43 protein-coding genes, 3 tRNA genes and 1 pseudogene are annotated in these 55,709 nt (G+C 65.7%); 25 read left to right on the top strand and 22 right to left on the bottom strand.

Annotated features, from left to right (window positions below):
• The 3 genes and pseudogenes from BST14_RS29505 to BST14_RS12975 all read left to right on the top strand — a co-directional run.
• Positions 1–153 (top strand): annotated as a pseudogene (locus tag BST14_RS29505) (thioredoxin-disulfide reductase); the annotation flags it as partial.
• Positions 150–503, top strand: coding sequence for a thioredoxin (trxA, locus tag BST14_RS12980; RefSeq protein WP_066861867.1), 354 nt, complete (start codon positions 150–152; stop codon positions 501–503). The pseudogene BST14_RS29505 and the gene trxA, both read left to right, overlap by 4 nt.
• Before the next feature lie 131 nt (positions 504–634).
• On the top strand, positions 635–1,855 hold the full coding sequence (locus BST14_RS12975) for an N-acetylmuramoyl-L-alanine amidase (RefSeq protein WP_083064852.1): 1,221 nt from the start codon (positions 635–637) through the stop codon (positions 1,853–1,855).
• On the opposite strand, the gene BST14_RS12970 is transcribed toward BST14_RS12975, so the two are convergent.
• The 9 genes from BST14_RS12970 to rpmH all read right to left on the bottom strand — a co-directional run bounded on the left by BST14_RS12970 (position 1,852) and on the right by rpmH (position 8,267).
• Positions 1,852–2,628 (bottom strand): acetyltransferase, encoded by a 777-nt coding sequence (locus BST14_RS12970; protein WP_083064851.1) that lies wholly within the window; start codon positions 2,626–2,628, stop codon positions 1,852–1,854. The two genes, BST14_RS12975 and BST14_RS12970, sit on opposite strands and share 4 nt — an antisense overlap.
• Before the next feature lie 264 nt (positions 2,629–2,892).
• Complete coding sequence (locus tag BST14_RS12965; RefSeq protein WP_083064856.1) at positions 2,893–3,879, bottom strand: ParB/RepB/Spo0J family partition protein; 987 nt, start codon at positions 3,877–3,879, stop codon at positions 2,893–2,895.
• Positions 3,880–3,902: 23 nt separating this feature from the next.
• On the bottom strand, positions 3,903–4,925 hold the full coding sequence (locus BST14_RS12960; RefSeq protein WP_438502157.1) for a ParA family protein: 1,023 nt from the start codon (positions 4,923–4,925) through the stop codon (positions 3,903–3,905).
• Positions 4,859–5,596, bottom strand: coding sequence for a 16S rRNA (guanine(527)-N(7))-methyltransferase RsmG (gene rsmG / locus BST14_RS12955; protein ID WP_083064855.1), 738 nt, complete (start codon positions 5,594–5,596; stop codon positions 4,859–4,861). The genes BST14_RS12960 and rsmG overlap by 67 nt, the downstream gene beginning before the upstream one ends.
• Positions 5,597–5,670: 74 nt before the next feature.
• Entirely contained in the window at positions 5,671–6,237 is a 567-nt protein-coding gene (locus BST14_RS12950; RefSeq protein WP_083064849.1) for a Jag family protein, read from the bottom strand.
• A gap of 81 nt (positions 6,238–6,318) precedes the next feature.
• A complete protein-coding gene (gene yidC, locus BST14_RS12945; protein WP_083064848.1) occupies positions 6,319–7,413 on the bottom strand; it encodes a membrane protein insertase YidC in 1,095 nt (364 codons plus the stop codon).
• Positions 7,397–7,696, bottom strand: a complete 300-nt coding sequence (gene yidD, locus BST14_RS12940; RefSeq protein WP_245845392.1) for a membrane protein insertion efficiency factor YidD — start codon at positions 7,694–7,696, stop codon at positions 7,397–7,399. Before yidD ends, yidC begins: the two co-directional genes overlap by 17 nt.
• Positions 7,697–7,740: 44 nt before the next feature.
• Positions 7,741–8,100, bottom strand: a complete 360-nt coding sequence (gene rnpA / locus BST14_RS12935) for a ribonuclease P protein component (RefSeq protein WP_083064846.1) — start codon at positions 8,098–8,100, stop codon at positions 7,741–7,743.
• A 23-nt stretch (positions 8,101–8,123) separates the two neighbouring features.
• Positions 8,124–8,267: a 50S ribosomal protein L34 gene (gene rpmH / locus BST14_RS12930; RefSeq protein WP_003874369.1), complete on the bottom strand. Its 144-nt coding sequence runs from the start codon at positions 8,265–8,267 to the stop codon at positions 8,124–8,126.
• Positions 8,268–8,865: 598 nt separating this feature from the next.
• On the opposite strand from rpmH, the gene dnaA reads away from it, so the two are divergent.
• The 13 genes from dnaA to BST14_RS12865 all read left to right on the top strand — a co-directional run bounded on the left by dnaA (position 8,866) and on the right by BST14_RS12865 (position 30,160).
• A complete protein-coding gene (gene dnaA / locus BST14_RS12925) occupies positions 8,866–10,401 on the top strand; it encodes a chromosomal replication initiator protein DnaA (protein WP_083064854.1) in 1,536 nt (511 codons plus the stop codon).
• A gap of 569 nt (positions 10,402–10,970) precedes the next feature.
• On the top strand, positions 10,971–12,170 hold the full coding sequence (gene dnaN, locus BST14_RS12920; RefSeq protein ID WP_083064845.1) for a DNA polymerase III subunit beta: 1,200 nt from the start codon (positions 10,971–10,973) through the stop codon (positions 12,168–12,170).
• On the top strand, positions 12,171–13,328 hold the full coding sequence (gene recF / locus BST14_RS12915; protein ID WP_083064844.1) for a DNA replication/repair protein RecF: 1,158 nt from the start codon (positions 12,171–12,173) through the stop codon (positions 13,326–13,328).
• Positions 13,325–13,882 (top strand): DUF721 family protein, encoded by a 558-nt coding sequence (locus BST14_RS12910; protein WP_083064843.1) that lies wholly within the window; start codon positions 13,325–13,327, stop codon positions 13,880–13,882. Before recF ends, BST14_RS12910 begins: the two co-directional genes overlap by 4 nt.
• Before the next feature lie 257 nt (positions 13,883–14,139).
• Positions 14,140–16,173, top strand: coding sequence for a DNA topoisomerase (ATP-hydrolyzing) subunit B (gene gyrB / locus BST14_RS12905; RefSeq protein WP_083064842.1), 2,034 nt, complete (start codon positions 14,140–14,142; stop codon positions 16,171–16,173).
• A 40-nt stretch (positions 16,174–16,213) separates the two neighbouring features.
• Positions 16,214–18,733 (top strand): DNA gyrase subunit A, encoded by a 2,520-nt coding sequence (gyrA, locus tag BST14_RS12900; RefSeq protein ID WP_083064841.1) that lies wholly within the window; start codon positions 16,214–16,216, stop codon positions 18,731–18,733.
• Between the two features lie 78 nt (positions 18,734–18,811).
• Entirely contained in the window at positions 18,812–19,705 is an 894-nt protein-coding gene (locus BST14_RS12895; protein WP_083064840.1) for a DUF3566 domain-containing protein, read from the top strand.
• A gap of 70 nt (positions 19,706–19,775) precedes the next feature.
• Positions 19,776–19,849 (top strand) — tRNA-Ile (locus BST14_RS12890).
• A 148-nt stretch (positions 19,850–19,997) separates the two neighbouring features.
• Positions 19,998–20,070, top strand: a tRNA-Ala gene (locus BST14_RS12885).
• A 265-nt stretch (positions 20,071–20,335) separates the two neighbouring features.
• Positions 20,336–26,731 carry a sulfolipid-1 biosynthesis phthioceranic/hydroxyphthioceranic acid synthase gene (gene pks2, locus BST14_RS12880; protein ID WP_083064839.1) on the top strand — a complete coding sequence of 2,132 codons (6,396 nt, stop codon included), beginning with the start codon at positions 20,336–20,338 and terminating at the stop codon, positions 26,729–26,731.
• Positions 26,732–26,742: 11 nt separating this feature from the next.
• Positions 26,743–28,185 (top strand): amino acid adenylation domain-containing protein, encoded by a 1,443-nt coding sequence (locus BST14_RS12875; protein WP_083064838.1) that lies wholly within the window; start codon positions 26,743–26,745, stop codon positions 28,183–28,185.
• Positions 28,182–29,438, top strand: a complete 1,257-nt coding sequence (locus BST14_RS12870; RefSeq protein ID WP_083064837.1) for a glycosyltransferase — start codon at positions 28,182–28,184, stop codon at positions 29,436–29,438. Before BST14_RS12875 ends, BST14_RS12870 begins: the two co-directional genes overlap by 4 nt.
• Positions 29,435–30,160, top strand: a complete 726-nt coding sequence (locus BST14_RS12865; RefSeq protein WP_083064836.1) for a GAP family protein — start codon at positions 29,435–29,437, stop codon at positions 30,158–30,160. The genes BST14_RS12870 and BST14_RS12865 overlap by 4 nt, the downstream gene beginning before the upstream one ends.
• 14 nt (positions 30,161–30,174) lie before the next feature.
• Here BST14_RS12865 and BST14_RS12860 read toward each other — a convergent pair whose 3' ends face one another.
• On the bottom strand, positions 30,175–31,179 hold the full coding sequence (locus BST14_RS12860) for a rhamnan synthesis F family protein (RefSeq protein WP_158085869.1): 1,005 nt from the start codon (positions 31,177–31,179) through the stop codon (positions 30,175–30,177).
• 100 nt (positions 31,180–31,279) lie between these two features.
• A complete protein-coding gene (locus BST14_RS12855) occupies positions 31,280–32,998 on the bottom strand; it encodes an AMP-binding protein (RefSeq protein ID WP_083064834.1) in 1,719 nt (572 codons plus the stop codon).
• Between the two features lie 127 nt (positions 32,999–33,125).
• On the opposite strand from BST14_RS12855, the gene BST14_RS12850 reads away from it, so the two are divergent.
• Positions 33,126–33,884 carry a phthiotriol/phenolphthiotriol dimycocerosates methyltransferase gene (locus tag BST14_RS12850; RefSeq protein ID WP_245845390.1) on the top strand — a complete coding sequence of 253 codons (759 nt, stop codon included), beginning with the start codon at positions 33,126–33,128 and terminating at the stop codon, positions 33,882–33,884.
• A 117-nt stretch (positions 33,885–34,001) separates the two neighbouring features.
• On the top strand, positions 34,002–37,175 hold the full coding sequence (locus BST14_RS12845; RefSeq protein ID WP_083064832.1) for an AAA family ATPase: 3,174 nt from the start codon (positions 34,002–34,004) through the stop codon (positions 37,173–37,175).
• A gap of 20 nt (positions 37,176–37,195) precedes the next feature.
• Here BST14_RS12845 and BST14_RS12840 read toward each other — a convergent pair whose 3' ends face one another.
• Complete coding sequence (locus tag BST14_RS12840) at positions 37,196–37,759, bottom strand: TetR/AcrR family transcriptional regulator (protein ID WP_083064831.1); 564 nt, start codon at positions 37,757–37,759, stop codon at positions 37,196–37,198.
• 195 nt (positions 37,760–37,954) lie between these two features.
• On the opposite strand from BST14_RS12840, the gene BST14_RS12835 reads away from it, so the two are divergent.
• Positions 37,955–39,169 carry a cytochrome P450 gene (locus BST14_RS12835; RefSeq protein ID WP_083064830.1) on the top strand — a complete coding sequence of 405 codons (1,215 nt, stop codon included), beginning with the start codon at positions 37,955–37,957 and terminating at the stop codon, positions 39,167–39,169.
• 4 nt (positions 39,170–39,173) lie between these two features.
• Here BST14_RS12835 and cwsA read toward each other — a convergent pair whose 3' ends face one another.
• Entirely contained in the window at positions 39,174–39,608 is a 435-nt protein-coding gene (gene cwsA, locus BST14_RS12830; protein ID WP_083064829.1) for a cell wall synthesis protein CwsA, read from the bottom strand.
• 169 nt (positions 39,609–39,777) lie between these two features.
• On the opposite strand from cwsA, the gene BST14_RS12825 reads away from it, so the two are divergent.
• Positions 39,778–40,326: a peptidylprolyl isomerase gene (locus BST14_RS12825; RefSeq protein WP_083064828.1), complete on the top strand. Its 549-nt coding sequence runs from the start codon at positions 39,778–39,780 to the stop codon at positions 40,324–40,326.
• 25 nt (positions 40,327–40,351) lie between these two features.
• On the opposite strand, the gene BST14_RS12820 is transcribed toward BST14_RS12825, so the two are convergent.
• Together BST14_RS12820 and crgA are read right to left on the bottom strand one after the other, a co-directional pair.
• On the bottom strand, positions 40,352–40,777 hold the full coding sequence (locus tag BST14_RS12820) for a PH domain-containing protein (protein WP_083064853.1): 426 nt from the start codon (positions 40,775–40,777) through the stop codon (positions 40,352–40,354).
• A gap of 155 nt (positions 40,778–40,932) precedes the next feature.
• Positions 40,933–41,214, bottom strand: a complete 282-nt coding sequence (gene crgA, locus BST14_RS12815; RefSeq protein ID WP_083064827.1) for a cell division protein CrgA — start codon at positions 41,212–41,214, stop codon at positions 40,933–40,935.
• A 130-nt stretch (positions 41,215–41,344) separates the two neighbouring features.
• Between crgA and BST14_RS12810 the strand changes: the two genes are divergently transcribed.
• Together BST14_RS12810 and BST14_RS12805 are read left to right on the top strand one after the other, a co-directional pair.
• Entirely contained in the window at positions 41,345–42,088 is a 744-nt protein-coding gene (locus tag BST14_RS12810; protein ID WP_083064826.1) for a DUF881 domain-containing protein, read from the top strand.
• Positions 42,089–42,136: 48 nt separating this feature from the next.
• A complete protein-coding gene (locus BST14_RS12805) occupies positions 42,137–42,823 on the top strand; it encodes an aminodeoxychorismate/anthranilate synthase component II (protein ID WP_083064825.1) in 687 nt (228 codons plus the stop codon).
• Here BST14_RS12805 and pknB read toward each other — a convergent pair.
• From pknB to BST14_RS12770, 7 genes are all read right to left on the bottom strand, one after another.
• Entirely contained in the window at positions 42,801–44,681 is a 1,881-nt protein-coding gene (gene pknB / locus BST14_RS12800) for a Stk1 family PASTA domain-containing Ser/Thr kinase (protein WP_083064824.1), read from the bottom strand. The two genes, BST14_RS12805 and pknB, sit on opposite strands and share 23 nt — an antisense overlap.
• On the bottom strand, positions 44,678–45,961 hold the full coding sequence (locus tag BST14_RS12795; RefSeq protein WP_083064823.1) for a serine/threonine-protein kinase: 1,284 nt from the start codon (positions 45,959–45,961) through the stop codon (positions 44,678–44,680). The genes pknB and BST14_RS12795 overlap by 4 nt, the downstream gene beginning before the upstream one ends.
• Complete coding sequence (gene pbpA, locus BST14_RS12790) at positions 45,958–47,436, bottom strand: D,D-transpeptidase PbpA (protein ID WP_083064822.1); 1,479 nt, start codon at positions 47,434–47,436, stop codon at positions 45,958–45,960. The genes BST14_RS12795 and pbpA overlap by 4 nt, the downstream gene beginning before the upstream one ends.
• A complete protein-coding gene (locus BST14_RS12785) occupies positions 47,433–48,842 on the bottom strand; it encodes an FtsW/RodA/SpoVE family cell cycle protein (protein ID WP_083064821.1) in 1,410 nt (469 codons plus the stop codon). The genes pbpA and BST14_RS12785 overlap by 4 nt, the downstream gene beginning before the upstream one ends.
• Positions 48,839–50,347, bottom strand: a complete 1,509-nt coding sequence (locus BST14_RS12780; protein ID WP_083064820.1) for a PP2C family protein-serine/threonine phosphatase — start codon at positions 50,345–50,347, stop codon at positions 48,839–48,841. The genes BST14_RS12785 and BST14_RS12780 overlap by 4 nt, the downstream gene beginning before the upstream one ends.
• Positions 50,344–50,811 (bottom strand): FHA domain-containing protein FhaB/FipA, encoded by a 468-nt coding sequence (locus BST14_RS12775; RefSeq protein ID WP_067934792.1) that lies wholly within the window; start codon positions 50,809–50,811, stop codon positions 50,344–50,346. The genes BST14_RS12780 and BST14_RS12775 overlap by 4 nt, the downstream gene beginning before the upstream one ends.
• A gap of 124 nt (positions 50,812–50,935) precedes the next feature.
• Positions 50,936–52,558, bottom strand: coding sequence for an FHA domain-containing protein (locus BST14_RS12770; protein ID WP_083064819.1), 1,623 nt, complete (start codon positions 52,556–52,558; stop codon positions 50,936–50,938).
• A gap of 251 nt (positions 52,559–52,809) precedes the next feature.
• On the opposite strand from BST14_RS12770, the gene BST14_RS12765 reads away from it, so the two are divergent.
• From BST14_RS12765 to BST14_RS12755, 3 genes are all read left to right on the top strand, one after another.
• A tRNA-Leu gene (locus tag BST14_RS12765) sits at positions 52,810–52,892 on the top strand.
• Positions 52,893–53,088: 196 nt separating this feature from the next.
• Positions 53,089–54,027 carry an abortive infection family protein gene (locus BST14_RS12760; protein WP_083064818.1) on the top strand — a complete coding sequence of 313 codons (939 nt, stop codon included), beginning with the start codon at positions 53,089–53,091 and terminating at the stop codon, positions 54,025–54,027.
• A gap of 158 nt (positions 54,028–54,185) precedes the next feature.
• On the top strand, positions 54,186–55,010 hold the full coding sequence (locus BST14_RS12755; protein ID WP_245845389.1) for an AAA family ATPase: 825 nt from the start codon (positions 54,186–54,188) through the stop codon (positions 55,008–55,010).
• Positions 55,011–55,709: the final 699 nt, after the last annotated feature.

The raw sequence follows: 55,709 nt of genomic DNA, 5'->3' as shown, positions 1-55,709 counted from the left end.
CGCCAAGCCATCACCGCCGCGGGCAGCGGCTGCTCGGCGGCCATCGACGCCGAACGCTGGCTCGCCGACCACGAAGAGTCCAGCGCCGCCGCACAAGGCGACGCAACCGAATTTCCTGGCAGTACCGACACATTGATTGGAGCACCACAATGACCGACGCCGAAAAAGCCGGGGCCACAATCGAAGTCTCTGACGCGTCATTTTCCACCGACGTCTTGTCCAGCAATAAGCCTGTGCTGGTTGACTTTTGGGCGACGTGGTGTGGCCCCTGCAAGATGGTGGCGCCGGTCCTCGAAGAGATCGCCAGCGAGCGGGGAGAGCAGCTCACCGTCGCCAAGCTCGACGTGGACGCCAACCCCGAAACCGCGCAGAGCTTTCAGGTGGTCTCCATCCCCACCCTGATCCTGTTCAAAGATGGGCAGCCGGTGAAGCGGATCGTCGGCGCCAAGGGCAAGGCGGCATTGCTGCGCGAGCTCTCGGACGCGGTTCCCAACCTAAGCTGATCTTCATTTGATTCATCGCACCACGCCTCGCGCATAGCCTGGGGTTTTCCCGAATTGACGAACCGTCTGCGACAATACGGTTAGCTGTTGCCCATTTTGAGCTCGTCAGTTAGTCCCGGAGGGCCCCCTGTATGTCGAGTCCTCGCCGCGAATACGGCGACGCGCTGCGCTGTGGTGACCGCGGTGCTGCTGTGACCGAGATTCGGGCGACACTGGCCTCGCTGGGCCTGCTCGATGACTCCGACAACGATCTCAACACGGGCCGGCAGGTGGCCCTCGACCTTTTCGACGCCGAACTCGACCAAGCGGTGCGTGCCTTCCAGCAGCATCGGGGCCTGCTCGTCGACGGCATCGTCGGTGAGGCCACCTACCGGGCGCTCAAGGAGGCGTCGTACCGGTTGGGCGCGCGCACGCTGTACCACCAATTCGGTGCGCCGCTGTTCGGCGACGACGTGGCCACGCTGCAGGCCCGGCTCCAAGATCTGGGTTTCTACACCGGCCTGGTCGACGGATACTTCGGGTTGCAGACTCACAACGCATTGATGTCGTATCAGCGCGAGTACGGGCTTTCCGCCGACGGCATCTGTGGCCCGGAAACGTTGCGCTCCTTTCACTTTCTGAGTTCACGGGTCACCGGCGGATCGCCACACGCGCTGCGCGAAGAAGAGCTCGTTCGCTCATCCGGTCCCAAGCTGTCGGGCAAGCGGATCATCATCGATCCGGGCCGCGGCGGAGCGGATCACGGCGCCATCATGCAGGGCCCGTCCGGACCGATCAGCGAAGCAGATGTGTTGTGGGACTTGGGCAGCCGGCTCGAGGGGCGGATGGCCGCGATCGGCATGGAGACCTTCCTGTCGCGACCGGTCAATCGCAGTCCGCTGGATGCCGAACGCGCCGCCACCGCCAACAACGTCGGCGCCGATCTGATGATCAGCCTGCGGTGCGAGAGTCAGATCAGCCCTGCCGCCAACGGGGTGGCGTCGTTTCACTTCGGAAACTCGCACGGTTCGGTCTCCACCATCGGCCGAAATCTCGCCGACTTCATTCAGCGGGAAGTGGTGGCCCGCACCGGTTTACGAGACTGCCGCACGCACGGCCGGACGTGGGATCTGCTGCGCCTGACCCGAATGCCGACGGTGCAGGTCGACGTCGGCTACATCACCAACCCGCGCGATCGCGCGATGCTGGTCTCAACGCAGACCCGTGATGCCATCGCCGAAGGCATCCTGGCCGCGGTCAAGCGGCTGTATCTGTTGGGCAAGAATGACCGGCCCACTGGCACTTTCACGTTCGCCGAGTTACTGGCCCACGAATTGTCGGTGGAACGCACCAGCCAGCTGGGCGGCTCTTAACCACCCGTCGAAAACCACCCGCGGTGGTTTTCAAACGTTTTCAACGCATTTCCCGCCGTAGACCCGGCGCCGACCGGCTGCTCCAGGTGTGCGCTCTCCAGCAGGCGTTCCAGGGCCGCCTCCACTTCGGCCTTCCACCCCAGACCCTTGTCGAGCTCGAGCCGCAGTCGCGGGAAGTACGTATGTGGTGCCACCACAACGAAACCCACGTCTTGCAAGAACTCCGCGTCCATGACGCAATGGTCCACCGAACAATCGCCCACTGCTTCCAACACCGGCCGCACGTCGGGACCGACCAACCGCGGGTCCTGCAGTTCCGACGCCGCCGGGGTGCGGCCGAACGCCTCGAGGGCTCGCACGCCGCGCCGCACCAACTCGTCGATGACCCGCGCGATCAAGCCGTTTGGCAGATCCTCGGCCGCCGGTCCGGGTTCGATGCCCATCGACGTCAACAGCACCGCGTCCGCGGATACCGGACCGGTCGGGAATCGGTGCGCCCGCGGCACCGCCCGCGGCGGGGCATAGAACACGTAGCCCAGGCACGGCGGCTCGGATTGGCTTCGCTCGTCCGGGATCGCGGTCGCGACCTGCCCGCACGAACCCCACTCCAGCATCACCATCGACAGCCACGCTTCTTTTTCGAACTCGGGGTCGGTGAGGTGGTCCTGGTTACCGAGGGTCGCCGGATCGACTTCCCAGAAGACGCACCGGCGTGCGTGCTTGGGAAGCTGCTCGAATGCCTCGAGCCGTAGCGGCGTGATTCGAGCGGACACTAGCCTCCTGGCTCCTGTGCGGTACTGCAGCCATTTGCACCGGCAACCTCTCCAGGATAGGAGAATTGGTCGTAATCGGGCCAGCTATCGGCGGCCCACCGGGGTTGGCGCCCCCGACGGCCCGCATCATGCGGCTTTGCGGCGCCGATCATCGAATCTTGTTATTGCGCATGCTGTTTCGTCGATCCGCAGCGGCGATGATGGGTGGATCTCCCGCAACGGCGGCACCAGTGTCACAGTGACGTAATTACACGGTGTCCTAGCTCATGACCTGGGCGGGGACATGACGTCGATGATCCGCTGTAGATCGTCGACCGAGCCGAACTCGACGACAATCTTGCCCTTGCGTTTGCCGAGGCTGACGGTCACCCGGGTGTCGAAGGCGGTCGAGAGCCGATCGGCAATGTCTTGCAGGCCCGGCATCTGAATAGGCTTGCGTCGCGGCGCCGTCGGTGTGGTCGGACCGCTGCGGTTGGCCAACGTGACCGCCTCCTCGGTGGCGCGCACCGACAGCCCCTCGGCGACAATCCGGGCGGCCAGCTCCTCCTGTGCCTCCGCCCCCGCCTCCAGCGACAGCAAGGCTCGCGCGTGCCCGGCGGACAACACCCCGGCGGCCACGCGGCGCTGCACCGCGATCGGCAGCTTGAGCAACCGGATCATGTTGGTGATCAGTGGCCGCGATCGGCCGATGCGCGCCGCCAGTTCGTCGTGGGTGACCCCGAACTCGTCGAGCAACTGTTGGTAGGCGGCCGCCTCTTCCAGCGGGTTCAGTTGCACCCGGTGAATGTTTTCCAACAGGGCATCGCGCAGCAAATTGTCATCACCGGTCTCGCGCACGATCGCCGGGATGGTCGCCAGCCCGGCCTCTTGAGCCGCCCGCCAGCGCCGCTCCCCCATCACGATCTGGTAACGCGCGCCGGTCGCCGAATCCTTGACCGTCCGCACCACGATCGGCTGCAAGAGCCCGAATTCGCGGATGGAGTGCACCAGCTCCGCCAGCGCTTCCTCGTCGAATACCTGCCGTGGCTGGCGCGGGTTGCGCTCGATGTCGGCCGGTGCGATCTCGCGGTAGACCGCGCCCACCGAAGACGCCTCCTGCGGCGGCGGTCCCCCGATCAAGACGTCGGCGGCGGCGGCGCCCATTCGCGGGCCGAGCGTGGCCGGCCCCGAGTCGCCCTCCGCGGGGCCGGTCGGGATAAGCGAAGCCAGGCCCCGGCCGAGGCCACCCTTCTTGCGTAACGGCTGCGTCATGGTCGTCCCTTCGCGGATGGTGTTCAATCGCGCTCGGCGAGTTCGCGGCTCGCATCGAGATAGCTCATCGCCCCGCGGGAACCGGGGTCGTAATCGATGATGGTCATGCTGTAGCCCGGCGCCTCGGAAACTTTGACGCTCCGCGGAATCACCGTGCGCAGCACCTTGCTGCCGAAGTAGCGGCGTACCTCTTCCGCGACCTGGTCAGCGAGTTTGGTGCGGCCGTCGTACATCGTCAGCACCACGGTGGTCACCTCGAGTCGGGGATTGAGGTGAGCCTTCACCATCTCGATGTTGCGCATCAGCTGCGAGACGCCCTCGAGCGCGTAGTACTCGCACTGGATCGGGATCATGACCTCCGGCGCGGCGACAAGCGCGTTGATGGTCAGCAACCCGAGCGACGGGGGGCAATCGATGAAGACGCAATCGAAGTCGAGGTTGTCCAGATCGGCCAATGCGGTGCGCAACCGATTCTCGCGCGCGACCATGCTGACCAATTCGATTTCGGCGCCCGCCAGATCGATCGTGGCCGGGATGCAGAACAGGCGCTCGTTGTGTGGGCTCCGCCGGAGCGCATCATGCACCGCGACCTCGCCGAGCAACACCTCATAGGACGATGGCGTTCCCGACTGCCGGTCGGTGATGCCGAGCGCCGTGCTCGCGTTGCCCTGCGGGTCGAGGTCGATGACGAGGGTCTTGAGTCCCTGCAGCGCGAGGGCCGCCGCCAGGTTGACCGCCGTGGTCGTCTTGCCGACGCCGCCCTTTTGGTTCGCGACGGTGAAGACGCGGCGATGGGACGGCCGGCGCAGGGGCGGGTAGGCGGTGTGCAGCACCCGCATCGCGCGTTCGGCCGCCGCCCCGATCGGGGTGTCGAATTCGTCCGCTGTTTCACGTGAAACATTGGCCGCCGGCGCCGGCGGCGCCGCCTTGCGAACGTCTTCCGGTGCCTGCCGAGCTACCGGCCGATCTCCTGGAGAAATCATCGGGTTCGGGCCTTCCCGGTCCGTGCCGGCTTGTGGTGGGGCGGCTTTCCGCGGCGCGCTGATACTACGGTTGCGGGGGGACGCAAATAGCTCGCGCCACATGTCACCACCCTGACATCTGCGGCGCCCGATGCTGCCATCACACGCCGGTGCTGTTCAACTTCGTCGGAAGCCCGCTCCCCCTTGATGGCGAGCATCCGGCCGTCGTGCCGTAGCAAGGGCAAGCTCCACTTCGTCAGCTTGTCCAGAGATGCAACCGCTCGCGACACCGCAGCATCCCTCTCCCCAAATCGGTTGCGTACGCCCGGCTCCTCCGCACGGCCACGGACCACCTCGACGGCCAACCCTAGTTCGTGGATGATCGCGTTGAGAAATTCGCTGCGGCGCAGCAGCGGCTCGAGCAGTACGACCTCCAGATCGGGGCGCGCGATCGCCAGCGGGATCCCGGGCAGGCCCGCCCCGCTCCCGATGTCGACGATGCGCTCGCCCGGATCGAGGAGCTCGGCGAGTGCCGCGCTATTGAGGATGTGCCGGTCCCAGACGCGGTCGACCTCCCGCGGTCCGAGCAGCCCTCGCTCGACGCCTGCGGTGGCCAAGGCCGCCGCGTACCCCATGGCGATTCCCAGCCGCTCGCCGAAGACCGCAACAGCCGCCTCTGGCACCGGGTCCTTGCCGGTGCGCTCCCCCGCCGAGCCCGCCGCGTCGGTCGTATCGACATGTTTCACGTGAAACATCCTCTGGTTGGAACGCACACTGTCAGCCTTCGGAGTTCGACGGCGGGAACTACACGGCTGTAACTTGGGGCCGGTCAGTCGTGCAGGACGACCACGCGTCGCGACGGCTCAACGCCCTCGCTCTCGCTGTGCACCCCGGGGACCGCCGCGACGGCGTCGTGCACGATCTTGCGTTCGAACGGCGTCATCGGCGAGAGCTCTTCGCGTTCGCCGGACTCGAGCACCCGGCGCGCGACCTTGTCGCCCAGCGCCGCGAGCTCCTCGCGGCGCCGTCGGCGCCAGCTCGCGATGTCGAGCATCAGCCGGCTTCGGACGCCGGTCTTCTGGTGCACCGCCAGCCGGGTGAGTTCCTGCAGCGCGTCGAGCACCTCGCCGCCGCGGCCCACCAACTTGTTCAGGTCGTCGCTGCCGTCGATGCTCACGACGGCGCGGCTGCCCTCGACGTCCAGGTCGATATCGCCGTCGAAGTCCAACAGGTCCAACAACTCTTCGAGGTAATCGCCGGCTATCTCGCCCTCGGCGACCAAGCGCTCCTCCAGGTCGTCGATCTCCTCCGAGCCCGGCTCGGTGGTGTCCTCGGCGTCCGATTGCGTGTCGAGTTCGGTATCAACGTCGCGCTCGGTGGCCTCGGCGTCTGTCATGTCTTCTCTCCCTCATTCGATGGGCCCCGGCCCACTTCGGGTCGCCCTGTCCCGGCGGCCCCGCTAGTCGTTCCGCCCGTATCAGCGTTTGCGCTTTTTCGGCCGCGCCCCGGGACGAGGCGTGCGGTTGCTCGGGCCGTCGCCAGCGTCGGCCCCCGGCGCGCCGGCCGCATCCGAAGCGCCGTTCGTCGAGCCGGACTTTCCGGGTTCTGCGTCCGCGGTCGACGACCCGTTGCCGCCGGCCGATGCCGCCTTGGGATTGCGCTTCGGCTTCGCGCCCGGCGCCGGGGCGTTCGCCGCCCGGCGTTGGATCGCTTCCTGCTTTTTGGCTTCGTCTTCTTTCTCGATCATCCCGAAGACGTAGTGCTGCTGGCCGAAGGTCCAGATGTTGTTGGCAAACCAGTACAGGATGATCGCCAGCGGCAGGAACGGCCCACCGACGACAACGCCGAGCGGGAACACGTACAGCGCGAGCTTGTTCATCATCGCGGTCTGCGGGTTGGCCGCCGCTTCCGGGCTCTGCCGCGCCACCGAGGCCCGGCTGTTGAAGTAGGTCGCGACCCCGGCCAGGATCATCACCGGCAGCCCCACGGCAATTACGGCCGGCCTGCTGAAGATGGTGAACGCGTCCAGACCGGTGCGCTGGGTCATGAAGGCGCCGATCGGTGCGCCGAACAAGTTCGCGTCCAGGAAGTGTCCGACGTCGGTCGGGGTGAAGACGTAGTTTCCGGTAAGGCGGTTCCCCGCCACCGACAGGTGGGGCTGGCCGAACCCGCCGGTGGTCCGGTTGAACGAGCGCAACACGTGATATAGACCGATGAACACCGGGATCTGCGCCAGCATCGGCAGACAGCCCAGTATGGGGTTGAACCCGTGTTCGCGCTGCAGCTTCTGCATCTCGAGCGCCATGCGTTGGCGATCCTTGCCGTACTTCTTCTGCAGCGCCTTGATCTGGGGCTGCAGCTCCTGCATCTGGCGTGTGGTGCGGATCTGCCGGACGAAGGGCTTGTAGAGCAACGCCCGCAGCGTGAACACCAGGAACATCACCGACAGCGCCCAGGCGAAGAAGTTCGACGGCCCCAGCATGGCGGCGAACAACTTGTACCAGACCCACATGATCCACGACACCGGGTAGTAGACGAAGTCGAGACTGAAGAAATCAAACAAAAGATCCACTCTCCCCTCGCGTCGCTCGGGCAGCCCGGGCGTCGCTGGCCTCTTGGCAATTCACGTGGCATCCCGGTCGGTCCGGGATCGGGTCCCAACCACCTTCATGCCATGGTCCGCACTTGGCGAGTCTGGCCGCAGCCAACCAGCTCCCCCGAATCAAGCCGTACTCATCCAGCGCATCGACCGCATACTGGCTGCAGGTCGGGACGAACCGACACGTCGCCGGACGTAGCGGCGACACCATATGCCGGTACAGCTGGATCAGGAAAATCGCAGCGCTGGCGGTCATTCGTCCGGCGCTGCAAAGCAAGGCGCGCAGCCGCGCCAGGGTCGTCACGGCTTGCTTCCCGCCGTCGACACGCGTCGCAGACACCGGCGCAGTTCCTGCTCGAGTCGGGCCGAGGACGCACTGCGGCTGCTGGGCAGCGCACGTATCACCAACTGATCGGATGGCCCGAGCTGGTCCAGCAGCGTTCGGGCGACGTGCCGCAGCCGGCGGGCGACCCGGTGGCGGTCGACGGCGGATCCGACGGGCTTGCCAACCACCAGTCCGACGCGTGGCGGGCGGGTTTCGTCGCGGTCTTCGCCCCGGTGAAAGTGCACGACGAGATCGGGCTGGGCCATCCGGATCCCGTGCTTCACCGTCGCGTCAAAGTCAATTGACCGCGTCATGCGGTTGCGTGCGGGAAGCACCGCCGAAGGACCTGACGTTGCGATCAGGCAGAGAGCGCGCGGCGACCCTTGCGGCGCCGACCGGATACGATCGCGCGTCCGGCACGAGTGCGCATCCGCAGGCGGAAGCCATGCACGCGGGCTCGGCGCCGGTTATTCGGCTGGAAGGTCCGCTTGCCCTTGGCCACGACGTTCTCCTCAGTTGTGTTGCCGTCCGGCCGCTCAGACGTTTCGCATCGGGCTCGTCTGCGGTGCGACCGGAGGTGGTCTTGGTGCTACTGGCCGGCGCGGTCTCCAGGTGGTTCAGGTCGCAGCCGTATCGCCGACTTTCGGGCGACTGTTTGAGGGTACTGACGAGGCTTCCCCTGGTCAAACCTGGCCTGCCGCAACGAAGCCGCGTCGGCTTGCCGGAAAGATCTCCCGTTTCGGTCACGCTCGCCGGACGTGGCTACCATAACGAGCCCAAGCAAGCCCCACGTACCTTAAATGACCCGATTGGAATGCAGCAGAACGGTTGGCAGTCGAACGGAAAACTGTTAGCTTCTGCGAAGTCGATTTAGACTGCAAGCAGCGTTCGACAACGAAGCGAGGATGGTAGATCGACTAGCTGCCTAGACAACCTTCCGAGGTTCTCTTCCAGCGCGGAGATCGCGAGCTGTCGCCGGTAGGTTGTGGCTCGCCTACGATCATCCTGTCCACACCTGTGTATAACTATGTGGACAGTTGCTTTGTCGCCAAGCGTGTGTGACTCGGGTCGGGACGTTCGAGAACCAGGGAGATGCGTCGTTGACCGATGACCCCGGTTCCAATTTCACGACAGTGTGGAATGCGGTCGTTTCCGAGCTCAACGGGGAGCCTCCTGCGGACGGCATCACGGCCAACCGCACGACCCTGGTCACTCCCCTCACTCCCCAGCAACGGGCCTGGCTGAATCTGGTCCGCCCGCTGACCATCGTCGAGGGATTCGCGCTGCTGTCCGTCCCCAGCAGCTTTGTGCAAAACGAGATCGAACGACATCTGCGGGCGCCCATCACCGATGCGCTGAGCCGCCGGCTTGGGCAGCAGATTCAACTGGGGGTCCGCATCGCTCCCCCGCCCGACGATGTCGAGGACGCGCTGATCCCGGCGGCCGAACCGTTCCCCGGTGCCGAGCCCGCCTCGCCCGCCGACGACGCGGCGGTCGACAACGACGAAGGCTTCCAAAACAGCGAGCCCGTCACCGACAAGCCGTCTGGGTGGCCGAACTACTTCACCGAGCGGCCGCACGCGATCGATCCGGCCGTGGCCGCCGGAACGAGCCTGAACCGCCGCTACACCTTCGACACTTTCGTCATCGGTGCCTCGAACCGATTCGCGCACGCCGCCGCCCTGGCGATCGCCGAAGCGCCGGCCCGGGCCTACAACCCGTTGTTCATCTGGGGCGAGTCCGGGCTCGGCAAGACGCATTTGTTGCACGCCGCCGGCAATTACGCGCAGCGACTGTTCCCGGGCATGCGCGTCAAGTACGTCTCCACCGAGGAATTCACCAACGACTTCATCAACTCGCTGCGCGACGACCGCAAGGTCGCATTCAAGCGCAGCTATCGCGACGTCGACGTGCTGTTGGTCGATGACATTCAGTTTATCGAGGGCAAGGAAGGTATCCAGGAAGAGTTCTTCCACACCTTCAACACTTTGCACAACGCCAACAAGCAGATCGTCATCTCGTCGGACCGCCCACCCAAACAACTGGCCACCTTGGAAGATCGGCTCCGGACACGGTTCGAATGGGGCCTGATCACCGACGTCCAGCCCCCCGAACTGGAAACGCGCATCGCCATCCTGCGCAAGAAAGCACAGATGGAGCGGCTGGCGGTGCCCGACGAGGTCCTCGAGCTGATCGCCGGCAGCATTGAGCGCAACATCCGTGAGCTCGAGGGCGCCCTGATCCGGGTCACGGCATTCGCCTCGCTGAACAAAACGCCGATCGACAAGGCGCTGGCCGAGATTGTGCTTCGCGATCTGATCGCCGACGCCAGCACCATGCAGATCAGCGCGGCCACCATCATGGCGGCCACCGCCGAGTACTTCGACACCACCGTCGAAGAGCTTCGCGGCCCCGGCAAAACCCGGGCGCTGGCCCAATCGCGTCAGATCGCGATGTACCTGTGCCGCGAGCTCACCGATCTGTCACTGCCCAAGATCGGGCAGGCATTCGGCCGCGATCACACCACGGTCATGTACGCACAGCGCAAGATCTTGTCCGAGATGGCCGAGCGGCGCGAGGTTTTTGATCACGTCAAGGAGCTCACCACCCGCATCCGTCAGCGCTCCAAGCGCTGAAATCTGTTCTCTCCCCGGCGCTCCCGGCCCTGGCTGCGGACTTTCGCTACCCGCGCTCGTAATTTTTTGGAAGAAACTTCACACCCGTCTGTCACACCCGCCACAGCGCGGGCTTGTGAGTAGCCTGTGCATAACGCTATTGAACGCCGGTGCAGCAACACGCCTTGGGTGCACACTCGTCGTTCCTCCCCACCCGCCCAACACATCACCCACAGGTGTTCACGTGCCGATGCACAACCCGATCGCGGCGCTAGCTGGGCCGAGAGCCGGCTGTCCCCAGATTGCACAGGCCTTACTACTGATACTGAGGTCTCTTCATCAGTTCTTCTTTGAAATACGGGCTTGGGGACGCCCCGGTGCGCACTCGTGATCTAAGGCTTGGTCAGCTCGGGTTGTCGGGGTTTGCGATTAGCTTTCAAGATGGCGTCGGAGGATTTACGGTTGTTCTTCGACTGCCGTTGCGGTCGCCGTTGGTTCATCACAGGTCATCGGCGTTCGTGGCGGGGCCCCGTGCTAGCGGGGGGAGGCTAGCCAATGTTTCGAAAACGCTGAGTAGGTGAAGGGACGCTATGGACGTGGCGACGACAACGGCTGGCCTCAGCGACTTGAAATTTCGTTTGGTGCGGGAGTCTTTCGCCGACGCGGTGTCGTGGGTGGCGAAGAACCTGCCGTCCAGACCCGCGGTGCCGGTGCTCTCGGGTGTGCTGCTGTCCGGGACCGATGAGGGCCTGACGATTTCCGGATTCGATTACGAGGTTTCCGCCGAGGCGCAGATTGCGGCCGAGATAGCCTCTCCGGGAAGCGTTTTGGTGTCCGGCCGGTTGTTGTCAGACATTGTGCGGGCGCTGCCCAACAAGCCCATCGACTTCTACGTCGACGGCAACCGGGTGGCACTGCACTGCGGAAATGCCAGGTTCTCATTGCCGACGATGGCGGTTGAGGATTACCCGACGCTGCCGACGCTGCCCGAAGAGACCGGAACGCTGCCCGCAGACCTGTTCTCCGAGGCGATCAGCCAGGTAGCCATCGCGGCCGGCCGCGACGACACGTTGCCGATGTTGACCGGGATCCGGGTTGAGATTTCGGGTGACACGGTGGTTCTGGCCGCCACCGACCGATTCCGCCTGGCGGTTCGCGAGCTGACCTGGTCGGCGGCCTCACCGGACATCGAAGCCGCGGTCCTGGTGCCGGCCAAGACGTTGGCTGAAGCCGCCCGTACCGGGGCCGACGGCTCTGAGGTCCGGTTGGCGTTGGGTGCGGGTTCGGGCGTCGGCAAAGACGGATTGCTCGGCATCAGCGGAAATGGCAAGCGCTCCACCACCCGTCTGCTGGACGCCGAATTCCCGAAGTTTCGCCAATTGTTGCCGGCCGAGCACACGGCCGTCGCCACCATCAACGTGGCCGAGTTGACCGAAGCCATCAAGCTGGTGGCGTTGGTGGCCGACCGGGGCGCCCAGGTGCGGATGGAATTCAGCGAGGGATCGCTGCGATTGTCCGCCGGCGCCGACGATGTCGGCCGGGCCGAAGAAGACCTGGCGGTCGATTTCGTCGGAGAGCCGTTGACCATCGCGTTCAACCCGACGTATCTGACCGACGGGTTGGGATCCGTCCATTCCGAACTGGTGTCGTTCGGTTTCACCACGCCGGGTAAGCCGGCGTTGCTGCGACCGGCCTCGAGCGACGACAGCCACCCGACCGGTGCGGGACCATACAGTGCCCTGCCGACCGATTACGTCTACTTGTTGATGCCCGTCCGGTTGCCTGGCTAGGTGTACGTCCGGCATTTGGGACTGCGCGACTTCCGGTCCTGGGCACACGCCGACCTCGAATTGCAGCCTGGTCGGACGGTCTTCATCGGATCCAATGGCTTCGGGAAGACGAATCTCCTTGAGGCGCTATGGTATTCGAGCACCTTGGGCTCACATCGGGTGGGCACGGATGCGCCGTTGATCCGCGCGGGAGCCGACCGCGCGGTGGTTTCCACGATCGTGGTCAACGAAGGCAGGGAGTGCGCGGTCGATCTGGAGATCGCGGCGGGCCGGGCGAATAAGGCGCGGCTGAATCGTTCCCCGGTGCGCAGTACGCGCGAGGTGATCGGGGTGTTGCGTGCGGTGCTGTTCGCTCCCGAAGACTTGTCGCTGGTGCGGGGCGATCCATCGGACCGGCGCCGCTACCTCGACGATTTGGCGACGGTGTGCCGCCCGGCGGTGGCCGCGATACGCGCCGACTACGAAAAGGTGCTGCGGCAGCGCACCGCGCTGCTGAAATCCCTGTCCGGGGCGCGTTACCGCGGCGACCGGAGCGCGCTGGACACGCTCGACGTGTGGGACAGTCGCTTGGCCGAACACGGTGCCCAATTGATGGCCGCCCGTATCGATTTGGTGAACCAGTTGACGCCGGAGGTCGAAAAGGCCTACCAATTGTTGGCCCCGGGATCGCGCGTGGCATCCATCGGCTATCGCTCCAGCCTGGGTGCCGATGCCGCGGCTGACATCACCGGCGCCGACCGGGAGTTCTTGGAAGCCGCGTTGCTGGCGGCATTGTCGGCGCGCCGCGACGCGGAGCTCGAACGCGGCATGTGTCTTGTTGGCCCGCACCGCGACGACATGGAATTGTGGCTCGGCGACCAGCCCGCGAAAGGTTTTGCCAGCCATGGCGAATCGTGGTCATTCGCGTTGTCGCTGCGGCTGGCCGCATACGAATTACTAAGGGCGGAAGAAAGCGAACCCGTATTGCTGCTCGACGACGTCTTCGCCGAACTCGACGCCGCGCGGCGCCGCGCGCTGGCCACGGTCGCCGAATCGGCCGAACAAGTGTTGGTCACCGCGGCGGTGCTCGAAGACATTCCGGTGGGCTGGGACGCCCGCCAGCTACACGTCGACCTGCGCGACAGCGACTCGGGCCGGGTGTCGGAGATGCACCCATGACCGGCACCGATGAGGGACCCCAGGCCCCCGGGCCGTCGAATGCCCTGAGCGGCATCGACCTGGTCCGGCGCACGCTCGAGGAGGCGCGGGCGGCGGCGCGGGCCCAGGGCAAAGACGCCGGCCGCGGTCGGGCGGCCGCCCCGGCCCCCCGCCGCGTCGCGGGCCAGCGGCGCAGCTGGTCGGGGCCGGGACCCGACGGGCGAGACCCGCAACCGCTGGGCAGCCTGACGCGGGATCTGGCGAAGAAGCGGGGCTGGACCGCGCAGGTCGCCGAAGGCACCGTGTTGGGCAACTGGGCCACCGTCGTCGGCCATCAGATCGCCGATCATGCGGTGCCGACCGCCCTGAACGAGGGTGTGCTGAGCGTGGCCGCCGAATCGACGGCGTGGGCCACCCAGTTGCGGATGATCCAGTCGCAGTTACTGGCCAAGATCGCCACCGCCGTCGGCAGCGGCGTGGTGACCTCGTTGAAAATCACCGGGCCCGCCGCGCCCTCCTGGCGCAAAGGGCCGCGTCATATCGCGGGAAGAGGACCGCGCGACACCTATGGCTAGGCAGTTTGATGGCGGCCGCGGATCCACAGATCCCGGTTCGTTCACAGGCCGCTGAAATCCGCCAGAACGACGCGGACCCCCTCGACGCACGTCGGGACGCGGCAAGAATAAAGAAATCGTGCGCACGGCGCGGTTAGCTGGGTAGAAACGCGGCCAGAGAATCGGTGCGGGCGCCTGTTCACGCTAGACTGGCAGTATGCGACTGTTGCGGTGATGAGGAACCGCCCGCATGAAACCCCAAGGAGAGCATTCCGACCGTGGCTGCGCAGAAGAAGAAGGCACAAGACGATTACGGTGCTTCAGCGATCACCGTGCTCGAAGGCCTCGAGGCCGTTCGCAAACGCCCCGGCATGTACATCGGGTCCACCGGCGAGCGTGGTCTGCACCACCTCATCTGGGAGGTGGTGGACAACTCGGTCGACGAGGCGATGGCGGGCTACGCCGACAGGGTCGACGTCCGCGTTCTCGACGACGGCAGCGTCGAGGTCTCCGACAACGGGCGCGGTATCCCGGTGGCGATGCACGCCACCGGCGCTCCCACCGTCGACGTCGTAATGACGCAGCTGCACGCGGGCGGCAAGTTCGGCGGCGAAAACAGTGGCTACAACGTCAGTGGTGGTCTGCACGGCGTCGGTGTGTCCGTGGTCAACGCGCTGTCGACCCGGCTCGAGGTGGACATCGCCCGCGACGGCCACGAATGGTCGCAGTACTACGACCGCGCCGTGCCCGGCACCCTCAAACAGGGCGAGGCCACCAAGCGCACAGGCACCACGATCCGGTTCTGGGCCGACCCAGAGGTATTCGAGACCACCGAATACGACTTCGAGACGGTGGCGCGCCGGCTGCAGGAAATGGCCTTCCTCAACAAGGGTCTGACCATCAACCTTACCGACGAACGGGTGACCAACGACGAGGTGGTCGACGAGGTCGTCAGCGACACCGCCGAAGCTCCCAAGTCGGCAGAGGAGAAGGCCGCGGAATCCACTGCGCCACATAAGGTTAAGCATCGCACCTTCCACTACCCCGGTGGTCTGGTGGACTTTGTCAAACACATCAACCGAACCAAGAACCCGATTCAGCAGAGCATCATCGACTTCGACGGCAAGGGTCCCGGGCACGAGGTCGAAATCGCGATGCAGTGGAACGGCGGTTATTCGGAGTCGGTGCATACCTTCGCCAACACCATCAACACCCACGAGGGCGGGACCCACGAGGAGGGTTTCCGCGCGGCGTTGACATCGGTGGTCAACAAGTACGCCAAAGACAAGAAGCTGCTCAAAGACAAGGATCCGAACCTCACCGGCGACGACATTCGCGAAGGCCTGGCGGCGGTAATCTCTGTCAAGGTCAGCGAGCCCCAGTTCGAAGGCCAGACCAAGACCAAGCTGGGCAACACCGAGGTCAAGTCGTTCGTGCAGAAGGTCTGCAACGAACAGCTCACGCACTGGTTCGAAGCCAACCCCGCGGACGCCAAAGTCGTGGTCAACAAGGCGGTGTCGTCGGCGCAGGCCCGCATCGCCGCCCGCAAAGCACGAGAGTTGGTGCGCCGCAAGAGTGCAACGGATCTCGGCGGGCTACCCGGCAAGCTCGCCGACTGCCGCTCCACCGATCCGCGCAAGTCGGAACTGTATGTCGTGGAGGGCGATTCGGCGGGCGGCTCGGCCAAGAGCGGCCGCGACTCGATGTTCCAGGCCATTCTGCCGCTGCGCGGCAAGATCATCAACGTCGAAAAGGCCCGCATCGACCGGGTTTTGAAGAACACCGAGGTCCAGGCGATCATCACCGCGTTGGGCACCGGGATCCACGACGAGTTCGACATCGCCAAGCTGCGCTACCACAAGATCGTGTTGATGGCCGACGCGGACGTCGACGGCCAGCACATCTCGACGTTGTTGCTGACGCTGCTGTTCCGGTTCATGCGGCCGCTGATCGAGAACGGGCACGTGTTCTTGGCGCAGCCGCCGCTGTACAAGTTGAAGTGGCAGCGCAGCGATCCCGAATTCGCCTACTCCGACCGCGAGCGCGACGGGTTGCTGGAGGCCGGCCAGAAGGCGGGCAAGAAGATCAACAAGGACGACGGTATCCAGCGCTACAAGGGTCTCGGCGAAATGGATGCCAAGGAATTATGGGAAACCACAATGGATCCCACCGTCCGGGTGCTGCGCCAAGTCACGCTCGACGACGCCGCGGCAGCCGACGAGCTGTTCTCCATTCTGATGGGCGAAGACGTCGACGCGCGCCGCAGCTTTATCACCCGTAATGCCAAGGACGTCCGCTTCCTGGACGTCTGAGGTAGCAGACCGGCCGAGTTGACCAACCAACGAGGAATACATGACTGACACCACGCTGCCGCCTGGCGACGACTCTGTCGACCGGATCCAACCGGTAGACATTCAGCAGGAGATGCAGCGCAGCTACATCGATTACGCGATGAGCGTGATCGTCGGGCGTGCGCTACCCGAGGTGCGCGACGGCCTCAAGCCGGTGCACCGCCGGGTGCTCTATGCGATGTATGACTCCGGGTTCCGCCCGGACCGTAGCCACGCCAAGTCGGCGCGCTCGGTGGCCGAGACGATGGGTAACTACCACCCGCACGGCGACGCATCGATCTACGACACCCTGGTGCGGATGGCGCAGCCGTGGTCGTTGCGCTACCCGTTGGTCGACGGCCAGGGCAACTTCGGTTCGCCCGGTAACGACCCGCCGGCGGCCATGCGGTACACCGAGGCGCGGCTGACCCCGCTCGCGATGGAGATGCTGCGCGAAATCGACGAGGAGACAGTCGATTTCATTCCTAACTACGACGGCCGTGTGCAAGAGCCGACCGTGCTGCCCAGCCGGTTCCCCAACCTGCTGGCCAACGGGTCCGGCGGTATCGCCGTGGGAATGGCGACCAACATTCCGCCGCACAACCTGCGCGAGCTGGCCGAAGCCGTCTACTGGTGCCTGGACAATCACCAAGCCGACGAAGAGGCCACGCTGACCGCGGTCTGCGAGCGGGTCAAGGGCCCGGACTTCCCCACCTACGGTCTGATTGTCGGATCGCAAGGCATCCACGACGCGTATACCACTGGCCGCGGGTCGATTCGGATGCGCGGAGTCGTTGAGGTGGAAGAGGATTCACGCGGTCGCACCTCGCTGGTGATCACCGAGCTGCCTTATCAGGTGAACCACGACAACTTCATCACCTCGATCGCCGAGCAGGTGCGCGACGGCAAATTGGCCGGCATCTCCAACATCGAAGACCAGTCCAGCGACCGGGTCGGCCTGCGCATCGTGGTGGAGATCAAACGCGACGCCGTGGCCAAGGTGGTACTCAACAACCTCTACAAGCACACCCAGCTGCAGACCAGTTTCGGCGCGAACATGCTGGCCATCGTCGACGGGGTGCCGCGCACGCTGCGCCTCGATCAGATGATCCGTCACTACGTCGCGCATCAACTCGACGTGATCGTCCGGCGCACCACCTACCGGTTGCGCAAGGCCAATGAGCGCGCACACATCTTGCGCGGTCTGGTCAAAGCGCTCGACGCGCTCGACGAGGTGATCGCCTTGATCCGCGCGTCGGAGACCGTGGAGATCGCCCGGGCCGGCCTGATCGAGCTGCTGGACATCGACGAGATCCAGGCCCAGGCGATCCTGGACATGCAGCTGCGCCGGCTGGCGGCCCTGGAGCGTCAGCGCATCATCGACGACCTGGCCAAGATCGAGGCCGAGATCGCGGACCTGGAAGACATCCTGGCCAAGCCGGAACGGCAGCGCCGCATCGTGCACGACGAGCTCGCCGAGATCGTCGACAAGCATGGCGACGAGCGCCGCACCCGGATCATCGCCGCCGACGGTGACGTCAACGACGAGGATCTGATCGCCCGCGAGGACGTCGTCGTCACCATCACCGAAACCGGCTACGCCAAACGCACCAAGACCGACCTGTACCGCAGTCAGAAACGCGGCGGCAAGGGTGTGCAGGGCGCCGGCCTGAAGCAGGACGACATCGTCAAGCACTTTTTCGTGTGCTCCACGCACGACTGGATCCTGTTCTTCACCACCCAGGGCCGGGTCTACCGGGCCAAGGCGTACGAACTGCCGGAGGCGTCGCGAACGGCGCGCGGTCAGCACGTTGCCAACCTGCTGGCGTTCCAGCCCGAGGAGCGCATCGCGCAGGTCATCCAGATCCGCGGGTACGAGGACGCTCCGTACCTGGTGCTGGCCACCCGCAACGGCCTGGTGAAGAAGACCAAGCTGACCGACTTCGACTCCAACCGGTCGGGCGGAATCGTGGCGATCAATCTGCGCGACAACGACGAACTCGTGGGTGCGGTGCTCTGTTCCGCCGAGGACGACCTGCTGCTGGTCTCGGCCAACGGACAATCCATCCGGTTCTCGGCGACCGACGAAGCGCTGCGCCCGATGGGCCGCGCCACCTCCGGGGTGCAGGGCATGAGGTTCAACGCCGACGACTACCTGTTGTCGCTCAACGTCGTCCGCGAGGGCACCTATCTGCTGGTGGCCACCTCGGGCGGGTACGCCAAGCGCACCGCGATCGAGGAGTATCCGGTGCAGGGCCGCGGCGGCAAGGGCGTCCTGACGGTGATGTACGACCGCCGGCGTGGCAGGCTGGTTGGTGCGTTGATTGTCGATGAGGACAGCGAGCTGTACGCGATCACCTCGGGAGGCGGCGTCATCCGCACCGCGGCGGGCCAGGTCCGCAAGGCGGGACGGCAGACCAAGGGCGTGCGCCTGATGAACCTGGGTGAAGAGAACACGCTGTTGGCCATCGCCCGCAACGCCGAAGCGAACGCGGACGAAGTCGTCGAGGAAAGCGGCGGTGCCACGGAGCCGGATAGCTGATCGGTACCGAGCCACTAGACTCAGCCGGATGACGATCGGGCCGCGTGGCGGCCCGAGTAGGAGACCTAAGGAGTCGGGGTGACCTCACCGAACGAGCCGGGTGCCCCCAAACACGGGGATGGCCCCAACGGGGATGGTTCGGTCGAGCGTGCCGGTCTGCGCCGCGCGGCGCCGCCGGCACAGGGTGGGCGCGCCCAAGAGGGTGGGGATGGACCACCCTGGCAGCACGGCGGCCCCCGGCCCCAGCAGTCGGGGCCTCGACAGAACGAGCCGCCCACCGAGAAGCGGCCCGCGGGCCAACCCGGCGGCGTCGAGGCCCGGTTGAACCGCTTCATCTCCGGCACCGCGGCGCCGGGGGCCGGTGCTCCGTCGCATGCCAAGGAGCCTGAGCCCGCGCCCGCCCGCGCTGAGACGTCGGCGACCGAGGCCTACGCGAGCGAGCTACCGGACCTGTCCGGCCCGGTGCCGCGCGGTCCGCACCGCAAACCCGCGCCCGAGCGGGCCGCGGACACGGCGGGCTCGTCGGGGGCGGGACGCTCGGCCACCGCCGACGGCCGGGAAAGTCGCGACGACCGCGACAGCCGCGTGCAGGTTTCACGGCGAACGCGGGGCCCGGTTCGGGCCAGCATGCAGATCCGCCGCATCGATCCGTGGAGCACATTGAAGGTGTCCCTGCTGCTCTCGGTGGCGCTGTTCTTCGTCTGGATGATCGCCGTCGCGTTCCTCTACCTGGTGCTCGGCGGCATGGGTGTGTGGTCGAAGTTGAACAGCAACGTCGGTGACTTGCTCAACAACACCAGCGGCAGCAGCGGCGAACTGGTGTCCAGCGGCACGATTTTCGGCGGCGCCGTCCTGATCGGTTTGGTCAACATCGTGCTGCTGACCGCGATGGCCACCATCGCCGCGTTCGTCTACAACCTGACCACCGACCTGATCGGCGGTGTCGAGGTGACCTTGGCGGATCGGGACTAGCGTGGATGCTGCGCTTTTGGGAGTCGGGCGGGGATTGCGGTAATCTCGTCGCTCGGCCGTACGCGAGTACGGGCCTATAGCTCAGGCGGTTAGAGCGCTTCGCTGATAACGAAGAGGTCGGAGGTTCGAGTCCTCCTAGGCCCACGACCATGTGCCCGTCAAGACGTTGCGTACGCCTCGCACTGCCGCTGGGATCTATCGCCGTATTGGCAGCGGTGGTGTGGTCACGACGTGGAGTCGAGGTCTGGCACGTGGCCGTGGATGACCAAGGTCAACCACCGAGTCACGACGAGGGGCCTTAGCTCAGTTGGTAGAGCACCGCCTTTGCAAGGCGGGTGTCAGGGGTTCGATTCCCCTAGGCTCCACAAGCTCGAAGCGCCGGCTAAGGACCCGGCGTTTTCTCTGGCTCGGCGCGCCGACCGGCGCCGAATATCACTTCGAGTTAACTCTGGCCACAGGCACCACCTGGGTTTCTCGTTAGCACCGCGAACCGGCGGCGATCCGCTAACATGCCCGACAACTGATCGGTTGCTACCCCGATAACGCAGCCCACAACGTAACTCCACCGATGCGGTAAGGAGGAACGGCTTTGCTGCTATTTCGTCACGGGATGTCGCGTTGGGGTAGGCAATGTCGCTGAACCCGGGCACAGCGCCCGGCACTGAAGTGGCAGTCGTCGGCATGGCTTGCCGACTTCCTGGCGGCATCGACTCTCCTGAGCAGTTATGGCAGGCGTTGCTTCGAGGCGATGATCTGGTCACCGAAATCCCTCCCGACCGATGGGACGCCGACGAATACTACGATCCCCAGCCGGGCGTGCCCGGTCGGTCCGTGTGCAAATGGGGCGCGTTCCTGGATGACGCGGCAGATTTCGACCCCGAATTTTTCGGCATCACGGAAAAAGAAGCGACCGCGATGGATCCGCAACACCGCTTGCTGCTGGAAACCGCATGGGAGGCCATGGAGCACGGCGGCCTGACCCGCGACATCCTGGGCCAATCGCGGACGGGCGTGTTTGTCGGATTGATGCATGACGACTACCAATTCGTGCACGCCGAAGCCAACGCCCTGGAGGGGCCCTACGGATACCTGGGCAATAGTTTTGCGATGGGCTCCGGGCGGATCGCCTACACGATGGGACTGTGCGGTCCGGCGATGACAGTGGACACCGCATGCTCATCCGGGCTGGCAGCTATCCACGTTGCGTGTCGCAGCCTGAGGGACGGCGAAAGCGACATAGCCCTGGCCGGCGGCGCCTCGCTGTCGTTCGAACCGCGCAAATCCTGTTCGGGTTCCGCCATCGGAATGCTGTCGTCGACCGGACGCTGCCGCGCGTTCGACGTGGCCGCCGACGGCTTCGTGGTCGGCGAGGGTTGTGTCATGTTGTTGCTCAAACGGTTACCGGATGCGCTCGGCGACGACGACCGGATCCTGGCTGTGCTACGGGGGACCGCCGCCAACCAGGATGGCCACACGCCGAATATCGTGACGCCGTCGCGGGCTGCGCAGGTCGAAGCCTATCGAGCGGCATTGGCCATGGCCGAGGTTCACGCCCGTACCGTCGGGATGGTCGAGGCCCACGGCCCGGGCACGCCCGTGGGCGATCCCGTCGAATACGCCAGCCTGGCAGAGGTTTACGGCGTGGACGGACCGTGCGCGCTGGCTTCGGTGAAGACCAACTTCGGCCATACCCAATCGGCCGCCGGCGCGCTCGGACTGATGAAGGCAATCCTGGCACTGCGGCACGGTGTGATTCCCCGAAATCTGCACTTCACTCGACTGCCTGACGAAATGGCCGGGATCGACACGAAACTGTTTGTGCCACAGGAGAATACGCTGTGGCCCGACACGGGTCACCGCGGGCCCCGGCGGGCGGCGGTATCGTCATACGGCTTCACGGGAACCAACGTGCACGCGATCGTGGAGCAGGCGCCCGAGATCGTCGCACCGGGCAGCGGACCGGGCGCCAGGGCCGTCGACGGTCCGCTGATTTTCCCCCTGTCGGCGACCTCGGCCGAGGCGCTGCGGCAGACCGCCGGACGGCTCGCCGGCTGGATAGACTCGAACGCATCATCCTGGGCGCCTTCGGATCTGGCGTACACACTCGCTCGTCGCCGAACGCACCGGCCGGTGCGCACCGCGGTCATCGCACGCGAAATCGAGGAGCTGACCCAGGGTTTGGCCGAGATCGCCGCAGGCGATTTTCCGTATCAAGCCGCCGTCGGACAAGACGATCGTGGGCCGGTCTGGTTGTTCTCCGGGCAGGGTTCGCAGTGGGCGATGATGGGCGCCGAGTTGCTGGCGACCGAACCGGTGTTCGACGCAACCGTTGCCGCACTCGACCCGCTCATCGCCGACGAATCCGGTTTCTCTGTCACCCAAGCGCTTTCGGCGCCCGAGGCGATCACCGGGATTGACCGGATTCAGCCCGCATTGTTCACCATGCAGGTCGCATTGGCGGCCACGATGCGGGCGTACGGAGTCGAGCCCGGGGCGGTGATCGGCCACTCGATGGGTGAAGCGGCCGCTGCGGTTGTGGCGGGAGCGCTATCGCTGGACGACGGGGTACGGGTGATCTGCCGGCGCTCGCGGCTGATGTCCACGATCGCGGGATCAGGCGCGATGGCCATGGTGGAATTGCCTGCCGAGCAAGTACTCCGCGAGCTGACGGCCCGCGGTGTCGACGACGTGGTGCTGGCCGTGGTGCCGTCGCCGCGATCCACAGTGATCGGCGGCGCGACGCAGACGGTGCGCGAGCTGGTCACAGCATGGGAGCAGCGCGACATCACGGCGCGCGAGATCGCCGTCGACGTCGCCTCACACACCCCGGAGGTCGATCCGATTCTCGACGAACTGTCCGACGTTCTGGCGGGGCTTGAGCCCAGGACACCGCGGGTGCCGTTCTACTCCGCAACCGCGTTCGATCCACGCGAGCCGCCCGTGTGCGATGCCTGGTACTGGTCGGACAACCTGCGCCACATGGTGCGTTTCGCCGCGGCGGTACAGGCGGCGTTGGAGGACGGCTTCCGGGTCTTCGCCGAATTGGCTCCGCATCCACTGCTCACCCACGCCGTCGAGCAGACGGCCGACAGCCTTGGCATGCCTATCGCCGCGTTCGCCGCCATGCGCCGTGAGCAAGCGCTGCCGCACGGGCTGCGCGGCTTCCTCACGGAATTGTTCAGTGGCGGCGCGGCGATCGACTTCTCGGTGCTCTTCCCCAGCGGCCGCCTGGTGGAAGCCCCGCTACCGATGTGGAATCACCGTCCGCTGCTGCTTACGCGCGGCCAGCAGGAGTCGCGGACCCGCGGCGGCTGCACGGTTGCGGTGCATCCCTTGTTGGGTCCGCATGTGCGCCTGCCCGAGGAGCCGGAGCGCCACGTCTGGCAGGGTGAGGTCGGCATCGCGGCGCAACCCTGGCTGGGCGACCACCGCGTCCACAACGTGGCCGCTCTTCCGGGCGCGGCTTACTGCGAGATGGCGATGGCCGCCGCGCGCACCGTCCTCGGCGAGGCATCCGAGGTCCGCGACGTCCGTTTCGAGGCGATGCTGCTGCTGGACGACCAGACGCCCGTTTCCGCCGTGGCGTCGCTGACCTCGTCGGGCACCGTCGACTTTCTGGTGGAAACCTTCCGGGACGGCACGCGGCTCCGGCGCGCGACCGCGGTGTTGCATGCGGCCGCGCCCGAGGATCCACCACCGCCGTACGACATGGCTGCGCTGCTGGCGGCCCACTCGTGCCGGCGGGATGGTACCGAGCTGCGAAAGTTGGTCGACGGGCACGGATTGCAATATGGGCCGGCGTTTGCCGGGCTGGTCGCAGTGCACCAGACCGACGAGGCGGCCGGCGCGGTGCTGGCCGAGGTTCGCCTGCCCGGGCCTATCCGCTCACAACTGAGCGCCTACGGCGCGCACCCCGCACTGTTGGACGCCTGCTTCCAGTCGGTCGCCGCCCACTCGGCAGCGCACGTCGCGGCCAGCGCCGGCCTGCTGCTGCCGCTGGGAGTACGCCGAGTCCGTGCCTACGGCCCTGCCCGTACCGCGTGCTATTGCTACACGAGGGTGACCGGCGTTGACGGCGCGCTGGAGGCCGATCTCGATGTGCTCGACGAACATGGGACCATCCTGCTGGCCGTGCAGGGACTGCAACTCGGCGCGGGCGCCTCAGAGAGCACACACCGCGATCGCGTGCTGAACGAGCGGCTGCTGACCGTCGAATGGAAACAACGCCCCCTGCCCGAGGCGGATCATGCCGACTGCACAACGTGGTTGCTGGTCAGCACCTGCGCAACCGCAGATGTCGTGGCGACAAGCCTCGCCGATGCGTTGAAAGCCGAAGGCGCCGAGTGCACCACCATGACATGGCCGCAGCATTCGGATCACCGGGCCAACGCCGAAGCGCTCCGCGCGCGTGCGGAGGCCGGTGAGGCCAAGGGCATCGTCATCCTCACCGGGCCCCAGAACGGCGAGTCCGACGAGCCGTGCCCCCGGCTGGGCGCCGATCATGTGAGTCACCTGGCGCGCATCGCCCGTGAAGTCACCGGAATCGATGGGGACCCGCCTCGGCTGTACGTCGTCACCCGCAGGGCCCAGGCGGTGGCGCCGGGCGACGTGGTCAATCTCGAACAGGCGGGTTTGCGTGGATTGATGCGTGCGATCGGGACCGAATACCCGCACCTGCGCGCCACCCAGATCGACGTGGACGACGGCACCGGCGCCGAGCACCTGGCGCGGCAAGTGCTCGGCGACGTGGAGGAGGACGAGACGGCCTGGCGAAGCGGCCAGTGGTTCACCGCGCGCCTGAGTCCGGCCCCACTACGGCCCGAAGAGCGGCGGACCGCCGCCATCGACCACCCGGATGGCGGGATGCGTCTGCACATCCGCACGCCGGGCGACCTAGACACGATGGAACTGGTTGCTAGTCAACGCGTTCCGCCGCAGCACCGGGAGGTCGAGGTGGCGGTGACCGCATCGGGCGTCAGCTATGCCGATGTACTTCTCGCCCTCGATGGATATCCCGGCGAGGACGGCGATGCGCCGCACCTGGGCATTGATTTCGTCGGCGTCGTTGCCGCAGTGGGATCTGATGTCACCACCCACCGGGTGGGCGACCGCGTCGGAGGGATATCCCGAAATGGCGGCTGGGCCACCTTCGTCACGTGTGATGCTCGCGCGGCCGCGCCGTTACCGCCGGGGCTCACCGATCATCAGGCGGCGGCGGTGACCACGAGTTACGCCATTGCCTGGTACGGGCTACACGACCAGGCCAGGGTCACCACCGGTGAGCGCGTGTTGATCCACTCGGCCGCCGGGGGTGTCGGGCAGGCGGCAATCGCGATCGCTCGCGCCGCGGGCGCTGACATCGTCGCCACGGCTGGCAGCGATGGCCGACGAGAACTGTTGCGCGGCATGGGGATCGAGCACGTCTATGATTCCCGCAGCACGGCGTTCGCCGACCAGATCCGTCACGACACCAACGGCGAGGGTGTCGACATCGTCCTCAACGCGCTGCCCGGCGCAGCACAGCGCGCCGGGCTGGAAGTGCTGTCCAACGGTGGACGATTCGTCGAGATCGGTAGGCACCACGTCTATTCGAACAGCCAGGCAGGGCTCTTCCCGTTTCGTCGCAACCTCACGTTCCATCACGTCGATCTGGCGCTGATGTCGCAGAGTCACCCGCAGCGGATCGGCGAGCTACTGACCACGGTGTACGGCCTTGTCGCAGAAGGGCAGTTGGCTTTGCCAAGAGTCGTCCCCTGCCCCCTCGGCGACGCCGCCACAGCCATCCGCGCGATGAGCGCAGCAGAGCACGCGGGCAAGCTCGTGCTCGGTGTGCCCCGGACCGGAAGCACCGACGTCGTGGTACCGCCCGAACAATTCCGGCCCTTCCGACGCGACAGTTCCTACATCGTCACCGGCGGTTTGGGCGGCATCGCGCTTTTCCTCGCCGAAAAGATGGCCGCTGCCGGCTGTGGCCGCATTGTCCTGAGCTCCCGCTCTCGGCCCACCGCCAAGACGCTGGAGACGATCGAGCTCATCCGCGCGATGGGCACCGACATCGAGGTGGAATGCGCCGACATCACCGAGCTCGACGCGGCGACGCGTTTGGTGGCCGTGGCCACCGCGACCGGTCTTCCGCTGCGCGGGGTCCTGCACGCCGCCGCGGTGTTCGAGAACGCGATGTTGGACAACATCACCGACGGGCTCGTCGACCGCAACTGGGCGCCTAAAGTGCACGGCGCGTGGAACTTACATCGAGCCACCGCCGAATCGACCTTGGACTGGTTCTGCTTGTTCTCCTCGGCGGTGGGGCTGGTCGGCTCCCCCGGGCAGGCGGCTTACGCGGCGGCTAACAGCTGGCTCGACGCATTCGCCCGCTGGCGCCGGGCACAGGGTCTGCCGGCCACTGCGATCGGGTGGGCACTGTGGTTTGAAGTCGGTCGCGCCGCGCAACTGCGAACCGAAACCGGCGAATACGTGGCCCCCGGACAAGACGGTGATGGCACCGCCATTGCGCACTGGCGGGACACCGCTTTCACCGCGGACGACGGTGCCCATGCATTCGAGTCCCTGCTGTGCCACGACCGGCCGTACTCCGGCTACGCATCGCTGACGGGAACGCCGTGGTTCGCCGCGTATGCGCAGCGCAGCCGGTTCGCCGAGTTGTTTCGATCCAAAATCCAAAGCTCGACGGATGCAAGCGAATTGCTCGAGGAGCTGGCCGCGCTGCCATCGGAGGAGTGGCCCACCCGGCTCCGCCGCATGGTCTCCGATGCGGTGAGCCGGGTACTGCGTCGCACCATTGATCCGGATCACCCCCTGTCCGAATACGGCCTCGACTCCATGGGCAACCTCGAGTTGCGAACCCGCATCGAGGCCGAAACAGGGGTGCGCGTCACTACCAACGACATCACCACCATCGGGGGCTTGGCCGTGCGGCTATGCGAAACGCTTGCTGGCACAGCTCGTCTCCAAACAGTCGCGACAGGCCAGCACATCGAAACGTCCGCCGAGCCACAAATGGACTAGAGGAGGCAGGGGTGTTCGTCAGTGCGAGGCCGGCGGACGGGCTGTTCGTCGGAACGGTCTATGACTGGGCGCCCGGGGCGGGCAAAGTCGTCACCTGGCAACCAACGCCCACTTCGCTGGCCAAAGCGCGACAAGCTCCCGTAAGTTCGGTGCCGCTCAGCGCAATGCAAAAAGCGCACCTGCGCGGCTTTTCCCGCTACGCCGCCCGCGGGCTCGACTATGCGCGGCTGGTAATCGGCTCCGGGGACGAACCCGGGCGGTGCGACATTCGGGCGATGAGCTATGTCATCAATTCGCACTTGCGTCGGCACAAGACCTATCACAGTTGGTTCGACTACCAAACCGCGGAAAGCATTGTGCGACACACGATTGTCGACCCCGCCGACATCGAATTCACCCCGGTCCGGCAGCACAGCATGACGCCAAGTGAGTGGTACCAGTTCGTGCTGTCCACTCCGGACCCGGTGCAATGGGATTGCTTCAGGTTCGGGATTGTTCAGCGTGAGGGCCACTTCACCATTTTTGCGATTGTCGACCACCTTCATTGTGACCCGACAATCATCGCGGGTTTGTACACCGAAATCGTGGTGAACTACCGTCTGCTGGTCGCGGGCCATGCGCTCGTGCAGAAGCCGCCGCCGGCCAGCCATGACGATTTCTGCGTGCGGGAGCAGCAGCACGTGTCGACCCTGACGTTGGATTCTCCTGAGGTCCGTAGGTGGATCGAATTCGCCGAGAACAACGGCGGAACCCTGCCGGACTTCCCAATGCCGCTGGGCGATCTGTCGGAGGCCACCGGCGGGGACCTGATCGTCGATCGGCTGCTAAATCAGGAGCAGACCGCCGTATTCGAGTCTCGCTGCATTGCGGCGGGGGCACGTTTCAGCGGCGGCCTGTTTGCCTGCGTAGCCCTGGCGCAACACGAGTTGACCGGAGCCACAACATATTACGGCCTAACACCTACCGACAAGCGCAGGTCGCTGGCCGAGTTCTCGACGATGGGTTGGTTCACGGGTGTCGTTCCCCTTGTGGTGCCCGTCGACCCCAGCTCTTTCGAAGAGACCGCGCACGCGGCACAAGAGTCCTTCGATTCGAATCTGGACCTCGCGAACGTGGCGTTCAACGAAGTCTTGAAGTTGGCAACGTGGCTTCGGGAATGGGGTCCGAACTGCACCATGATCAACTACATGGATGCGGGCCTGCCTCCGCTTTCCGCCACCGTCGCGTCACACATGCAGAATGCAAATGTCAGCATCTACTGCGACCCCAGGGACCCGGCGCATCTGTATTTCTCGGTGATCCGCCTCTTCGACGAGGTATCGATATGGGTAAACCTCCCGAACAATCCGGTTGCCAGGGCCTCCGTGGTCCAGTATCTGGGTGCGGTGAAATCCATGTTGCAGCGCATCGCGGACGGACGTGGTGCGAGCCAACCGCTGGAAGTATCCGGATGAAAGTCGTGTTGGCCGCCCACGGAACTCGCGGTGACGCCGAACCGTGTGCCGCGGTCGGTCTGGAGCTGGTGCGGCGCGGGCACGAAGTGTGTCTGGCGGTGCCGCCGAATCTGATCGGCTTCGTTGAATCGGCCGGACTCGCCGCGGTCGGGTACGGACCGGATTCGCAGGAGCAGGTGAACGCTCTCGCGGATTTCCATCACCACGCCTTCAAACCGCAGAATCCGATGAACTTGTTGCGCGATGCCAGGCAGCTGTTCGTCGATGGCTGGGCGCAGATGAGCGCGACGCTGGTATCGGTGGCGGACGGGGCAGACTTGCTTGTCACCGGTCAGACCTACCACGGGGTCGTCGCCAACGTTGCGGAGTACTACGACATTCCGGTGGCCGCACTCCACCACATGCCGATCTGTGTCAATGGCCAACTCGCCCTGCCATCGATACCGTCGCCCAGCCCCTTGGTCCGCTCCGCATTGCGGACGGCCTGGTGGCTGTACTGGCGGATCACCAAGGACGTCGACGATGCGCAGCGTCGCGAACTCGGCCTGCCAGCGGCGGCATCCCCCGCCGCGAAACGCATGGCGCGGCGCGGATCGCTGGAAATCCAGGCCTACGACCAGGCGTGCTTCCCGGGCCTGGCGACGGAATGGAACGGCCGGCGGCCCTTTGTCGGGGCGCTGACAATGGACCTACCGGTGGATGCCGATGGTGAGGTCGCTTCCTGGATCGCCGCGGGAACGCCGCCCGTCTACTTCGGGTTCGGCAGCACACCGGTGCAATCTCCAGCCGACACGATCGCCATGATCGCCACGGCGTGCGCAGAATTGGGCGTTCGCGCCCTGGTCTATTCCGGTGCGGGCGGCTCGGAGCGCCCCCTTGATGCCGACCACCTGAAGCCTGTCGGCGTGGTGAACTATGCGGCCATCTTGCCGATCTGTCGGGCCATCGTCCACCACGGCGGCGGGGGGACCACTGCCGCAGCCCTGCGCGCCGGAATTCCCATGTTGATCCTATGGGATGTGGCCGAACAGCCGCTGTGGGCTGCGCAGGTCACTCGCCTGGGGGTGGGCGGCTCCCGGCGCCGGTCGGGCACCACCGCGGAATCGCTTGTCGCGCAACTGCGTCGCATTCTCGCGCCGGAATTCGCCAGTCGGGCCCGCGAATTCGCCACTCGCATGACCAAGCCCGCCGACAGCGTCGCCGCGGCCGCCGATCTCTTGGAAACCGCGGCCGCCTCGAGGCATGCGAGATGATGTGGGGCACGCTGCTGGCGGTCGCGCTGTGGGTGTCGATCGACCCGACGCGCCTGGTGATCGGCGGAATCTTGATGTCACGGCCCCGGCCCCGGCACAACCTCCTCGCCTATTGGCTGGGCGGCCTGGCGGCGGGCCTCGCTCCCGGCCTGGCCGCGCTTGTCCTGCTGCACGGGTCGCTGCTGCTGGTCATGGAAAACGCCAGGTCCACCATCGCAAGGTGTACCGGGGGGTATCTGCAAATCGCCATCGGTGTCCTCGCGCTGTTGATTGCGGCAGTAGTGTCGGCGCGTCTGCATGCAGGCGCGGCAACGTACGGGGGTGCGCCGCCGGCTCCTGCTCTGCAGCCGAGAACACCGGCCGCATCGGCACGCATGAGAGCCCGCATGCGTGATGCGTTGCAAGGCGGAAATCCGTGGGTGGCGTTCGGGATCGGCCTGGTGACGACCATGCCGCCCGTCGACTATCTCGTCATACTGATCCTCATTGTCTCTTCGGGGGCCGCGATCGGCATTCAGTTCGGCGCGGTCGTGACGTTCACCGTCGTGGTGCTTCTTCTCGTGGAGGTACCGCTCGTCAGCTATCTGGTGGTGCCGGCGAAAACCCAGGTGGTCATGTCGCGACTGGAGAGGTGGGTCGTCACCCACCGCCGGCGGCTGCTCGTCGCCGTCCCCGCGGCCGTGGGGCTGATGTTCGTGGCAGCGGGTATAAGCAGCATTTGAGCGGACAAGCGCGGTCAGTGCGATCCGCTTGTCGTCGGCGAGGTCCTGCGCGCGTCACGGTGTGTCCATCTGGCGAGTGGACGGGCGTAGCCGCTGATCAGCGGGGGCGCTTTCCGGCCGACCCGGTCGACGTTCGATTGGATGAGTTGGTACGGATAGGGCGTGCGTTGCTCGATGACGTCGCGCAGCTGCGCCATGGTCGCGTGCCATGGCATGTCGTACCGCGCCAGGTTCGCCTTGAGGAAGGGGAATCGGAAGTCGTCGATGAGGCCGTTCCAGAAGTGCAGCGTGCCGTTATTGCGCGCGGAACGCCCGCCGATCCACGGGGGCGACGATGAATGCCCATAGGCGGTCTTGATGGCGGTGGCCGAGACGAACGGTTTGATCGTCAGCCCCGCCTTGCGCGCCCGTCGGGACAAGCCGACCTCGTACCGCCAGATGAGGGCCCCCTTATGGACGACGTAGTGAAAGTCGTTCCAGAAATCGTTGAGGAAGGGTCGGGTGCGTGAGTTGAGTTCCCAAGTCACCAAGAAGGCTTGGAGATGAGGGGCCATCTGGGTGTTTTCGATGGCTCCGTACATGTCGGCACCGCGAAACGAGTCCCACATCTCCTCGAGGGGAAACAGCGGACCGAACACGCTGTCGTTGACGATGATGAAGCGGTCGAACTGATCGAGCGACCAGCCGCGATCCCGCAGGATGCACCAAGCGAGGTGCCACGAGCCGAAGTCGAGGGAAAGCGTGCGGCGGGTGTAGATGCCGGCGCAAAGGGACCGAATGGGAGTGACCGATTCTGGTGTGAGGACGGGTGATCCGGAGACGAAGACGATGCATGCTCCGAGCCCATGCAGTGCCTTCAGGTAGTAGACGACGTAGGGATCGACGATGCCGTGCGGATCGAAGTGGGCGAACAAGACCAGCATGCGATAACCGGGCGCAGGCTGCGGTGGCAGTTCCAGATGCGTTTCGCAGAGGAAGTGTAAAGCGTTGCGGGTCAGGCTATACCGTGCGGCCGCCACAGCGCGCTCGCCTTCTGTGCGTAGGGCGTTCGGAACGTTCAAGACCGTCGGCCGCATGCTCTTCCTGTTCGACCTGACATGCCGAAAGCCCGCTGCAGCATCATGGGTCCAAGCGGGCGAACCGATTTTGCCGATAGCGCTCGATGCAGGCCGCCCTTCGGACCTTCCCGCTGGTGGTGATCGGAATGGAACCGGGCGCTACCACGACAAGGTCCGCGACGCTGAGTCCGTGTACGTTCGAAATCGCCGATGTGACTTGACGTTTCACGACGTCGAATTTGGCAGCCGCATCCTCGCGATCCTTGAGCTCTATGATGGCGACCACCTTTTCGGTGTCTTCGTCCGGAACCGCGATCGCCGCACACCGTCCGGGCGTGATGCTCTGAATCGTCGCCTCGAGATCGTCGGGAGAATGGTTTCGCCCATAGACGATCAAGATGTCCTTGATCCGGCCGATGATGAACAACTCTCCGTCGGAGATGAAACCGCAGTCGCCGGTTCTCAGCCACGGCCCGTCCGGGGTACCGGCGGACGGGTTGACCAGCGTCGCGCCGAACGTCTGCTCCGACTCTTGGAGCCGCTGCCAGTAGCCGGTCGCGACGTTGGCGCCGTGCACCCAGATCTCACCGGTCGTTCCTGCCGGACACTCGGTAAGGGTCTCGGAATCCACGATGCGCACCGTCGGCGACCGGGGCACGCCGTAACTAACCAAGGGCGTGCCGCCTTTAGCTGCAAGACGTTTCGCGCGGCCTGCGGTCAGTGCTTCGGAATCGAAGTGCACGACGTGCGGTGGTTGGCCGGCCGCGCGGGTGGCAACGTACAAGGTGGCCTCTGCCAATCCGTACGACGGCCGTAACGCCTTGTCGTGGAGGTTGAAACGGGCAAAGCGCTCGGCGAAGCGCTGCAGCGTGGCGGGCTGTACCCGCTCGCTGCCGTTGAAGATGCAAGAAACATCTGCGAGGTCGAGCCCGGCCAGGTCATCGTCGGAAGTTTTCCGTGCGGCCACTTCAAAGGCGAAGTTGGGCGCTGCCGAATGCGCGCGACTGTGCTGCGCCAGCAATTGCATCCACCGAGCCGGCCGCTGCAGAAAGGACACCGGGCTCGCGATCACACTACGAAATCCCGTCAAAACCGGGAAAATTATTCCCAGCTGTAGGCCCATGTCGTGATAGAAGGGCAACCAGGACACCATCGTGCTGTCCGGCGGGGCAACTCCTCCGTGGTCGCCGAAAAAGGCGGCATTCATGTGCTCGAAGTTGGCCAGGATGTTCTTGTGCGAGACCATGACGCCGGCGGGGGCGCGGGTCGATCCCGAGGTGTATTGCAGGTACGCGGTTTCTGTTGCACTAATGGTCGTCCGAGCGGCGGCCACCGGCTTGGAGTCGAGGTCCAGCCGATCCACCTCGATGACTGACGGTGTGGCTTGCCCGGGCCTCGACCCGAGATGATCGGCGATATCGCCTGCGACAGTTGATGTCGTGAGCACGATCGCCGGGGACGCGTCACCCAGCACCGCATCGACGCGGTCATCGCTCGCGCCGCCCAGCGGAACGGCGATCAGGCCGGCCTGCAAAGCGCCCAGAAAGGCGCTGATGTAGTCAAGACCGTGCGGTGCAAGTATCACCGCACGGTCGCCCGTGGATCCGTTGACTTTGATTTCCCGCGCGAGGTTGAGAACCCGCCGATACAGCTGCGACCACGTCAAGGTTGCGGCAATTCCGTCCCGGTCCTGTTCGTAATCCATAAACGTGAACGCCGTCCGGTTGGGCTGCAGACTGGCGTGTTCGCGCAGCAGTGTCGGAATGGGACACTTGAGCATGGGCGTCAGGTTACCTCGGCCGTTATCACCACGCTGGTTTTGTCCAGAAGACGAGGGGCGGTTTCATCGGACAGCGTTGGAACGCGTCATCGACAGCCTGAATCGCAACGCAATCTTATTGAAACTGTTGAATTTACGGTTCAAATACGGCTACCGATTTCTCAGCCGCCTGCTCATAAGGGACGACGTGTTGTTCCTGAATTACGGATACGAGGAGGACCCGCCGATTGCGCTGCCGTTGGCGGCGTCCGACGAGGCCGATCGTTTTCCCATCCAGCTCTACCACCGCACCGCCGCGCAGACGGATCTCGCGGACAAAGACGTGCTGGAGGTGAGTTGCGGCCACGGCGGCGGTGCTTCGTATTTGATGCGGACCATGCACCCGGCGTCCTACACGGGCCTGGATCTGAACACCGTCGGCATCGAATTCTGCCGAAAAAGGCACGCGCTGCCCGGTCTGAACTTCGTGCAGGGCAACGCGGAGAGCTTGCCGTTCCCCGATCAGTCCTTCGACGCAGTCATCAATGTCGAAGCCGCGATCAACTACCAAAACGTGGCTGCGTTCTTTGCCGAGGTGCAGCGCGTGCTGCGCCCCGGCGGGCGATTCTTGTACGCCGACATCCGTTACGCCGACGAAATCGCGACCTGGGAGGCGGACTTGGCCGACATCCCGATGCGGCGGGTGTCGGAGCGGATCATCAACGCCGAAGTCATGCGGGGACTGGAGAGGAACCGGTTTTCCGATCAGCTCGCGCGCCGACTCCCGGATATTGCGGTTGTGCGCCGCATCGTCAGCGACTACGCAGGCGGGCGGGGCTCGTTGATCTATCGCCGGTTGGAAAACGGCGAGGCTTCATACCGGTTGTTCTGCTATGCCAAAGATTGACGCCGTGGTGATCTGAATCTTCCTGCTGACGTCACCGGGCGTGAAGCCAAGGCTTCCTCTACGGCCTATTCTGTGAAGACCCAGCAAATGCTGGCTACGGGATTGGCGGAGGGTCGGATGGCGACCGTAGCGGCGTGCCCGGCGTGCGGGACCGAGTACCTCGAGAATGCGCGGTTCTGTCACGGGTGCGGCGCGGCGGTTGCCGAGCCCGCCGCCCTTGCGGAGTACAAGCAGGTATCGGTGCTGTTCGCCGACGTCGTGCGTTCCATGGACATCGCCACGGCCGTCGGTGCGGAGCGGCTGCGCGAAATCATGGCCGAGTTGGTCGACCGCTGCAGCAAGGTGGTGCACCGTTACGGGGGCACGGTGGACAAGTTCACCGGCGACGGGATCATGGCGGTCTTCGGCGCACCCGCAGCAATGGAAGACCACGCCGTTCGCGCCTGCCTCGCGGCCTTGGGCGTACAGGGAGAGATCAAGCACCTCGCTACCGACGTTCAACGGCGCGACGGTGTCGACCTGCAGCTACGCGTGGGACTGAACTCGGGTCAGGTCATCGCGGGTGAGATCGGTTCGGGGCGGTTGCGCTACACCGCAATCGGCGATCAAGTCGGGATGGCGCAACGGATGGAGTCCGTGGCGCCGCCGGGTGGGGTGATGCTCAGCGAATCCACCGCCCGACTGGTTCAGCAGGTCGCCCTGCTGGGCGACGCCGAGCAGGTGCGCATCAAGGGCAGCGCGTTTCCGGTGCTGGCCCGGCGCCTGCTCAGCGTGACCGGCGGTTCCCAGCGAAGTGACGACCTGCAAGGCGCCTTGGTCGGGCGAGAGCTGGAAGTGACAACGATCGCCGGCCTGCTGGATCGATCGATGAGCGGGCGAGGATGTGTGGTCTGTGTCGTCGGGCCGGCGGGCATCGGCAAAACGCGACTCACCGATGAGGCGATCACGCTGGCCGACCGTCGCGGCATTGTGGTGTCGTCAGTTTTCTGCGAGTCGCATGCCAGCGATGTTCCCTTTCTGGTGGCGGCGGGCCTGCTGCGCGAAGCCGCCCGCATAACCGGTCTCGACGACGAGGCGGCGCGCGCACAGGTGCGCGCCGGCGTCCCCGACGCTTCCGACGACGACGTCCTGCTGCTCTACGACCTGATGGGCATTCGGGATCCCGACACGCCCCCTCCTTCGATCCATCCGGACGCGCGACGACGACGGTTGAGCGCACTGATCAACTCTTTGTCATTGGCCCGAACCCACCCGGTCCTCTACATCATCGAAGATGTGCATTGGATCGACGAGGTCAGCGAGTCGATGCTGGCCGAATTCCTCACGGTCATACCGCAAACGCCGTCTATGGTTCTGATCACCTACCGCCCCGACTATCGCGGCGTCTTAACGGAAGTGCCTGGCGCACAGACGATCTCGCTGGCGCCGCTAACCGATCCGGAAGCCGCTGTGCTGCTTGACGAATTGTTGGGCACCGATCCGTCGGTCTCCGGCATCAAAGAGCTCGTCGCCGAACGGTCGGGCGGAAATCCATTTTTCGCACAGGAAATGGTGCGCGAGCTCGCGGAGCGCCGCGTGCTCGATGGTGAGCGCGGCGGTTTCACCTGCGCCACAGATCTGGCCGAGGTCACCGTCCCGGCAACCCTGCAGGCCACCATCGCCGCGCGCATCGACCGTTTGGAGGCCGAGGCCAAACAGACGCTGAACGCCGCGGCGGTCATCGGCTCGCGTTTCACGCCCGAACTACTCGCCGCGGTGGGCAACGACCCCGCACTCGACGCACTCGTGACGGCCGCGCTGATCGATCAGGTCCGATTCATCCCCGGCGCCGAGTTCGCCTTCCGTCACCCGCTGATACGCGCCGTGGCTTACGAATCGCAGTTGAAGGCCGATCGCGCCCAGATGCACCGCCGCCTGGCCGCCGCCATCGAGGCTCGCGAGCCGGAATCGAGCGACCAGAACGCGGCGCTGATCGCCGAACACCTGGAAGCCGCCGGTGACCTGCGGGAGGCCTATGGCTGGCACATGCGCGCCGCGACGTGGGCGAGATACCGCGACATCGCCGCGGCGCGGCTGAGTTGGGAAAGCGCCACAAGGATCGCCGACTCATTGGCCACCGATGAGCAAGACCGGGCGGCGATGTGCATCGCGCCGCGCACCATGTTGTGCGGGATCGCCTGGCGCGTGCATGTAAGCAACATCGGGGACCGCTTCGATGAGTTGCGGAAGTTGTGCAGCGCCGCGGGAGATAAGGCGTCCCTGGCCGTAGCGATGGCGGGGCTGGTGGTGGATCACGCGTTCCAGGACAGGGTGCGCGAGGCCTCACGGCTGGCATCCGAGGCGATCGCCCTCATCGAGTCCATCGGTGACCCGACGCTGACGGTGGCACTGTCCTTCACCCCGATCCGCGCCAAGATAGCAACCGGCGAGTGGGTCGAGACGCATCGCTTGTCACAGAGGGTCATCGACCTGGCTGAAGGCGATCCCGCGAAGGGCAACTTCCTGTTCGGGTCTCCCCTGGCGCTCGCGCTCGCCCAGCGCGGTACCGCCCGATGGGCCCTGGGGCTTGCCGACTGGCGAGACGATTTGCGGCGCGGCGTCGAAATGGCGCATGGCGCCGATTCCCTGTCCTACGTCACGGTCGTCAGCTACGTCTACACCAGCGGGATACCGGCCGGTGCGCTGCGGCCCGACGATTCCGCGGTGCGCGCTATCGAGGAGGCGCTGGCGATCGCCCAACCATCCGGTGACAACCTCCAATTGGGGGTGGCCTGGCTGACGCTGGGCCTTGCGCTGGTACAACGCCACACCGAAGCCGAGCGTGCTCGCGGGCGCGAGCTGCTGACCGAGGTCCGTGAAGTGTTCCAGCGCGGCGGTCACTTCCTGTGCGATCTCCCCATGATTGACGTCTACATAGCCCGCGAGACGGCGCGCAGTGGCGATCCCGACCAGGCGATCCAGCTGATGCGCACTGCGGTCGACCGTCTGATCCGTGGGGGGCAAGCGCTTTCGTGGGGCGTATTGACGACAGGCGTTTTCGTGGACACCCTGCTCGACCGCGGAACCGAACCCGACGTGGCCGAAGCCGGCGCCGCGATCGAGCGGTTGGCGAACGAGCCCGCCGATGGGAACCTGGCGATGCGTGAGACATGGCTGCAGCGGATGAGGGCCTTACTGGCACGGGCACAAGGCGATCTCGATACCTACGCGCAGCACCGGGATCGCTATCGCGACCTGGCGAGAACGCTCGGCTTCGAAGGCCATACCGCATGGGCCGAGGCGATGTGGTAGCCCTCGCCTTCCGCCTGCGACTACTGGCCCTCCCCTGCCCCCGCATAGGACGAGCCGAGAAAGCGCTCCACCAGGGTCCGTTCGGCGGCGGCGTCTTTGAGCGGCCAGCCCCACAGCGCCAGGAACACGCGGATCAGCCATTGCGCGGCGAGCGGATCGTCGTTGTCGGGCCCCAGCATTTCGGCGGCCAAGGCCGTGACGGCCGGTGAGCTGATGACCCAGTCGCTGACCGGGGCGGCGTGAATCGACCGCATGAGCTGGGCCAGTGGATCGCAGCGCAGCCGTTCGAGCGCCATGATCGTGGCGGTCACGACGCGCTCGCGGCCGGTGAGGTCCTTGATGGCTTCCCGGGTGGTGTCGACGATGCGGGCGGCTTGGAGGCGGATCACCGCGTCGCGGATCGTCGCCTTGCCGCCGGCATGGCGGTAGATGGTCGCCGGTGAGCAGTGCACCCGGGCGGCCAGGGACTCGATCGTGAAATCTTCGTATCCGCGGCGGGCGATGAGGTCGGCCGCCGCGGTGTAGATCCGTTCGGCGGCTTCGCTACGACGGTCGCGGCCGACCAACCAGTCATCACCAGGCATCCGTCCATGCTCCACCGTCTGCGGCCCACGGAAATGCTTTTCGCAACGTGAGAATACGCAACGTGATTTTCTCAACAGAAGGTGCTGCTGGCAACGGGTGCGCGCAGTCCGCCGCGCTCGGCCGGGACCGTGGACGTTCCTCAACTTGTCCGCATCCCATTGACCCACCGGTGCTGCGCATCGAGCCTGAAACACATGGCGGTCTTGGACAAGGCGATCCGATTCTTCGGCAGCGACGCGATACAGGACCCCTACCCCCTGTTCGACCGCATGCGGGCCGAGGCGCCGGTGCACCGCATCAGCGACTCCGAGTTCTACGCCGTATGCGGTTGGGACGCCGTGCAAGAGGCGGTCGATCGGGTGGAGGATTTTTCGTCCAACCTGACCGCGACCATGGTCTTCCACGAAGACGGCACCGTGCGCCCGTTCGGCATGGGCGCGCCGGGGGGACCGACTCACGCACTGGCCACCGCGGACGACCCGGTGCATGCCATGCACCGCAAGATTTTACTGCCGCATTTGTCCGCCAAGCGAATTCGGATCATCGAGCAATTCGCGGTCGAGACCGCCCACCGTCTTTGGGAAGACAACCTGCGTGGCGGTCAGATCGAATGGATGAGCGCAATTGCCAACCGCCTGCCGATGATGGTGGTCTGCAAGTTGCTGGGCCTGCCCGATGATGACGTCGACAGGCTGATCCGCCTGGGCTACGCCACCACCACGCTGCTCGACGGCATCGTCACATCCGAACAGCTCGAGCGGGCCGGTCTGGCCGCGATAGAACTGTCCGCCTACGTAATGGATCATTTCGAAAGGGCAAGTGACACTGACCAATCCACGTTGATCCCCGACTTGGCCGCGCGCTACGCATCGGGTGAGCTCGAGCAGGTTCCGGCGCTGGGCATCATGCTCACGCTGTTCAGCGCGGCCGGCGAATCGACAGCCTCGCTGCTGGGCAGCGCCGTGTGGATCCTCACCGATCGCCCGGCGATTCAGTTGAAGCTGCGCGAGAAGCCGGAATTGCTAGGGGGATTCATCGAAGAGGTGTTGCGCTTCGAGCCGCCGTTTCGCGGTCATTACCGCCACGTTTGGCACGACACCACGCTGGGTGGGGTTGACGTGCCGGCCGACTCGCATCTGCTGTTGATGTGGGGAGCGGCCAATCGGGACCCGGCGCACTTCGAAGCGCCCAACGAATTTCGGCTCGGCCGTGCCACCGGCAAGGGTCACCTGAGCTTCGGCAGGGGCGTGCATTTCTGCGTGGGGGCCGCGCTGGCCCGGTTGGAGGCTAGAATCGTCCTGAGCATGCTGCTCGAGCGCACCGCATGGATTGACGGTACGGACGTCGGGGAATGGCTCCCGAGCATTCTGGTTCGGCGCCGCGAACGAATACGACTCGCGGCGCGGTGAACCGTTATGGACGCGGCTGCACCTCGACGCTGGGCGGCCGCGACTGGGGGTCCTGGGGCTTCGATCGCACGGAGCGCCGGATGATGCTGAATGCGGCGGCGCCGCCGGCGAGCACGGCAACGGCAACGCCCGCGAACAACAGCGGGCGCTTGTTCCGGCGCTGCGCGCGTCGCGCGTCCTGCAGCGCCTGGGGCAGGCCGGTCACCACCTCCTGTGCGGCGGCCAGCTCCTGGGCAAGAGTTTCTTGGGCCGCGGCGAGGTCTCGGGCCAGCCGCCCCTCTTGGTACCGGCGACGCAGCCGCGCCGCGGTCGACTGCGCGGACTGGACGCTCAGGCCGACCACCCCCCGGGTGAGGTCCACCGGTCCTTGTGCCGAATAGCTCAGGCCGCGGGCCAAGCGCTGCCTCGGGGTCAGCCGGGAATCCACCTTCGCGCTCATCTGTCGCCTTTCTGTCCCGCTGGTCCAGCCGGCCGTGAAGCCGGCTCAAAGCGTCCGATACCCAACAGACTGCCAGCATAGGGACGTCGTCGTCGGCGGTGCGCGGGCGCCGCTATTTCGGTGACGCTTCCGCCTTGGGTGACACCGCGCGCGGCAGCGCCCGCCGGTAATGGCAGACTCTCATGCCGTGACCAACAGCCCCTTTCAGACTGCCACCGCCACGCTCCACACCAACCGCGGCGACATCAAGGTCGCCCTTTTCGGGAACCACGCGCCCAAGACCGTCGCCAACTTCGTTGGCCTGGCCCAGGGCACCAAGGAGTACTCGACGCAGAACGCATCGGGAGGCTCTTCCGGCCCCTTCTACGACGGCGCGGTCTTCCACCGGGTGATCCGGGGCTTCATGATTCAGGGCGGCGACCCGACCGGAACGGGTCGCGGCGGCCCGGGCTACAAGTTCGCCGACGAGTTCCACCCCGAGCTGCAATTCGACAAGCCCTACCTGCTGGCGATGGCCAACGCGGGCCCCGGCACCAACGGGTCACAGTTCTTCATCACCGTCGGCGAAACCCCGCACCTGAACCGGCGCCACACGATCTTCGGCGAAGTGACCGATCCCGAATCGCAGAAGGTCGTCGACGCCATCTCCACGACGGGCACCGACGGCAACGACCGTCCCACCGAGCCGGTCGTCATCGAGTCGATCACCATCTCCTGAACCCCGCAGCCGGCCGTGGGCCCGCTCAGCGCTGCTGGCGGCCCGCGTAGCCCGCTTCGGTGAGCGCGTCGAGCACCTGCACCGGGTCCGTTCCGAGGTCCCATCGGGAGAACAGCACCAGGTCGTCGTCGGCCGTCTCGACCTCAAGTAATCGCACCCTCCGCCCGTAGCGGCGGAACTCGATGATGCGGATGATCTTGATGTCGGAATGCTGCAATACCTGCGTTCGGAACCAACCGCGCACCACCAGGCCGTCGGGCGTGATTGCCAGCTTGGGACGCGCGCGCCACGAAACGCCGGCAAACAACAGCAGACCGGCTGCGGCAACGCCCGCCAGAATCCGCCCGGGCGGGTCTGTGACCACGGTCACAGCCGCGATAGCCATCAAAACGGCCGCGGCTCCACAACCAGCGATTCCCGCTGTGTGCGGCTCCCATTCCGTTTGCTGCATGCGGTCCTTAGCCCCTCCCACCACGGCCTATGTAGTTATCCACAACAGCTATCAACAGTGGGGATAAATCACACGCGTGTGATTGGCTGGTTTAAAAGTTGCTGACGCGTTAACAGATCAGCCTAAAAATGAATTCATTACGCTGGCCGTCCCGCTCAGTGCCAGCGCATCGTGAGCAACAAGCCGGTGATCATGAAAGCGAACGCGATCGCGTAATTCCACGGGCCCAGTTGCGCCATCCAGTTGAGGGCGGCCGGCGCCTGGCTCCCAACGGCGGCCAGCTGGAACACCATCAGCCAGACGAGGCCGATCAGCATGAGACCGATGAACAGCGCGACAAACCACACGCTCGACGGCCCGACCTTGACTTTCACCGGCGTGCGGCTGACCGCGCTGACGGTGAAGTCGTTCTTCTTGCGGACCTTGGACTTGGGCATGATTACCTCGCGGATTACCTCAACGACACGGTGAGCGGGACGGGGTGCAACGATAAACACCTGCAGTTGCACCCGTGACTTGGCTACGAGACTAACTCACCTGGGACGGTGACCAGGAAATGGAGACTCGATGATCCAGACGCGCCGGTCGCCATGGCGCTTCGGCGTCCCGGTGGTGTGTCTGCTGGCCGGACTGTTGCTCGCCGCCACCCACGGAGTCTCCGGCGGCGCCGAAATCCGCCGCAGCGACGCTCCCCGGCTGGTGGACCTGGTGCGCGAGGCGCAGTCGTCGGTGAACCGTCTCAGCGCCCAACGCGAGCAACTGACGGGCAAGATCGACGCCGCGCACGGCCGGTCCTCGGGCGCCGCCCTGTCGGCCATGCAGCGCCGCTCTACTCAGCTCGCCGGCGAGGCGGGCATGAGCCCGGTGCACGGGCCGGGGCTGGTGGTCACGCTGGCCGACGCCCAGCGCGACGCCAACGGCCGCTTCCCGCGCGACGCCTCCCCAGACGACCTGGTGGTGCATCAGCAAGACATCGAGGCCGTGCTCAACACGCTGTGGAGCGCAGGGGCCGAGGCGATCCAGATGCAAGATCAGCGGATCATCGCCACGTCGGTGCCGCGCTGCGTCGGCAACACGCTGCTGCTCAACGGACGGACCTACAGCCCGCCGTACACGATCACCGCGATCGGCAACGCGGCGGCCATGCAAGCCGCCCTGGCCGCCGCTCCCCTGGTGACCCTGTACAAGCAATACGTGGTCCGCTTCGGCCTCGGCTACGACGAAGCGGTGAAGTCCGACGTGCAGGTGGTCGGTCATTTCGAGCCCGACCGGCTGCATTTCGCGCAGTCCAACGGGCCCATCGGCTACTGAAGTGCACTGACCAGCTGCACGGGCGCCGCCAGACGGTAGCCTGACACGATGCGGATCCTGGTTGTCGATAATTACGACAGCTTCGTGTTCAACCTGGTGCAGTACCTCGGTCAGCTGGGTGTGAACGCGGAAGTCTGGCGCAACGACGACACCCGGCTCTCCGACCAGGCAGCCGTCGCCCGGCAGTTCGACGGCGTGCTGCTTAGTCCGGGCCCGGGCACCCCGGAACGCGCGGGCGCGTCGATCCCGATGGTTCGCGCCTGTGCCGCCGAGCGGACGCCGCTGCTGGGGGTCTGCCTGGGGCACCAGGCCATCGGCGTCGCATTCGGCGCCACCGTCGACCGCGCCCCCGAACTGCTGCACGGCAAGACCAGCAGCGTCCATCACACCAATGCGGGTGTGCTGCAAGGGCTTCCGGATCCATTCACGGCGACCCGCTACCACTCGCTGACCATCCTGCCCGAGTCGTTGCCGCCGGTACTGCAGGTCACGGCCCACACCCCGAGCGGCGTGATCATGGGCGTGCGGCACAGTGAATTACCGATCCACGGGGTCCAGTTCCACCCGGAGTCGATCCTCACCGAGGGCGGCCACCGAATGTTGGCGAACTGGCTCGCCGATTGTGGGTGGGAGCGCGACGACACGTTGGTGCGCCGGCTCGAGAATGAGGTGCACGCCGCGGTGCGGCCGTATTTCCCGTCCGAACCGGCGGCTACTGACCGAACTTCAGCGTGATGATGCCGTCGCGGTTGACCCCGGCGCCCGCCGGCGGGTTCTGATAGACCACCCGGTGGGACTGGGAGCCCCCGGCGTCGACGTCGGCGCCCTTGTCCAGGATGCCCGTCCAGCCCAGCGCCCGTAGCCGTGGTTCGGCGTCAGTCCAGAACATGCCGGATAGGTCGGGCATGACGAACTGGTTGCCCTTGGACACCTGCAACTCGATCACCGAGTCCACCGGAACCGTCTGGCCCTTGGGCGGATTGGTGCCGATCACTTCGCCGGCCGAGCGGGTGCTGTCCACCTGCACCTGGGTGACCTTGCTGAAACCGTAGACGGCCAGATTCTTCTGCGCGATGTCCACGGTCTGGCCGGCGACATCGGGGACCTGCTTGGTCTCGGGCCCGGAACCGACGATGAGGGTGACGACATTAGTGATCGCCGACGTCTGGTTGGCCGGCGGGTTGGTCCCGATCACCTTGCCCAGCAGCTCCGGGGTCGACGGCGAGTTGGCCTGCTTGAACTTACTGAAGCCCGCGGCCTTCAGCTTGGCGACCGCGTCGGCGTAGCTCAGCGAGGAGACATCGGGCACCTCGCGCTGTTCGGGGCCGGTGGAGACGTTGATCGTGATCTCATCGCCCGCATTGACCGACGCGTTGGCGCCCGGGTCGGTACCGATGACGTGGTCGGGCGGGACGGTCGAATCCGGCTTTTGCAATGTCCGGGTCTTGAAGCCGTGGTTCTGCAGCGCCGCGATGGCGTCGGCGGACACCTGCCCTCGCACGTCGGGCACCTGCACGTCGCGGGCGCTGCCGCCAAAGGTGTTGAAAGCAATGACGACAACGATCGTCAGGACAGCGAGCGCGGCGACCGCGACGATCCAACGGCCGACCGAACCGACGCTGCGGTCCTCGCCCGCGTCGGCGAGAATCTGACGCGGCAGCGGATCGGTGCGCGTCGGGCCGGAGCTACCCGCACCCGAGGACAGCAGCGAGCTGCGGTCGGCGTCGGTGAGCACCCTGGGCGCTTCGGGCTTCTCGCCGTTGTGCACCCGAACCAGATCGGCCCGCATCTCCGCCGCGGTCTGGTAGCGGTTGTCGGGGTTCTTGGCCAGCGCCTTGAGCACCACGGCGTCGAGGTCGGCCGAGATGCCGTTGTGCCGCTGCGACGGCGGGACCGGATCTTCCCGAACATGTTGATACGCAACGGCGACGGGCGAATCCCCGGTGAAAGGCGGTTCGCCCGTGAGGATTTCGTAAAGGACGCAGCCCAAGGAGTACACGTCGGAACGCGCGTCGACGGTGTCGCCGCGGGCCTGCTCGGGGGACAGGTACTGCGCGGTTCCGATCACCGCGGCGGTCTGGGTGACGCTGTTGCCGCTGTCGGCGATCGCGCGGGCGATGCCGAAGTCCATCACCTTGACCGCGTTGGTGGTGCTGATCATGATGTTGGCCGGCTTGACGTCGCGGTGGATGATGCCGTTCTGGTGGCTGAAGTTCAACGCCTGGCACGCGTCGGCGATGATCTCGATGGCCCGGCGCGGCGGCAGCGGGCCATCGGTGTGCACGATGTCGCGCAGGGTGACGCCGTCGACGTATTCCATGACGATGTAGGGCAGCGGACCCGTGGGCGTCTCGGCCTCACCGGTGTCGTAGACGGCGACGATGGACGGGTGATTCAGCGCGGCGGCGTTTTGCGCCTCGCGCCGGAAGCGAAGGTAGAAGCTGGGGTCGCGGGCCAGATCTGCGCGCAGCACCTTGACCGCGACATCGCGATGCAAGCGGACGTCGCGGGCCAGGTGAACCTCGGACATGCCCCCGAAGCCCAGGATTTCGCCCAGTTCGTAGCGGTCAGACAGGTGCTGCGGTGTGGTCATTGCGGTGTTCCGTGTCGGGCCGGCACGTTGTGGAAGCCGGAAGTCCCTATTGTCCCGTCATCCGGCCAATCCAGCCGCACACCGGGCCGGGCCCCCGAACCGCTCGGCGTATTGCTCGCCGGCGGCGCGGATGCGGGTGGGGTCCCGGTGTCCGTCACGGTAGGCGGCTGTTGCTGCTGGTCCGTCCGCGAATTGATGACGATGAGCACCGCGATGATGATCGCCAGCGCGCCGAGCACACCGGCGGCCCACAACAGGGCCCGCTGACCCGACGAGAAGGTCCGCCTGGCCGGGGGCGGGCGATGGCCGCCGGTGGTCGGCCGCGACCGTCGGGGCGCGGCGCTTCGGCCCGGGGACACCGCGGCGGCGCGGGTGGTGGGGCTGGACGGAATGGCCGCCGGCGAAGCGCGGCCCGGAGGCGGCGACTGGCTGGGCCGCGGCGGACGACGGCCGGCGCGCACCGCGGCCACGGCGTCGGCGAACGGCCCACCGCTGCGGTAGCGCATCGCGGGGTTCTTCACCAGGGTGATCTCGATGAGCTCGCGGACGTTGGGCGGGAGCTCCGCGGGCAGCGGCGGCGGCGGTTCTTTGATGTGCTTCATGGCCACCGTCAGCGCGCCATCGCCGGTAAACGGCCGCTTGCCCGAAACAACCTCGTAGCCAACGACTCCCAGCGAGTACACGTCGCTGGACGGGGTGGCGTCGTGACCCAGGGCCTGTTCGGGCGCGATGTATTGGGCGGTGCCCATCACCATCCCCGTCTGGGTCACCGGCGCGGCGTCCACCGCCTTGGCGATGCCGAAGTCGGTGATCTTCACCTGGCCGGTCGGGGTGATCAGGATGTTCCCGGGCTTCACGTCGCGGTGCACCAGGCCGGCGGCGTGCGCCACTTGCAGGGCGCGACCGGTCTGCTCGAGCATGTCCAGCGCGTGCCGCAGCGACAGCCGGCCGGTGCGCTTGAGCACCGAGTTCAGCGGCTCACCGTTGACCAGCTCCATCACCAGGTAGGCGGTCCGGCCTTCCCCGTCGAGCTGGCTTTCGCCGTAGTCGTGGACGGCGGCGATGCCGGGGTGGTTGAGCATCGCGGTCGTACGCGCTTCGGCGCGGAACCGCTCGATGAACTCGGGGTCCTGGGAGAACTCCTGCTTGAGGACCTTGACCGCGACGCGCCGACCCAGCCGGCTGTCCACCGCCTCCCACACCTGCCCCATGCCGCCGGTGGCGATCAGGCGCTGAAGGCGGTATCTGCCAGACAGCGTCACACCAACTCGCGGGCTCATGGTCCTCCCTGTAGCGCAGCCTGGATGACAGCCCGTCCGATCGGCGCGGCGAGTGCACCCCCCGTCGCGGACAGGCGGTCGGCGCCATTCTCCACCAACACCGCCACGGCGACCTTCGGGGTCTGTGCGGGCGCGAAAGCGATGTACCACGCGTGCGGCGGGGTGTGCCGCGGATCGCTGCCATGCTCTGCGGTACCAGTCTTCGATGCGATCTGCACGCCGGGAATGGCCCCTTTCTGTTGTGCGACCCTCTCGGCGCCGACCATCAGCTCTGTTAGCTTAGCGGCGACCTGCGGTGACACGGCGCGCCGCTGCTCATACGGTGCTGTGGTGCTGATGGTGGTCAGGTCGGGCCCCTTGAGGCTGTCGACCAGGTAGGGCTGCATCGTCACCCCATCGTTCGCGATGGTCGCGGCGATTTCGGCGTTCTGCAGAGGTGTCATGGCGACATCCTTCTGGCCGATGCTCGTCATTCCCAGCGCCGCGGCGTCCGGAATGATCCCGATGGTCGATTCCGCTACCTGCAGCGGGATGACGCTGGGCGTGCTGTCCAGCCCGAACGAGCGAGCCATGTTGCGCAGCGCGTCGGACCCGGTACGGAGCCCGAGCTGGACAAAAGCGGTGTTGCAGGACAGGGCAAAGGCCTGCTGCAGCGACACCGTCGGCTCGTTGCCACACGACTCCCCACCGTAGTTCTCCAAAGTCGCGGTGCTGTTGGGTAGCGGAATCGACCGCGCCGCGGTCAGCTGCTCGGTGTCGGAAGCACCGCCCTGCAGCGCGGCCGCGGTGGTGATCACTTTGAAGGTGGATCCGGGCGGGTAGGTCTCCGAGATGGCACGGTTCGCCAGGGGATTGTCCGGGTCGTCACGCAACTTCTGCCACGCCTGTGCCTGCACCTCGGGATCGTGTGACGACAACAGGTTGGGGTCATACGACGGGGACGACACCATCGCCAAGATCCTGCCGGTCGACGGCTCGAGGGCGACGACGGCGCCCTTGCACGGCGGACCGCCGCAGCCCTGTTGCATCGCGTCCCAGGCGGCCTGCTGAACCCGCGGCTTGATCGTGGTGCCGACGTTCGCCCCGCGCGGATCGCGACCGGTGAAGAAGTCGGCCAGCCTGCGCCCGAACAGCCGCTCGTCGGAGCCGTTCAACAGCGGATCCTCGGCGCGCTCCAGGCCGGTGCTGGAATATCGCAGCGAGTAGAAACCGGTGACCGGCGCGTACACCGCGGGGTTGGGATACACACGCAGGAAGCGGTAGCGGTTGTCGGTGGCCGCCGAGTAGGCCAATAGCTGGCCGCCGGCCACGATCTGCCCGCGCTGACGCGAATACTCGTCGAGCAGGACCCGCTGGTTGCGCGGGTCGGCACGCAGCGAGTCGGCGGCGAAGACCTGCGTCATGGTGGCGTTGATCAACAGCAACACGATCAACGCCATCACGGTCACCGAGATCCGGCGCAGGGAGGCGTTCATACTTTCTCGATCACCTCGGTGCCGGCCGCCGCAATCGGCGGCTGGTTGCGTGCCCGGGTGCGCAGCGGACGACGGGCGCTGTGCGAGATGCGCGCCAGGATGGCCAGCAGCACATAGTTCGCCAGCAAGGACGAGCCGCCGTAGGACATCCACGGGGTGGTCAACCCGGTCAGGGGAATGAGCTGGGTTACCCCGCCGACGACGATGAACAGCTGAAGGGCCAGCGTCGATGCCAGACCCGCGGCCAGCAGCTTGCCGAAGCTGTCGCGGGTGGCGATGGCAGTGCGCAGGCCCCGCACGATGACGATGGTGTAGAGCATCAAAATGCTGGCCAAGCCCACCAGCCCGAGCTCCTCGCCGAACGCGGCGATGATGAAGTCGGTCGAGGCGGCGGGCACGGTGTCCGGCTGGCCGTTGCCGAGACCCGTGCCGAAGATGCCGCCGGTGGCGAAGCTGAAGAGCGACTGGACGATCTGGTAGCCGCTGCCGTCGGGGTCGGAGAACGGGTCCCACCACATCTGCACCCGCACCCGAACGTGGGCGAAAATGTAGTACGCGACAACGCTTCCCGCGACGAACAACACCAGGCCGATGCCCACCCAACTGAAGCGTTGAGTGGCAAGGTAGACCACCACCAGAAACGACGTGTACAGCAGTAGCGAAGTGCCGAGGTCTTTTTCGAAGGCCATCACGCCAACGGAGATCACCCACGCCGCCAGCAGGGGTGCGAGGTCGCGGGGGCGGGGCAACGTCAAACCCATGAAATGCTTACCGACGCTGGTGAAGAGGCCGCGCTTGGCGATCAGCACCGCGGAGAAAAAGATCAGCAGCAGAATCTTGGAGAATTCGGCGGGCTGAATTGAGAAGCCCGGCAAGCGAATCCAGATCTTGGCGCCGTTCTGTTCGGACAGCGATGCCGGCAGCAGGGCGGGAATGACCAGCAGAATCAGACCGACCAGTCCGCATATGTAGCCGTAGCGCGCCAGCTGCCGATGGTCTTTCAAGAACGTGACAACAAGGGAGAAGGTCACCACGCCGATCAGGGTCCACAGCATCTGCTGGGTCGCGCTGGGGTGGTGGCGGCCGCTGAGCTGGTTGGTGACAAGATCGAGCCGGTGAATCATCACCAAACCAAGACCGTTGAGTAGCGCCACAATTGGCAACAGCAGCGGATCGGTGTAGGGCGCGAAGCGCCTGACGGCCAAGTGTGCCGACCCGAAAACGATAAGGAACACCAGTGCGTAGCTGATCGCGGTCCAATGCAGGTCGCGCGCTTGGTTGGCTTCGACTATCAGCAGCGCGGCGACGGTGATCAGTGCGGCGAAGCCCAGGAGCAACAACTCGGCATTGCGACGGGTGGGCAACGGGGGCGTGACCGCGACCGGCGGCTGAAGCTGTGTCGTCATGCCACCGTCCGGCAATCGATGCCCGGTTGGAGTGGTGGCCCGGGAAGCGCGGTGACTGTCTGCGACGTGGTCGTCGGACCTGCCGGCGCAGAGTTCGCGGGGCCGTTGGCGCTCGTGCTCGGTGGGGGGCTGGCGCTCGAAGAGCTGGAGGTCGGTGGTGCTGGTGATGCCGTGGTGCCGGATTCTGGTGTTCCGCCGCGGGGGATCGGCGATCCGGGTGGCGAGGTGGCGCGCGGGGGCGGACAGATCGGCAGCAGGTATTCGGCCAGCAGATGCCGAAGTTGCGATTCGGCCTGGTCCAGGCTGCCGCCGGGTAGTCCGGTTTGAACCTGGACCTGTCCTGGGCGGCGCAGGTCTTGCAGCGTCATCAGCTGGCAATTGGCGTGTCCACCGGACTGCCCGTAGCTGACCAGCGAGAGCTCGTTGCGCGGGTTGACGCAGCCCACCAGGTAGGGATGCTGCAACGGGACGCCCAACAGGGTTCCCTGAATTCCGCGGACGATGGCGATTTTGCCGCTGTATTCCGCGACGTAGTAGTTGCGCTGGATGACCCACCATCCGACCGTTAGGCCGGCGAACATCAACAGCGCCGCCAGCGCGACCGCCAGGAACGTCCTCCGCCGTGACCAGCGCGGCCGACTCGGTGTTTCTGGTTGCGGCGCAACGCGTTTAGCGGACTCATCGCGCGGCCGGATCGCCGAGGCGCGTCCGGCGGAGGTGTTGGGCAGGGTCATCTGATCCTCGTCGCCCGACACCGCGCCGGCGAGGATCGGCTGGGTCTGACCGTAGTCGTAGTCGACCACGTCGGCGACCACGACGGTCACGTTGTCGGGCCCTCCACCGCGCAGCGCCAACTCGATGAGGCGGTAGGCCGCCTCGGCGACGTCGGGGATCTGCAACGCCTCGAGGATGGTCTCGTCGCTCACCGGATCCGATAACCCGTCGGAGCACAGCAGATAGCGGTCGCCGGCGCGAGCCTCGCGCATGGTCAACGTCGGCTCAACCTCGTGACCGGTCAGCGCCCGCATGATCAACGACCGCTGCGGGTGGCTGTGGGCCTCTTCCCGGGTGATCCGGCCTTCGTCGACCAACGTCTGGACGAACGTGTCGTCCTTGGTGATCTGGGTGAGCTCGCCGTCGCGCAGCAGGTAGCCGCGCGAGTCACCGATGTGCACCAACCCGATGCGATCGCCGGCGAACAGGATCGCGGTGAGGGTGGTGCCCATCCCCTCCAGCTCGGGTTCGGCTTCGACCTGCGCGGCGATGGCCGCATTGCCGGAACGGACCGCGTTGTCGAGCTTGGCCAGCAGATCGCCGCCCGGCTCGTCGTCGTCGAGGTGGGCCAGCGCGGCGATCACCAGTTGGGAGGCCACCTCCCCGGCGGCGTGACCACCCATGCCGTCGGCCAGCGCGAGCAGTCGCGCGCCGGCATAGACCGAGTCTTCGTTGTTGGCGCGTACCAGGCCGCGATCACTCCGCGCGGCATATCGCAGGACCAGCGTCACGGGCGCAACTCGATCGCCGTCTTGCCGATCCGAATCGGCGTCCCGATTGGAACTCGTACCGCAGTCGTCACCTTCGCCCTGTCAAGGTAAGTACCGTTGGTCGATCCTAGATCCTCGACGTACCACTCCGAGCCGCGCTGAGTCAGCCGGGCGTGCCGCGTCGAGGCGTAGTCGTCGGTGAGCACCAGCGTGGAGTCGTCAGCCCGTCCGATCAAGACCGGCTGTCCGCTGAGGGTGATGCGTCCGCCCGCCAGCGCCCCTTCGGTGACCACCAGATAGCGGGCCGCATGCCGGCGCTGGCGGCTCGGCAATAGCGTACTGCGCAGAGCCAATCCCCGGCGCACCATGACAGCACCGGTGGGCGCGTAGATGTCTGTCCGAAGGATTCGCAGCACGGACCAGATGAATACCCACAGCAGCATTAAAAATCCGGCGCGCGTCAGCTGCAGTACCAGTCCCTGCATCTGGCGTCCTTTCCGTCCTAGCGTCGCATCCCTGGCGCCCGTGACTCCGAGCACATCGGCTACGTCACGATACTTGGACGGCGGTCGACACGGGGCGAAGCATGGCAGCGTCAGGCCCAGTGGCCTAGTGGATCCGGACGATGATCTCCGAATGGCCCAAGCGGATCACGTCGCCATCGGCCAGCTGCCACTCCTGGATCGGTGCATTGTTCACCGTGGTGCCGTTGGTCGAGTTCAGATCGGATAGCAGCGCGACGTGTCCGTCCCAGCGGATCTCGAGGTGCCGCCGTGACACGCCGGTGTCGGGCAACCGGAACTGAGCGTCCTGCCCGCGGCCCACGATGTTGGAGCCCTCGCGGAGCTGGTAGGTGCGACCGCTGCCGTCGTCGAGCTGCAGGGTAACCGTGGTTCCGCCGGCGCCGTAGCCGCCCTGGCCGTAGCCGCCGTAGCCACCCGCCGGTTGGCCATAGTCGGCGGGCTGGCCGTAGTCGGCGGCCTGGCCGTACTCCGCCGGCTGCCCGTACTCCGCCGGCTGACCGTACTCCGCCGGCTGGCCGTACTCATACTCGGGGCTGGCCGCCTCGGGGTAGCCACCCCCCGGACCGCCGTAGGTGCCGCCCGGCACGGGCTCGGAGTACTGCGTGTACTCGCTGGAACCGTAGTCCTGGCGGCCGTATCCCCCGCCCTGCTGGTAGCCCTGGTCGTATCCCCCGCCCTGCTCCGGGTAGGCCGGGCGTTGTTCTGGCGGGGCGTAGCCGCCCTCGTCCTGGCGGGCCGGACCGCGTCCGTAATCGCCGTATCCGCCGTAGCCCTGCTGACCGCCGGGCGGGCCGTAGCCGCCGCCCTGGCGGTATCCCTGGTCGTAGCCCTGGCCGCCGTAACCGCCGCCGGGGACGGGCGGACGCTGCTCGTAGGACTGCGGGTAACCGCCCTGTCCCTGCTCGGGGTAGCCGCGCTGGTCTGGGTAACCCTGCTGAGGCGGGTAGCCGCCCTGTCCCTGCTCGGGGTAGCCGCGCTGGTCTGGGTAGCCCTGCTGAGGCGGGTAGCCGCCGTGCCCCTGCTCCGGGTAGCCGCCCTGCTCGGGATGCCGGGGCGGCGGGTAGCCCTGCTGAGGTGGATAGCCCCCCTGCTCGGGCGGATATCCACCCCGCTGGTCGGGTGCGGCCTGCTGGTCCGGACCACCGCGCGCGTCGTCTTGGGGACGCCCGTAGCGGTCGTCGTAGTACTCGTCGCCGGGCCGCCCCGGCCCCTGAGCCCCGCGGTAGCCAGAATTGTCAGTCATCGCTGCTACTCCTCGTTCTTCGCCGAACGCATTATTCGATTGTGGCCGGACGGAGTCGTCGACCGTCGGGCGGGGCGCGACATCAGGGTTGACAGCACCACGGGCGCGGTACTGGCCGGTGTGCAGGTTCGTCGACTGCTCGAACCGGACGACCACTTCACCATACGTTTGCCACCCCTGTTCGTGGATGTAGTCAGCCACGTGCCTCGCGAAAGCGCTCGACGTGAGAGTTGGATCGGCGCTCACCTTCTCGAAGTCGTGCACACCGAGGGTAATGATGTATTCGTTGGGGGCCAAAAGGCGATTTCCGTGCAGCTTCTGCACCCCATCACGCGCCTCCCGGCATAACAGGGCTTCAATCTCTTGCGGGGTGATCGATCCACCGAATACCCGGGCGAAGGCGTCGTCTACCGCCGCCTCGAGTTTGCGTTCGATCCGCGCGACCAGCCCCCGTTGGCTACTCATGTTCTACCGTTCGCGTGCACTTGCCATGAGGTATTGCCGGTGGACGGCAAACGAATCACCTCGGTGCTGGATCACTCTCGCATGGTATCGGGACTTCATGTCGCCGGGGCACTTTCGAAATCGTGAGAAATGCATCGGCCCAGTTCAGGGCCGTGGCGACCGACGGGCGCTGGTGCGGGGCGTTGTGCCGCCCCACCGCGGCGGTTCGGGGAACGGGCCATTAGAGTGATATGGTCCATCGGTTGTTTTCCGGGCGAGTGGCGGAATGGCAGACGCGCTGGCTTCAGGTGCCAGTGTCCTTCGGGACGTGGGGGTTCAAGTCCCCCTTCGCCCACACTGAGCGGTTCGACGAACCGCGACGCGAAAGGTCACGAACTCGAAAGGGTTCGTGACCTTTGTGTTTGGTGAGGAGATTGGCCGAAAACGCGACTTTCATCGCGATCGGGGACACGGTCTCGCAGATCCCATAATCTTTGAAGCGCACCTGATCCACGGGGGTCGGGCCCCGACCACAAAAGAACTGTAGGGGCATGGCGACGAAGCTCATCACCCAAGTGACGCGCCGCAGGATCTTCGACACCATCAACCTGTCGAAGGTGCTGTGGGAGGGAAGGTTGGAAGAGCCCGACTTCTTGGCGCGCATCTACGACTTGGATTCTATGCCGAGCACTGATTCGAGGTACAAGTCCGCCGCGGGTGATATCTGGCAGCATCGCGTCAACAACCCTGAAGACTGGCCAGACGACTGGACATTCACCGACAGCCGGTTTGGGTTGCAACACGGCGACGACGAGCTCGTCCTGCGATTCCTCGCAGAGACGCTGCACCCCGTCGTGAGACCTGATGAAGAGCAAGTTGCCGGACTCCTTAAGTCGTTCAACGAAGCACTGGCGCGAGACGGCTACGAGCTCTACCCGGCTGATTGGATCAGTGGCCATGCTGTCTACGGATGGCGTCGTCGGGACTCCTTTCATGGCGCGACTCCGGAACTTCGGCTCCGCGAACGTGAACTTCTGACCGACCCAGTGGTGCTGGAAGAGCATCTTGTACGCATTCGTGACAGCCTGGCTTCCGATCCGGCCGCGGCAATTTCGTCGTCGAAGAACCTGGTCGAGAGTTTGTTCAGGATCATTCTCGACCGCTCAGGCGTGGCATACGGGCAGCGGGAGGACATACCTCAGCTTTATCGACACGTCGCCGATCTTCTTGAGCTGAAAGCAGATTCGGTTCCCGAGAGTGCGAAAGGAAGCGAATCCGCGCAGCAGATCTTGCGCACGCTTGTCACCACAATCCAGTCGCTGGCCGAGCTGCGCAACGAGCTAGGCATCGGCCACGGGCAATCCTCCCGGAGCGTGGCACTTGCGAGTCACGCGCGATTGGCGCTGAATGCAACGGTCACTGTCGCAGAGTTTGTTTTGGATACATGGCACGCCCGGGTGGTCGCTGGGCGTCTCAAACCTCTGGACTAAGCGTCCCAACGCGTGCAGCACAGTGGGCGCTGATTAACAGGCGGTGCCCAATCTCCGCGTGATCTGCCGGAGCGTTGTTTGGTCCAGGGACGCTGTATTCGGAGACGCCGCGGTTTCAGGTCTACACCACCCCTGCTGATCGCGGTCATGCCGTTGCCGTGATCGAGGCGATCATGACCGACGCCGATGGCGCCAAAAACCTCTACCGTGGTCGAGCGTTGACCGCATCCGAGAACAACGGCCTAGTCCTCGAGGTCACGGAGATCCCGGCCCTTACTCGCACGAATGTGATTGTGCCCAAGACGGTATGGGACGAGATCGACCTCAACATTGCCGCGCTGACCACCCATCGACAGTTGATGTCCCAGTTGGGCCTAGGGATACGGCGCGGAATCTTGCTCGCCGGTCCGCCCGGGGTCGGCAAGACCGCAATCTCGCAAACCATCGCCGCTGAACTCGTCGGGCCGTTCACCGTGATCGATGTCGATGCCCGCGCCGGCAAATCAGTGCTGTCCGCAGTGTACAAAGAAGCACGTGCACTAGGACCGACCGTGATCGTGCTTGAGGACATCGACCTCATCGTCGGTAACCGCCGCCACCACGGCGAGGTTCGTCCGATTTCGGAGTTCTTGGCTGTCATGGATACAGACCCCTCAGCGCCGATCTTGACGCTGGCTTCCACCAACGACGTTGCGGCTTTGGACGCGGCGGCGATCCGGACCGCACGATTCGACTCGATCATCGAGATCGGCTATCCCACACGCGAGGCCGCCGCGCATATCCTGACCACTTACCTGCGGGGCATTCCCGGAGCCGAATCCGTTGATGCCAGCCAAGTTGCCTCCCACTTCAATGCCGAAACCAATGGCGCTGACATCCGCGAAACCGTTCGCCGTACCGTGCTAGTCACCGAGACGGCACTCCTAGCCACCATCCAGTCCGGCCGCTTCAAACCCGAACTACCCCAAGGCACCTACCTGTAATCAACAGCGCAATCCCCGGCTTAGCCCTTTACCGGTCGACGCGGCGAACCCGCACAAGCTCACGGATCAGCGCGGCGGCCTGAAGACATGCTCGATTGAAAGAGCGCGCCGGTCACCACCCGTCGTAATATGTACCGCTCGAGTCGGTGCACGCACGATCCTTCACTCGCGTATCGACTTCGCCAAAAATTGCGGTGCAAGCGACACGCCGAGTCGAGCGCAGCAATCCAGACTGGTCTCGGCGGCAGCGCTTCAGCACACGTCGCTCATGCTCGAAAAGCAACACACCCCGATATTCCGGTACAAGAGCAACGTTTCCTTAACCGAACCCTCCGCCCACTCACGAGAACGCAACCGGCGACCGATGGGCCCGATCCAAGTCGCCGGCGCCTGCTACTGCCCAGCCGCCGAACGCCTCCTACGCGGCCATCACCTCCCTCGGACCCGCGACCTGTTGGCCAACGGCGGCTGGGAACACCGACATCAAATTGCGAGCCGTCCTGCCTTTCCTGATGGGCACCAACTCCCGGCCCTTCCTCGGCCGCCACCGCGGCCGGCCTCGGCTCGGGGCGCTGCCCACAGGCAAGTCAAGATCGAGCTCGTCTGCCCAGCAGTGCAACAATGACCGCGCTCGCTGAAATTCCCCTCTGACGCTTATCGAAATTCCCCACCCGTGTGGCTCCGCCGAGAAGGGCGGGC

This window comes from Mycobacterium arosiense ATCC BAA-1401 = DSM 45069 (genome assembly GCF_002086125.1).
Lineage (GTDB): Bacteria > Actinomycetota > Actinomycetes > Mycobacteriales > Mycobacteriaceae > Mycobacterium > Mycobacterium arosiense.
The sequence above is the reverse complement of the archived record's forward strand: the minus strand, read 5'-3'. Positions and strand labels throughout refer to the sequence as shown.

Excerpts from the sequence above, each read along its gene's own strand:
- BST14_RS12865 (WP_083064836.1), top strand. The coding sequence starts at position 29,435 with ATGATGTGGGGCACGCTGCTGGCGGTCGCGCTGTGGGTGTCGATCGAC.
- BST14_RS12805 (WP_083064825.1), top strand. The coding sequence starts at position 42,137 with ATGCGGATCCTGGTTGTCGATAATTACGACAGCTTCGTGTTCAACCTG.
- BST14_RS12950 (WP_083064849.1), bottom strand. The coding sequence starts at position 6,237 with ATGACAGACGCCGAGGCCACCGAGCGCGACGTTGATACCGAACTCGAC.
- BST14_RS12965 (WP_083064856.1), bottom strand. The coding sequence starts at position 3,879 with ATGACGCAGCCGTTACGCAAGAAGGGTGGCCTCGGCCGGGGCCTGGCT.
- BST14_RS12770 (WP_083064819.1), bottom strand. The coding sequence starts at position 52,558 with ATGAGTAGCCAACGGGGGCTGGTCGCGCGGATCGAACGCAAACTCGAG.
- BST14_RS12795 (WP_083064823.1), bottom strand. The coding sequence starts at position 45,961 with ATGAGCCCGCGAGTTGGTGTGACGCTGTCTGGCAGATACCGCCTTCAG.
- rsmG (WP_083064855.1), bottom strand. The coding sequence starts at position 5,596 with ATGTTTCACGTGAAACATGTCGATACGACCGACGCGGCGGGCTCGGCG.
- pknB (WP_083064824.1), bottom strand. The coding sequence starts at position 44,681 with ATGACCACACCGCAGCACCTGTCTGACCGCTACGAACTGGGCGAAATC.
- BST14_RS12810 (WP_083064826.1), top strand. The coding sequence starts at position 41,345 with ATGATCCAGACGCGCCGGTCGCCATGGCGCTTCGGCGTCCCGGTGGTG.
- trxA (WP_066861867.1), top strand. The coding sequence starts at position 150 with ATGACCGACGCCGAAAAAGCCGGGGCCACAATCGAAGTCTCTGACGCG.
- BST14_RS12820 (WP_083064853.1), bottom strand. The coding sequence starts at position 40,777 with ATGCAGCAAACGGAATGGGAGCCGCACACAGCGGGAATCGCTGGTTGT.
- BST14_RS12840 (WP_083064831.1), bottom strand. The coding sequence starts at position 37,759 with ATGCCTGGTGATGACTGGTTGGTCGGCCGCGACCGTCGTAGCGAAGCC.
- BST14_RS12845 (WP_083064832.1), top strand. The coding sequence starts at position 34,002 with ATGGCGACCGTAGCGGCGTGCCCGGCGTGCGGGACCGAGTACCTCGAG.
- crgA (WP_083064827.1), bottom strand. The coding sequence starts at position 41,214 with ATGCCCAAGTCCAAGGTCCGCAAGAAGAACGACTTCACCGTCAGCGCG.
- BST14_RS12910 (WP_083064843.1), top strand. The coding sequence starts at position 13,325 with ATGACCGGCACCGATGAGGGACCCCAGGCCCCCGGGCCGTCGAATGCC.
- cwsA (WP_083064829.1), bottom strand. The coding sequence starts at position 39,608 with ATGAGCGCGAAGGTGGATTCCCGGCTGACCCCGAGGCAGCGCTTGGCC.
- pks2 (WP_083064839.1), top strand. The coding sequence starts at position 20,336 with ATGTCGCTGAACCCGGGCACAGCGCCCGGCACTGAAGTGGCAGTCGTC.
- BST14_RS12760 (WP_083064818.1), top strand. The coding sequence starts at position 53,089 with ATGGCGACGAAGCTCATCACCCAAGTGACGCGCCGCAGGATCTTCGAC.
- BST14_RS12775 (WP_067934792.1), bottom strand. The coding sequence starts at position 50,811 with ATGCAGGGACTGGTACTGCAGCTGACGCGCGCCGGATTTTTAATGCTG.
- gyrA (WP_083064841.1), top strand. The coding sequence starts at position 16,214 with ATGACTGACACCACGCTGCCGCCTGGCGACGACTCTGTCGACCGGATC.
- BST14_RS12825 (WP_083064828.1), top strand. The coding sequence starts at position 39,778 with ATGGCAGACTCTCATGCCGTGACCAACAGCCCCTTTCAGACTGCCACC.
- dnaN (WP_083064845.1), top strand. The coding sequence starts at position 10,971 with ATGGACGTGGCGACGACAACGGCTGGCCTCAGCGACTTGAAATTTCGT.
- BST14_RS12870 (WP_083064837.1), top strand. The coding sequence starts at position 28,182 with ATGAAAGTCGTGTTGGCCGCCCACGGAACTCGCGGTGACGCCGAACCG.
- BST14_RS12855 (WP_083064834.1), bottom strand. The coding sequence starts at position 32,998 with ATGCTCAAGTGTCCCATTCCGACACTGCTGCGCGAACACGCCAGTCTG.
- yidD (WP_245845392.1), bottom strand. The coding sequence starts at position 7,696 with ATGACCGCCAGCGCTGCGATTTTCCTGATCCAGCTGTACCGGCATATG.
- BST14_RS12835 (WP_083064830.1), top strand. The coding sequence starts at position 37,955 with ATGGCGGTCTTGGACAAGGCGATCCGATTCTTCGGCAGCGACGCGATA.
- BST14_RS12785 (WP_083064821.1), bottom strand. The coding sequence starts at position 48,842 with ATGACGACACAGCTTCAGCCGCCGGTCGCGGTCACGCCCCCGTTGCCC.
- pbpA (WP_083064822.1), bottom strand. The coding sequence starts at position 47,436 with ATGAACGCCTCCCTGCGCCGGATCTCGGTGACCGTGATGGCGTTGATC.
- BST14_RS12975 (WP_083064852.1), top strand. The coding sequence starts at position 635 with ATGTCGAGTCCTCGCCGCGAATACGGCGACGCGCTGCGCTGTGGTGAC.